Origin of the sequence: Kocuria sp. UBA5001, from assembly GCF_002398425.1 — a bacterium.
GTDB classification, from domain to species: Bacteria; Actinomycetota; Actinomycetes; order Actinomycetales; family Micrococcaceae; genus Kocuria; species Kocuria salsicia.
The window spans coordinates 1-42,920 of the sequence record NZ_DGYR01000007.1; the positions used below are offsets into that span (position 1 = coordinate 1).

Genomic DNA, 42,920 nt, shown 5'->3' on the forward strand with positions numbered 1-42,920 from the left:
CCTACTCGTGCATCAGTCCCGAACGTGTGGTGCGTGGGTCCGCGTGTGGTCCCTGAGCGGACACACACCCGTGTGGTGGCCCGTGTGGTGCGTGTGGTCACGATTCACCGCCCGTGTGGAGGGTTGGATCGGTGTTGATCGGGGTCCGGGGTGCGGTCCACCTCGAGACATCACGGTTGCGGTCATCCGTGATGTGGGTTTCCACCAGCAGCCCCTGCCGGGTAAGTGTCTTGATGCGCCGGCGGACCTTCTCGCGCTGCGCCTGACTGATCTCGTCCCCGTGGATCGCTTCGGCTGCCATGGTCACCGTGAGCCCGCCCCGGGCGCGGGCCAGTTCCACCAGGTCCACTTCTCCCTGGACGGTGGAGATACCGACCTGGTGGTCGTGGAGGACTTGGAACGGGCCAACCTCTTCCATCACGGGCTTGAGCTGGGTGAACTGCACGACCGGGTCCCCAGCTTCACCCCACAGCCCGATCACGGAACCCGCGCCGGAGGTGAGCCAGGTGGACCCGTACACGTCCGAGAGCTTGTCCTGCTTCCCACCCTGCGAGGTCGCTTTCCGCTGGTGGTGCAGCTCGATGATGTCCACACCGCCCGCGAGCGCAGTCTGCCGTGCCCGGTTGTATCCGGAGCCCACAGCATCATCGGAGAGCCCCACCGCGGCATCCTTGAGGGAGTCCACGACCACCACGTCGGCGCCAGCTAGTTGCGCCAACTCGAGCAGGATCTCTGTCTTCTGGGCGAGGTCATGCGGGGGAGGGCCGGGCCAGATGGTCAGGCGCTCGTCCACGCGCTCGCGGTCCGCCGCCAGGAAGTGCCGCCCCAGGGACCGGGCGATCTGCCGGGGCCGGTCCATGGCGAGGTACAGGACCTTCCCTGCGGGGGCCACGGTGTAGCCCAGGACGTTGTCCTGCAACCCCAGTAGCCCGCGTACGACTTGCCCTGTGAGGGTGGTCTTGCCGACTCCTGGGGGACCGCAGAGCATGAGCGCTTCGCCCTTGGCCCAGAGGATCTGTTCACCGTCACCCCAGCGGGCGGGGATCTCGTCGGGCTGGTCGAAGATGAACGCGCCGCCGCTGACGTAGCGCTCGTCGTGGTGCTCCACGGCTTCTTCTGCGAACTCGGCGCTCGCGGGGAGATCTGCGAATGGGTTGGTCATGCTGCGGCGCCCCCTCGGGTCTGGGAGCCTCTTGGGTCGGCTGCGGATCGGATGGTCTTGACGGCTTCGGCCTGGGGAAGACCGGCTGTTTCGGCGGCGTGGAGCAGAGCGGCGGCGTACTCCTGTGTCAGCAGCCCGTCTTGGGCTAGCTGCCACGCCGCCCAATTCAGAGTGCTGTTCCGCTGCCCCTCGGGAGCGGTGGCCACAGTGCGGAGCAACCCGGCCACACGACGGTCCGCCTGCGAACGTGTGGGAGGGGCCACGGGCATGGGGCGGCGCTGTGCGGGCTCCTGCGGGGCCAGCATGTCGTGAAGCCACTGGGGGAGGGGTAGGAGCTTCCCAGGGTCTCCTGCTGGCGTGTAGGTGCCTTGCTTGAGGTTGGTTCCGGGCCCGCAGGCGTAGCCACCGTGGGCGCGGACATCGACCTGCCATTCCACTCCGGTGCGGTTTCGGATCCGTGAGCCAACCGGGGCGCGGAAGTACAGGTGCAGCCCTCCGCTCGGTGTGGTCACAGTGAACGTGTCGAACATGGACACGTTGGGGGAGTGGCGGGACCAGAGGTCCGCGAACACGTCCACCCCGTCACGGATCCCGGGCCGGTCCCACTCAGGCGGAGGGGTGGAACCATGGGAATCACAGTCGATCACCACCAGCCCGGAGCGGCCGCACGCGATACCCACGCCGGCACCCTTCGGCCACCGGTCGAGCTGGGCGGGGTCCACGGTGGCCCGCTTCTCCCAGTCCGTGATCGCCGGCCGCTTCTCACCCGGGATCAACGGCAACAGGTGGAAGCCGTGAATCGCGAGCGCGTAAAGGTGATCGCGGGTAGACTGGTGGTGGTTCGGAAGATCGTTCTTCGAGGCCCCCAGGTCGCCCGCCTGGGGGTTCTTCTTTGCCGTCATGCTGCAGCACCCCCACGGGTCTCCACGGGGCGCAGGAGACCTGCGAGCGTGGCCTTCTGTGCGTCGTTGAGCGGGGGAGCGGCGGACACGATCTCGGCCACGTACGCCTCGAGGTCCGGTGTGCCGAACTTCCCGCGGATGACGTTGCTCATGCGGCCACCCCCTCGTTGAGGGGTGAGGTGTTGGCCCACAGGATGCGGACCAGCTCATCACGCTGGGCAGCGGTGATGGAGTAGTCGCCGGTAGTGGCTTGGAGGATGGTGGCCTTAAGATTGGCGGCCACGAGGTCACGCCGGGCAGTGGAGAGCCGGGCGGTGTCAGAAGCGGCGAACCGGGAAAGGGCCCCGAGGCGGGCTCGCGCTCGCTGTGGTGTTTCGATAGACATCAGACGCTGATCCTTCACAGGATTCGGGCACAACGAATCGAGCCACGATTTTCAGCGGCTCAAAATTCGTGCATTGCGTCTGACTCTTGTCATGCCCTCGCACGCGGACATGTGAGCAACGTGCCTACTGCTCACGGGATAAGCATATCATGCCTGGAGTGTCAAGCACGCTTCTCGGTGAGGATTGCGGGCAGCTCTCGCAACCGGGACACGTCCACCAGAGCGCGCTCGCCGTCCGAAACGTTGCGAGCAACCAGGTCCAAGAAGACGTACATCTCCAGCTTCGCTGGCGACAAGACCACCCGGCGCCGACAGGTCGGGCAACGGAACTCGGACTTGCCCATGCTCATGTCAGGGCCCATCTTCCCAGGGTCGTCCGCGTTGAGGTCAGTGAAGTCGTTGGGTGCGTAGTCGATAGCGTCGCCCCGCTTCGAGGCCACCGAGTCCTGGTGCTTGTGGTCGAACATCCGCACCTGGGGGACGAAACGTGGCCTCCCGTGCACGGTGAGCGGGGCTCCCCAGAACACCAGTGAGGCGGGGGACTCGTTTCCCGAGACCACTTCCTCCCACCGGCCGCGCCCCAACTCTCGGGACGGATGCTGTCCACTATCGGTGCACCGTACGAGAACTTCACCCTCGGACGCGGGAAGTTTCGGGGTCACGAAGTAGCTGCCCTCGTGTATGTAGGTGCGCTGGGAGTTGTCCCAGGCGGGGGTGATCTCCATGCTCATGCCTTCCATTCGATCTTCACGGATTCGGGGTCTCGTCCCCGCCCCGGCCCGGCGGGCAGGATGGTCACGGTCATCAGGGTGTCCACGATCTCCCGCTTCACCAGCAGGGTGGCGTCCTCCCAGCGGGCCACTGCATCCTCACCGGCTATCGCGGCCGCGGCGCTCGCCGGTGTCAGGTCCGCCAACTGTGCCCGGGCCCTCTCCAACTGGGGGCGGACCCCAGCGGTGATCCTGGACAACTGCTCACCAGTGATCGTGCCCGCCGTGAACAAGTCCGCGGCCTCGGACAGCTTGGCCTCAAGCGCCTCGGCCTGCGAGCGCAGATCGTCCCCCCGGGCTGGATCCATCGTGGGGAGCGTCTCGAGGACGTCAGGCTGCTGCAGGCGCCCCAGGATCGCGCCCTCCACCACGGCGTCCACTAGGCCCATGGAGCGGGCCACCCTGGTGCAGTCTCGGCACCCGTAGGAGGGCATGCCGTCACGGCCTCTGCTCTTCAAGTAGCGCATCTTGCCGCCGCACCGGCCGCACTCGGCGATCCCCGTCAATAGGTAGGCGGGGGTGGTGCCGTGGTGCACTCGGCGCCCCGGGTCCGCCAGGAGCGCCCGTACCCGGTGCAACTCGTCCTCGGTGATGAGCGGTTCGATCACCTCGGAGGGAAAAATCTCACCCTTGTGCTCACGGAGCCCAGCGTTCGCGGCCCGCCGGAGGGTCTGCCGGACCGTGCCAGTCCTCCATCCGTTGCCCCGCTGAGTGGGTAACCCCTCCGTGTTCCAACGCAGGGCGATGGACCGGACCGATTCACCGGCAAGCAGTCGTGATACCCCGTCGCGGATCTGCTCCGCCTCGGGCGCATACGCCACGTCACGGCTCCCTGCGCGGCGTCCCTGGTCGTCGTAGACCCGGCGCCACCCGAACGGGCACAGCCCATTAGGGAGGCCCTGCTCGGCCCGTTCACGCTGCTTACGGCGGATACGTCGCGCCATCTGGTCCGTCTCATGCCGCGCCACACTGCCCTTGATACGGGCCGTCATTCGGCCTTGTGGAGTTGCAAGGTCGATCTCCCCGCCGATGGACACCAGCGCGATGTTGTGGGCGTCGGCGAGGTCGATCACGTCTTCGAGCTCGCGGGGTGTGCGGGTGAGCCGGTCAACGTCCCACACTATGAGCGCGCCGGCGATCCCGTTGGCGAGGTCCCGGAGCATCTGCTGGTACTGGGGGCGGACCTTCGCCCGGGTGGCGGAGGTGTCGTTCTCCACGTACTCATGGACCACGGCCCACCTGCGGGCGCTCGCGGCCTGCCGACAGTCCTCGAGCTGACGGTTCACACCCAGGCTTGTGCCCTCAGCGTCACGGCTGATGCGGGCGTAGATGACAGCGTCCATAAAAGAGATTCTAGCTCAGTCTTGACACCGGCCGAGGTGTACGTGGCACGCGGCGGGGAGTCCGAGCTGACGAGTCTCGTGCTGAGTGAGCCCCAGGTGCGCACCCTCGTGGAGCGGATGCTGAAGTCCTCCGGCCGGCGTTTGGACCTCAGCTCCCCGTTCGTGGACGCGTCCCTACCGGACGGCTCCCGGCTGCACGTGGTCATTCCTGACGTCACCCGGGCGCACTGGGCGGTCAACATCCGCAAGTTCGTGGCCCGGGCACGTCGGCTGCAAGACCTCGTGGCCCTCGGCTCGATGACGGTGCAGGCGGCGGAGTTGTTGCACGCCGCGGTGGACTCCGGCCTGAACGTCCTGGTCTCGGGGGCCACGCAGGCGGGGAAGACCACCATGCTCAACTGTCTGTGCGCGGCGATCGGTCCCCGGGAGCGGGTGATCACCGTGGAGGAGGTCTTCGAGCTCAAGGTGGCGCTGCGCGACGTCGTCGGCATGCAGTGCCGGCAGGCCAACCTGGAGGGGACCGGTGAGATCCCGCTGCGGCGGCTCGTGAAGGAGGCGCTGCGGATGCGCCCCGACCGCCTCGTGGTGGGGGAGGTCCGGGAGGCTGAGAGCCTCGACATGTTGATCGCGCTGAACGCGGGTCTGCCGGGGATGTGCTCGATCCACGCGAACTCGGCCCGGGACGCCGTCACCAAGATCTGCACCCTGCCGCTGCTCGCGGGCGAGAACATCAGCAGCGCGTTCGTGGTGCCCACCGTGGCCTCGTGCTTCGACATGGTGGTCCACTGCCACCGTGCCCCGGACGGGCACCGCTGCGTGGCCGAAATCCTGGGAGTCGGCAACCGGGTGGAGAACGGGGTGATCGAGACCTACCCCGTCTTCCAGCTGCGGGACGGCATCCTGCGAGCGGTCGCCTCCGAGGTGCCCGCGGCGCACAAGTTCGTGCGCGCCGGGTACTCGCCGGCGGTTCTCCTCCACGACGACGCCGCCCCGGGCCCCGGGGACGAGGGCACCTCGGAGCCGGTGTGGACTCTCGGCGGATCACTTCACGAGACGGGGGAAGGGTCCTCGGCCGGGGACGTCGCGGCAGTGAGCAGCGCGGGCGGCTCAGCTTCCGGCGCACGCCGCAACGGCGCCGGTCCACGCCGGGGCAGTTCCGGCCCGCGCGGCAACGGCACTGGTCCACGAGGTGACGCGTCGAGCGGGCGTGCGGGACGGGTCCCCCGGTGAGCGCGCTGCTCGGAGCCCTGCTCGGCACGGGAGTCTTCCTGGTGTGGTGGTCCTTCTGGACCCGGCGGCCTGCCCCGCGCACCCGACACGCGCGCACGGGCACGTTCCGCACCCTGATGGTCCAGGCGGACCTTCCCGGGGTCTCGCTCGCCGCGTTCGCGGGTCTCAGCGTCCTGCTCGCGTTGGTCGCGGGCGTCCTGGTGCTGGCGCTGACCTCCGCCGCAGTCTTCGGGCTCTGTGTCTTCCTGGTGTCCCTGTGCACTCCGCTCTGGTTCGTGCGCCGCCGCGCCCGTCGTCGCACCGCCGTGTTCCGTGAGGTGTGGCCGGACGTCGTGGACCACCTGCGCTCGGCGATCCGGGCGGGCATGGGGCTGCCGGAGGCGCTCATGCAGCTGCAGTACCGCGGCCCGGAACCGCTGCGGCCAGCCTTCGCGCGGTTCGCCGCCGACTACCGTGCGAGTGGTCAGCTGCACGGATCGCTCACGATGCTCAAGCAGCGCCTGGCCGATCCTGTGGCGGACAACATTGTGGAGGCCCTGCGGGTCACCCGCGAGGTGGGCGGCACGGATCTCGGCCGGCTGCTGGGGACGCTCTCGGAGTTCCTGCGCGAGAACGAGCGCACCCGCAGCGAGCTCGTGGCCCGGCAGTCCTGGACCGTCAACGCCGCCAGGCTCTCCGTGGCCGCCCCGTGGCTCATCCTCGCGCTGATGGCCACCCAGCCCGCCGCGGTCCAGGCGTACAACACAGCGGTCGGTGCCGCCGTCCTCCTGGGAGGCCTCGCGGTGTCCGTGGTGGCCTACCAGCTGATGCTGCGCCTCGGCGCGCTGCCCACCGAACGGCGGGTGCTGCGATGAACGCCACCGTGGTCTCCGCCCTGCTCGGTGCGATCCTTGCCCTGGGGTTGTGGCTCGTGCTGGTCGCCACCCGGGCGGTGGGCGTGCCGGGCTTCGCGGAGCGCATCGCACCCCAGCTGCGCGCCGCCGAGCTGGCGAACGGCTTGAGCGATCCCGCGTGGTCCTCCCGGCAGACCCGCGGCACGGCGCTGGCCGGTGCGGTCGGGGGCGCGGCCATGGAATGGCTCCTGCGGCGTGCCGCGCCCCTGTTCTCCAACGCGGACGTCCTGACCCGCCGGCTCGTGCGGGGCGGCTGCCGCAAGGACGTCATGGACTACCGGGCCGAGCAGGTGCTCTGCGCGGTGGCGGGCGCCGTTGCTGGCTGCGCCCTCGGTGTCGCCCTGGTGCTGCGGGAGGACGTGAACGTCGCGATCCTCGCCGTCGGGGCCGTGCTGGGTGCCGGGGTGGGCGTGTGGCTGCGCAACGACCTGCTCACCCGCAGCATCCGCGGCAGGGAGAAACGGATGCTTGCCGAGTTCCCCGCCGTGGCGGAGCTCATGGCGCTCGCGGTGGGTGCTGGGGAGAGCACCGTGGGTGCGCTCGAGAGGGTCTGCCGCGTGGCGGAGGGGGAGCTCGCGGGAGAGTTCCGGGCCGTCCTCGCCCAGACGCGGGCCGGTGCCGGGCTCACGACGGCGTTGCAGGACTTCTCGGCCCGCACGGACGTGGTCGCCCTGGGACGCTTCGTGGACGGCATCGTGGTGGCCATCGAGCGGGGCACTCCGCTCGCGGACGTGCTGCGCGCTCAGGCCCAGGACGTCCGCGACCACGACAAGCGCGTCCTGATGGAGATCGCGGGCAAGAAGGAGATCGCCATGCTCGTGCCCGTCGTGTTCTTCATCTTGCCCTTGAGCGTGGCGTTCGCGGTCTTCCCGGGCCTTGCGGTCCTCAACCTGGGGTTCTGAACCGCAGTCCCCGCCCCACTTCCACGAAGGAGAAACCCATGAAGCACCTGATCCGTCCGCTCGCCCTGCTGGGCTGGCTACTCACCACGGCGGTGCCCGCGCGGCTGCAAGCCGGGGAGGACGACGCCGACCGGGGAGACGTGCCCGGCTGGGTCATGCTCACCCTGATGTCCGCCGTGCTCGTGGCGGGGCTGCTGCTGATCGCACGCCCGGCGCTGGAGGGGCTGTTCCAGGATGCCATCAACAGGGTCTCCGGTCTCTGAGCCTCTCGCGCCCCGCCGCGCGGGCACGGGGGGAGCGCTGGCCGTGGACGAGGGCAGCGCCGTGGCGGAGTACGTCATGGTGCTGGCGCTCGCGAGCATCCTGTTCGGGATCATCCTCCAGGTGGGATTTGCCCTGCACGTGCGCAACACCCTGATCGACGCCGCCGCGACGGGTGCCCGGTACGCGAGCCTCGCGGACCGCACCGACGCTGACGGCGCCGAGCGCACCCGCGGGATCATCGCGGACACCGTGGGGGAGCGCTACGCGCAGGAGATCTCGGTGTCCCGGACCAGCGTGGGTGCGCTGCCCGCGGTGGAGATCCACGTCGTCGCCCCGCTGCCGGTGCTCGCAAGCCTCGGCCCTCCCGAGGGACTGGAGGTGAGCGGCCATGCGGTGGACATGGACTCCTGAGGCGAGGCAGGAACCGCTCGTGGACGACGACCCGGACCGGGGCAGCGCCATCGTGGAGTTCATCGGGCTCGGCCTGCTGCTGCTCATCCCCGTCATCTACCTGGTGGTCACCGTCGCCCGGGTGCAGGCGGCGTCCTTCGCGGTGGTCGCCGCGGCCGAGCAGGCGGGTCAGGCGATCTCCGTGCTGGAGGCGAAGGACGTGGACCGCACGGGCATCCACGACGTCGCCGCCGTGGCCGCGCAGGACCACGGCTTCGCCCCGCAGGACCTCACGGTCACGGTGGACTGCTCGGACGGCACGTGCGCCTCCCCGGGTGCGGTGGCGCGCGTCCACGCGAGCATCCGCGTGGGCCTGCCGGGCATGCCCGGATTCGCGACGGCCACGGTCGCGAACCTGTCGGCGGACGTCTCCGTGATCGCGGGGCGGTACTCGTGAGGCCGGTGCTGACGACGGCGGGGCGCGGGCGTTCCGGTCCGTTCACGCTGCTGCGCTCGCGATGGGCGGCGGAACCTGACGAGGACCCGGACGCGGGCCAGACCACCATCGTGCTGATCGGCTTCGCCCTCGTCTCGCTGCTGCTGGTGGTCACTGTCCTCGCGATCACGAGCGTGTACGTGGGCCAGCGGCAGCTGCAGTCTCTCGCGGACCGCGCGGCGGGTGCGGCGGCGGACACCTTCACCGACGTCGACCGCTCCGGCTCGGGTCCGCCCACGCCCATCCTCACGGACGAGGGCGTCTCCGGGGCCGCCACGAGCTACCTCGGAACCGTCGGCGCGTTCCACGACGTGAGCGGCCTGGCGGTGGGCGGGCCCACCGGCTCCACGGACGGGACGACGGCTCAGGTCTCGCTGACTGCTGTGGTCCACCCGCCTGTGGTCAACGTCGTCGTGCCCGCCGGTGTGCCCATCAGCGCCACCGGGGATGCCCGGGCCGTGATGCGTCGCTGAGGCATGACGCCGTGTGACACGGTGCCGAAACCCGTCCCGCGTCCGCCACCTCGGCCCCCGCCGAGCGCCCCGTGCGCCGCATCTGGCACTACCACGCGGTGGCCCCGGGCCTGCTCGTGCTGCGCGTGGTCCTGGGCAACACGTTTCTGATGCATGGCTGGCAAGATGTCCCGGAGTGGCGCTTCTCCGGCACCGCACAGAGCTTCGAGGGCATAGGCGTCCGCGCGTCCACCGCGTCCGCGGCCTTCGCGATCACCGTCGAACTGGTCGGCGGCATTGCGCTGATCCTCGGCGTGCTCACCCGCATTCCGGCCGCACTGCTGGCGCTGGACAGGGCAGCGGGCGTGGTCAGCGACTCCGGAGGTTTCGCGCCACCTGGCGTAATGCACCGTAGCGGCGGTACAGCCCGATCAGGGGGAGCACACCGCCCGCGCGGCGGACGGCCTGGTGGCGCACCGTGCGGAACAGCTCCCGCCGCAGCGCGGGACCGAGAGTGGCGCGGGATGGACGTCGCATGGCAGAGGCCTTTCGGGTGAGAGGACTGGGAGGACTTGTCAGTACTGTTCCCAGTTCCGGGGCAGTGCGGCGGAGGTGTCGAACGGCTCACGGTCCGCGACGGCACCGGATCGGTCGATCACCGTCACGTGCTGGGAGGATCCGCGCCGGGAGCCGCCGCTCACGTGTGCTCCGGTGTCCGCGACCACGTTCACCAGCTCCACGCCGGAGCCCACGTGCACACCGTCCAGCAGCACACAGTTGCGCACCACCGCACCGTGCTCCACCGTCACGTTCTGCCCGAGCACCGAGTGATCCACCGTACCGGCCACGTGCGAGCCGGGAGCCACCAGGGAACGGATGACCGCGGCGTCGTCGTCGACGAATGCGGGGAGCAGAGGGAGCTGTCCGCTCCAGACGGGCCAGGAGGGGTCGTCCAGGACCGCGCCGTCGCCGTCGAGCAGCTGCTGCTGGGCGGTCCAGAAGGACTGGACGGTCCCCAGGTCCATCCAGTACCCGCTGTGGCGGTGCTCCACCACCCTGTGGTGCTCCAGGACGTGGGGGATGAGGTCCTCGCCGTAGTCGCCGAGCTGGCCCAGCTGATCGTGCAGCGTCTCGAGCGAGTCCAGCAGCACGTCCGTGGTGAAGAGGAACATCTCCCCGGCCACCAGATGCCCCGAGGGTGCCTCGGGCTTGTACTCGAAGCCCGTGACCTCCCCGGACTCGGAGGTCTGGACCACGCTGTAGCGGGAGGGGTCCTCCGTGACCTCAGTGGTGACCATCGTGAGGTCAGCGCGCCGGCCCAGATGGGTGTCGACGACGTCCCTGAAGTCCACGGTGTAGAGGTGGTCCGCGGAGAGCACCAGCACGAGGTCCGGGGCCGCCTCCCGGATGACCGCGGCCTGCCGGAAGATGGAGTCCGAGTTGCCCGTGGCGAAGCCCTCCCCGTCCGCCCCCTCGTAGGGAGGCAGCACGTGCAGCCCGCCGTGGGAGCGGTCCAGGTCCCAGGGGCGGCCACCGGCCATGTAGAAGTTGAGGTCGTGGGGCAGGTACTGCTGCACCAGCCACACGTCCGTGATGTGCGAGTGCACCAGGTTGGACAGCGAGATGTCGATGAGGCGGTATGTGCCGCCCACCGAGAGGGCAGGTTTGACGGTGTGCTCCGTGAGTGCGCCCAGACGGGAGCCCTTGCCTCCCGCCAGGACGAGTGCGAGCACTGCAGGACGTTCCATCGACGGTCTCCTCGGTGAGCAGGCGGGGTGGATCCGAGCCTACCGGCTCCCGGGGCCCGCGGGCCATGACGTAAAGTGGTCTGCCATGGCCTCCATTGACTACGCTGCAGAAATCCGTGCCCTCCGCGCCACCTACGACTCCGTGGCGGCGGTCAGCGACGTCGAGTCCATGAAGACGCAGATCGCGGACCTCTCGGAGCAGGCGGCGGCCCCGGACCTCTGGGACAACCCGGAGGAGGCCCAGAAGGTCACGTCCCAGCTCTCCCACGCGCAGAGCAAGGTGGACCGGCTGAACAAGATCCACGGGCGCATCGACGACCTCGAGGTCATGGTGGAGCTCGCGGAGGACGAGGACGACCAGGAGACCCGGGACGCCTCGGCCGTGGAGCTCGAGTCCATCCGCAAGGCGCTGTCCGAGCTGGAGATCCAGACCCTGCTGGCCGGCGAGTACGACGAGCGCGAGGCCGTGGTCACCATCCGCTCCGGTGCCGGCGGCGTGGACGCCGCCGACTTCGCGGAGATTCTGATGCGCATGTACCTGCGCTGGGCCGAGCGCCACGGCTACCCCACCAAGGTGCTGGACACCTCCTACGCGGAGGAGGCCGGGCTGAAGTCCGCCACGTTCGAGGTCAAGGCCCCGTACGCGTTCGGCACGTTGTCCGTGGAGGCCGGCACCCACCGTCTGGTGCGCATCTCCCCGTTCGACAACCAGGGGCGGCGCCAGACCTCGTTCGCCGCGGTGGAGGTCATCCCGCTCATCGAGTCGGACGACACCGTGGAGATCCCCGAGACCGAGCTGAAGGTGGACGTGTTCCGCTCGTCCGGCCCCGGTGGGCAGTCCGTGAACACCACCGACTCCGCCGTGCGCATGACCCACATCCCCACGGGGATCGTGGTGTCGATGCAGAACGAGAAGTCGCAGATCCAGAACCGTGCGGCCGCGCTGCGCGTGCTGCAGTCCCGTCTGCTCCTGCAGCGCCAGGAGGAGGCGGACGCCAAGAAGAAGGAGATGGCGGGGGACGTGAAGGCGTCCTGGGGCGACCAGATGCGCTCGTACGTGCTGAACCCCTACCAGATGGTCAAGGACCTGCGCACCAACTACGAAGAGGGCAATCCCAGTTCCGTGTTCGACGGCGGGATCGACTCTTTCATCGACGAAGGCATTCGCTGGCGTGCAGGGGCGCGCCGCGACGACGAGAGCTGAGAGACTCTCACCGGCCGCGCGGCGTCGTCGGTCCCCGAGGGTGGGGGCCGTAGCGTGCACGGGGACCGGGGGAGCAGTGAGGAAAGAACAGGCCGATGGCCAAGAAGAACGCTGATGACGGCCGCCAGATCGTGGCCAACAACAAGAAGGCGCGCCACGACTACAACATCTACGACACCTATGAGGCCGGTCTGGCGCTCATGGGCACGGAGGTGAAGTCGCTGCGCATGGGGCGGGCGTCCCTGGTGGACGCGTTCTGCCAGTTCGACAACCGCGGTGAGCTGTGGCTCGAGCACGCCCACATCCCTGAGTACCTGCAGGGCTCGTGGACGAACCACTCCGCGCGGCGGCGGCGCAAGCTGCTGTTGCACCGCTCCGAGCTGGACAAGATCGCGGGCAAGACGCGCGAAGCCGGTTACACCATCATCCCGCTGTCCCTGTACTTCGTGCACGGCAAGCGCGTGAAGGTGGAGATCGCGGTGGCGCGCGGCAAGCGCGAGTACGACAAGCGCCAGACCCTGCGCGAGAAGCAGGACAACCGCGAGGCCCAGCGCGCCATGCGCTACCGCAACATGCGCGGCTGAGCCCTTCGACTCACGGCGTCCCGGCCGGTACCTCCAGTGCGAGGTGCCGGCCGGTCCAGTTCCTGCGCAACCAGCGGTCGTGGGAGGCCACGACCACGGTCCCCGGGTAGTTCGGCACCGCCGCCTCGAGCTGCGTGGCGAGCACGAGTGAGAAGTGGTTGGTGGGCTCGTCCAGCAACAACACGTGCGGCGGGTCCGCGAGCAGCACCGCCAGGGCGAGTCGACGCCGCTGACCCACGCTGAGCTCGCCGAGCCGACGGTTCTCGTCCCGCCCGGCCAGCAGCCCGAAGGTTCCCAGGGGTACCGCCTCGGCCCGTTTTGTGCCGACGATGTTCCGGTAGACGGCGGCCACCGTGCTGTCCGGATCGGCGGTGGCCAGGGTGTCGTCCTGGCCCAGCATCCCCACGCGCAGCCCGGGTGCGGTGTGCACCGAGCCGCCGGTGGGACCCAGCCGACCCGAGAGCAACCCCAGCAGCGTGGACTTCCCCGCGCCGTTGGATCCGGTGAGCAGCCACTTCTCACCGGCACCCACGCTCAGGGACACGGGGGCGAGGCGTCCCTCCACCGAGGCGTCGACGGCCGTGACCGCTGGTCCTGACGCCCGCAGCCGGTGCTCCGCGGCGGGGTCGGCGGCTGTGAGACCGCGGAAGAACAGCTCGGCGGGTGGCTTGCGGATCTGCTTCTCCTCGAGCTCGGCCAGCCGGGCGCGGGCGTCGTTCACGCGGCGGGAGACCACCGTGGCGTTGCGGTCCGCGTAGAACTTCTTGGCGGCCCGCGCCTCCGTGCGGGGGCCGCGTCCCGCGTGCCCCACGGTGTGCTGGTCCTTCACGGCGGCCCGCAGTTCCCTGAGTCGCTCCTGCTCGTCCCGGTAGGTGCGCTCCCAGCGCTCGCGGGCGTCCATGCGGGAGAGCACGTACTGGGAGTAGCTGCCGCTGAACCGGGTGACGCCGATGCCGGTGCCCGTGCCGTCGCCCACGAGGTCGCCGGTGGTGGCGTGCGGCTGCGGGGTGGGGTCCAGGTCCACGAGCGAGGTGACGGTCTCGTCCAGGAACGCGCGGTCGTGGCTCGCGAAGAGCACTGGCCCTCGCCATTCGCGCAGGGTGGCGGAGAGGAAGCCGATCGCCGCGTCGTCCAGGTGGTTCGTGGGCTCGTCCAGCAGCAGCACGTCCGGGGCGCGGAGCAGGGTCCACGCCAGGGACAGCCGGGCGCGCTGCCCGCCGGAGAGCTCCCCGGTGGGCCGGTCCCGGGGGATTCCCCCGAGGCCCAGGCCCTCCAGAACCGTGGAGATGGTGGTGTCCACGTCCCACGCTCCCGTGCGCTCGGCTTCCTCGAGGGTGTGCGCGTAGGCGGTGGCGGCGCGCTCGTCCTGCGGGGCGGCGGCGAGGGCGCGGGCGGCGTCGTCGACGGCGCGCGCCACGTCGCGCAGGTGCCGCACCGCTGTCTCGACGGCGTCCGCCACGGTCTCGGCGGGGGAGAAGGGCGGTTCCTGGTGCAGCAGACCCACGCGCACGGGGGAGCCACCGGGTACGGAGAAGCGCACGGTGCCGGCATCGGGATCCTGGACGCCGGCGATGATGCGCAGCAGGGTGCTCTTGCCGGAGCCGTTCTCGCCGATCAGACCCGTGGGGCGACCGGCCGGGACCGTGAAGGAGACGTCCGTGAGGACCCGGTGGGTCCCGTAGGAGCAGGAGACGCCGTCCACCGTGAGGTGGGCGGAGGCGCCGTGGGCGGAGACGGGTGTGCGCAGCTGTGTGGTGGTCATCAGAGTCCTGGGATGGGCGCGGTCCCCGCCGGGCAGCGGCCTCGGGCGCGGGGAGTTCAGAAGGGCTCATCGGGACATGGCCCCCACCGTAGGCCACGGCGGGGGAGCGGGCAAGGGCCGCACGGGAGACCTCGTCCCTTTCGGCCCGGGCGACCTGTTGACGTGCGGTGAGGTGCGGACGTATTCTTGTGTGTCCACGAGGTGGTCCGGTACCCAGTGCCGGAGGCACGTGGGGCTCATTGAAAAATGAATACGGGGATGATCGGTTTCGACGATGTGAGTTGAGACAGGGGAAGCGGGTCGAGGACACAGAGTTATCTCGTAAACGCTCTCTGTAAAAATATAAGTGCCAAATCCAAGCGCACTGACTTCGCTCTCGCTGCGTAAGTAGCGACAGCAGTCTGTCAGCCCAGGTACACCTTCGACCTGGAATCTGACATCAGCTAGAAGGTCACTGCTCTGGACGTACGTCACGGACGTCCAGGGGACTTTTACGTGACTGAGTCCGGCGGCCACTCGTGTGCGAGATGGCCGGGACTGAGAAACCTGCAAGCACACTGCACCCGGAGAAGCCCTGACAAAGCTGCATCGGACGGGGGTTCAATTCCCCCCATCTCCACTGGAACGGCCTGGGCCGCGACGTCGTGCACACGACCTCGCGACCCAGGCTTTTTTCATGCGCCCGCCCCGCTGCACGGGTATCGGGAACCCGCGGGCGCAGAGCCCCGTGTGAAAGACTGGAGTCCGCAACGGACCACCACCACCGAAAGGCAGGCGCCGCCATGAGCGAACGTCCCTCCGAGCAGTCCGGCTCCTCGTCGGCCTCCGACCGCGAGCAGCCCCGGTACGGCCAGTACTCCGAGGATCGCTCCCAGACCGCGGGGCAGACCCAGCCCGAGTACGGCCAGTACGGGGACCACGCCACAACCGGTCAGTACGGGGACGCCGGCCACCAGGGTGCGGACCGCTCCAGCTACCGGGGCGGCTACGGCGAGCCCGCCGGGCCCCAGCAGGGCTACTCGCAGAACGGCTACGGCGAGCACAGCACCCAGCAGGGATACGGCAACCAGGGGTACGGCAACGAGGGCTACGGCGTCCAGTCCGGCACGGGCGAGCAGGACTACTCGGGCCAGGGCTACGGGAACCAGACCGGCGGCGGGTACCCCACGCACTACCAGAACGACTACTCGCAGCAGTCTTACGGACAGGGCTACAACGGCTACCAGCAGGGCCCGGTGCCAGGCAAGGGCCTGGCGATCGCGTCCCTCGTGCTGGGAATCCTCGGCATCCTGACCTTCTGGTTCTTCGGACTCGGCGGCCTGCTGGGCCTGGTGGGCCTGGTGCTGGGCATCATCGGCCTGGTCAAGATCCGCAAGTCCCGCCGTGACTCCCCGGCCCTGGCCATCGTGGGCATCGTGCTCTCGGCCCTCGCGCTGATCGGCGGGGCGTTCATGGCCGCCATCTTCGTGTGGGTCATGGGCTCGATGGGCGACTGCATGCAGTACGCCCAGCAGCAGGACCAGACCCAGATGGAGCAGTGCATCAACGAGAGGCTGGGCACCTCGATCGACTCCTGACGGGGTCCCTGGCGGGGCCGGTCACGGTCCACGCCGTTGCTCCCGGTACGACGACGCCCGGCACAGCTGTTCGCAGCGGTGCCGGGCGTCGTCGTGTCCGGGTCTTCGTACCCGGCTCTCCGTGTCCGGGTTCTTCTCGCCATGCCCTTCGCGCCTGCCCGTTCGTGCCTGGCTGTGACGCACGCGCTCCGGGGCGCGTGCGGGAATCGACCGGAGCGTGAGGGCGGCCGCTCCCGGCTCAGGACTCGCGGGTGCCGAGGGCGTCCAGAGCGGCGTCGTGCAGGAGGCCGTTCGTGGCCAGGGCGTTGCCCCCGAAGGGGCCGTCCTCCCCGGCGAGGGACGTGAACCGCCCGCCGGCCTCGGTCACGATCGGCACGAGCGCGGCCATGTCGTAGAGGTTCAGCTCGGGTTCGCACGCGATGTCCACCGCGCCCTCCGCCACGAGGCAGTAGGACCAGAAGTCACCGTAGGCACGGGTGCGCCACACGGTGTCCGTGAGATCCAGGAAGCGGTCGCGCACGCCGAGGTCCCGCCAGCCGCCGAGCGAGGAGTAGGACAGGGAGGCGTCCTGGAGCGTGGACACCGAGGACACGTGCAGGCGCTGGGCCTGGGAGAGGGAGCGGCCGGTGAACGCGCCGGAGCCCTTGGCTGCCCACCAGCGGCGGTTCAGGGCGGGTGCGGAGACCACGCCCAGCACCACCTCGCCGTCCTCCACGAGGCCGATGAGCGTGGCCCACACGGGCACGCCGCGGACGTAGTTCTTGGTGCCGTCGATCGGATCCACGACCCACTGCCGGCCTCCGGAGCCCGTGGTGCCGAACTCCTCGCCGATCACGGCGTCACGGTTGCGGATGCGTCCCAGCTGCGAGCGGATGATCTGCTCCGCCTCCCGGTCCGCGTCCGTCACGGGCGTGAGATCCGGTTTGGTCTCCACCGTGAGGTCCTGGGACTTGAAGCGCTTCATGGTCAGGCCGTCCACGGAGTCCGCCAGGATGTGGGCCAGGCGCAGGTCGTCCGTGTGGTTGCTGGGTGCTCGCATGTCCCTACGTTATCGCTTGTCCGAGCCGCTTTTCGCTGTCGCCCCGCTGTGTCTCCCCGCGCGACGCCGCCAGCAGGCGCCGCAGGGACTCGAGCCTTCCGGGGGCGGCGGGTGAGGCCTCCGGCCGGTGCACCCACGCATCGAGCGCGCAGCCGGGGGAGTCCTCCGTGTGCAGGCACCCGCGGGGGCAGTCCGCGGTGGCGGGGACCAGATCCGTGAACGCGTTGAGGAGGTCCTCCTCCGCCACGTGCGCGAGTCCGAGCGAGCGGATGCCGGGGGTGTCCACCACCCACGTGCCGGGGCGGGTGCCCGGGACGGTCAGGGCCAGCGCGGAGGAGGACGTGTGCCGCCCGCGGCCGGTGACGTCGTTGACGCCGCCGGTGGCGCGCTGAGAACCGGTGAGCGCGTTGACGAGCGTGGACTTCCCCACGCCGGAGGGCCCCAAGAACACGCTCACGTGCCCGTCCAGGACGGCGCGCAGCCTGTCGAGGGACTCGGGGGAGACCTCCAGCGAGGTGTCGTGCAGACCGGCCTCGGGGCGCTGACCGCGTTCCGTGGCGCGCTGCGTGGTCACCGTGAGGACGTCGAGGTCCTCGAAGTGCTCGAGGAACTCCGCGGGATCCTGGAGGTCCGTCTTGGTCATGCACACGACGGGGGTGATGCCGGCGTCCCAGGCGGCCACGAGCCCGCGGTCCACGAATCCGGTGCGAGGCGTGGGGGAGGCGGCGGCGAGGACGAGCACCAGACGGTCCGCGTTGGCCACGATCACCCGCTCCACCGGGTCGGTGTCGTCCGCGCTGCGTCGCAGCACCGTGGAACGGGGCTCGATCCGCACGATCCTGGCCAGGGTGTCAGCCTCTCCGGAGACGTCTCCGACCACTCCCACACGGTCCCCGGGCACGATGGGCTGACGCCGCAGCTCCTTGGCCCGGACGCACAGCACGGTGCGCGGGGTCGGGCCGTCCTCGTCCACCACGCACGTGTACCGGCCGCGGTCGACGGCGACGACACGTGCGATCACGGCGTCGTCGTGCGCCGGGCGCTGCTTGGTGCGGGGACGCGAGCCCCGCTTGTTGGCCCTGACGCGGACGTCCGATTCGTCCCAGCTCCTGCCCGCCACCGTTCAGGCCTCCGAGCCGAGCATCCGGGCCCACATCACCGGGAAGTCCGGCAGGGTCTTCGACGTGGTGGCGATGTCCTCGACCTCGATGCCCGGGACACGCAGCCCCAGGATCGCCCCGGCGGTGGCCATGCGGTGGTCGTGGTAGCTGTGGAAGACGCCGCCGTGCAGGGGCGCGGGGGTGATGACCAGCCCGTCCGGCGTCTCCTGCACGTTGCCGCCCAGCGCGTTGAGCTCCGCGCTCAGTGCGGCGAGCCGGTCGGTCTCGTGGCCGCGCAGGTGGGCGATGCCGCGCAGCCGGGACGGCGTGGTGGCCAGCGCGCACAGCGCGGCCACCGTGGGTGCCAGTTCGCCGGCCTCGGAGAGGTCCAGGTCCACGCCGCTGATCTGCTGCGGTCCGCTCACCGTGAAGGTGGTGCCGTCCAGCTGAGTCTGCGCGCCGAACCGGGGAAGGATCTGCCGCCAGTGGTCGCCGCCCTGGGTGGTCTGCCCAGGCCAGTCAGGAATGCTGACCGTGCCGCCGGTCACCACGGCGGCCGCCAGAAAGGGGCCCGCGTTGGAGAGGTCCGGTTCCACGGTGACGTCCATCCCGGCAATCGCTCCGGGGGTCACCCGCCACTCGGCGGGACCAGTGCGCTCGGCGTCCGCGCCGGCCTCGCGCAGCACCGCCACGGTCATGTCCACGTGCGGCAGGGAGGGCACGCCCCCCGAGCCCTCGTGGCGCAGGACGAGGGGGGCGTCGAAGGCAACGGCCGCCAGCAGCAGGGCGGAGACGAACTGGGACGACCCGCTCGCGTCGATCGACACGGTGCCCCCGGACACAGCTCCGGTTCCGAGAACGCGCAGGGGCAACGTGCCCCGGCCGTCGTCCTCGACGCCCACTCCGAGCTCGCGCAGCCCCGCGACCACGGGACCCATGGGGCGGACGCGGGCTCCGGCGTCGCCGTCGAAGTCCACGGCCCCGTCACGCAGTGCGGCCAGCGGCGGGACGAAGCGCATGACCGTGCCGGCGAGACCGCAGTCCACCGCCACGGGCTCCTCGAGCGCGCGGCCCACCGGCATGGGGGTGACGCTCAGATCCGGGCCGAAGGGGCCGGGATCGGGGAGGGGAGTGACCACCGCACCCAGCTGCTCGAGAGCGGCGACCATCAGAGCGCTGTCACGCGAGTGCAACGGCTTGCGCAGTACCGAGGGCCCGGAGGCCAGCGCCGCGAGCACCAGGTACCTGTTGGTCAGGGACTTGGACCCGGGGATCGCCACCGTGGCGGAGACGGGAGTGTCTCGCCAGGGTGCGGGCCAGTGCGGGCCTGGGGACTGCGGCAAGCCGTTGCTCGGCGTCACGTGGGTACGGCTCCTAGTTCGAGACGGCGTCCTGCACGGCCTTCTCGGCCTGCGCCAGCTTCTTCTTCGTGTCCTTGCCCACCTTCGCGGCGTTCTTGCGGACGTCGTCCGCGAGGTGGCTCGCGCGCCACGCCAGCGAGGGGTTGCCGGAGGTGTCCACGGCGGCGATCATCACGGCACCGAGCAGGGACACGTTCTTCAGCAGACCGGCACGGCGGGTGGCCTTGCCCTCGGCAGAGCCCGTGTCCGCGGAGCGGTACTGGGTGTAGCCGTTGAGCGCGGTGGTACCCAGCAGCACGGTGGCCGAGAGGCGGGGCAACTTGCTGATGGCCAGCAGGGACGCGGCGGTGACCTGCGCGGCGGCGACACCCTGGGCGACGACGGCGCGGTTGGCGGTCACGGGGCGCAGCTGGGGGACAGCGGACTCCACGGCCTTCAGCACGGGATCCAGCTGCTGGGCGGCCGCGGACGAATTGCGGAACGCATCAATGCCTCCGGCGATGTAGCCGGTGGCCAGCAGCGGGCGGGCGAGACGACGAACGATGCTCATGGTTCTCCTCCTAGCATCCCGGCACTTCCGGGAGGGCACACCGACCATCCTATCGGCCTGCGCCCGTGCCTCCCCGGGAATACCCGCGTGCGGACGGCGTGTTATGCCGAATGGACAGACGGCGCCGCGCCCACGGTGCCGTGCCGCGTACGAGCCACGGAATGGGGTGATCACTGCAGATGCCGGTCGCGACCCTAGACTTGGGAACGATGAACGATCAGCGAAGTCAAGACTCCCGCGCAGTGGACCACCCGGAGGAAGTGCCCGCCGGGGAGGAGTCCACGCAGCAGCGGCGCGAACGGTTCGAGCGCGACGCCATGCAGTACGTGGACCAGCTCTACGCCGCCGCGTTGCGCATGGCGCGCAACCCCTCCGATGCCGAGGACCTGGTGCAGGAGGCCTACACCAAGGCGTTCTCCGCGTTCCACCAGTACAAACCCGGGACCAACCTCAAGGCCTGGCTGTACCGGATCCTCACGAACACCTACATCAACCTGTACCGCAAGCGTCAGCGCGAACCCCGCCAGGCCAACACGGACGCGGTGGAGGACTGGCAGCTGCATCGAGCGGAGTCGCACACCTCCACAGGTCTGCGCTCTGCCGAGGTTGAGGCGCTGGACCACCTGCCGGACTCGGACGTCAAGCGGGCACTGCAGGAGCTGCCCGAGGAGTTCCGCCTGGCGGTCTACTTCTCCGACGTGGAGGGATTCGCGTACAAGGAGATCTCCGAGATCATGGACACGCCCATCGGCACCGTGATGTCCCGGTTGCACCGGGGGCGCAAGCTTTTGCGAGAGAAACTGGGCGACTACGCCCAGGAACGAGGATTTGACACGTCCAAAACCCGCAAGGGCAAGGACGGCGCGCCAGCGAAGGATCGAGGCTGAAAACATGACCGACAAACCGTGCCACAACGGCTGCACGGACGAGCGCATCCGCAGGATCTACGAGTACCTGGACGGCGCGCTGACCACCGAGGACCTCGAAGAGATCCACGCGCACCTCACGGACTGCCCGGAGTGCGCGCGTGAGTACAACTTCGAGTGCATCATCCGCTCGGTCATGAAGCGTTCGTGCTGCGAGACGGCGCCCACGGAGCTCAAGCGCTCGATCCTCGAGCGGATCGACGCCCAGTGCCGGGAGCACCCGGTGGCCTGAACAGTCATCTGTTCCAACCCCGGACGTGCAGAACGCCCGTGACCATGACGGTCACGGGCGTTCTGTGGTTCGTGTGCAAGACCTCAGGAGTTGGGCCGCTTGCCGCGGTTTGCCGAGTTCTTACGACGATCCTTGCGCTTACGTCCACGCTTGCTCATGATGTACCTCCTGCAGTGATTGGCTGGGACATCGTCTGTCAGTATCTCACATCCTCGCGCCGGTGCGAGCCACCCGAGCAGGCCACGGTTGCGAGCGACCGGGGACAACGACCCGCGTCCGCGGAGTGCGTGTGCGTACCGGGTTCCGCTCGGGTCAGCGGGGCTCGGGCAGCTGCAGCCAGGAGTACCAGCCACGGTGCAGCACGAGCCACGCGATGAGGCCGTAGCCGGCCTGTCCCGGGTTGCCGTGGTTCGCGGCGAGGTCCTTGCGCCACTGCTCGTGGTGCTGCAGGGGGTTGAACGTGTCCACGTACACGTGGTTGCGGCGGGTGGTGACGTCCCCGTAGGCGGCGGAGAGGTCAGCGATCTTGCGGTTGCGCTGCGGGTCCAGCGTGGGGGGAGGCCCCACCACGAGCACCTTGACGTTGTTCTGGGTGGCCTGGTCCACGATGTTCGCCATGTTCAGGCGGGAGCGCGCGGACGTGATGCCTAGGTCGATGTCCAGCACGGAGGGCGCGATGACCAGGCGGTTGTCGCAGGCCGGGTCGAAGCGGCGTGCCGCTTCGTCGAACCAGCGCTCGTTGAGGGTCTCGCTGCCTTCGCCCGGCGCCGCGAGGTTGTACGCGTCCACCGGGACGACGTCGCGGGGGGTGCGGGCCATGACGCGGCCGAACCAGCCGAGCGCGCGGGGGTCGTCCACGCCGGCCAGCAGTTCGTCTCCCACGGCCACAATGCGGATCCTGCGTTGGTCCACTCTTCTACATCCTTCGGGTTGCCGCGCGGACCGGGGTGGCCGCGCTGTCGTCGATCCCCCGCTGCCACGGACTCGACCAGGCCGGGTGCGGAACAGCGGAGGATCCGTTCCGGTGCCCCGGCGTGCGGTGTGCCCCGGCCCGCAACCGGAGCGCACCGCACGGGGATCTCACTCGCCGCGGTCGAACGCCTGCTGCACGAGGGTCTCCAGCTCGGCGGCGTGGCGCTTGGCCGAGCCGTTCGCGGGGGAGGCGGAGGCAGGGCGCGAGGCCAGCGTGACGGGGCGGTCCAGCTGGGGCACCAGGTTCACGGCCATGAACGGCCACGCGCCCTGGTTGGCAGGCTCGTCCTGCGCCCAGATGATGCGCGCATCCGGGTAGCGGTCCAGCTGCGCCTTGATCTCGTCCGTGGGCAGCGGGTAGAGCTGCTCAACGCGCACGATCGCGGTGGAGTGGTCGTCCGACTTTTTCCGCTGGGCCGCGAGGTCGTAGTACAGGCGGCCGGAGACGAGGATCACGTCCGTGACCTTGGCGTCGTCGAACTCCGCGGCGTCCGGGATGACCGACTGGAAGTTGCCGCGCGTGAACTCCTCCACCGGGGAAGCGGCCGCCTTCAGGCGCAGCAGCTGCTTGGGGGTCGCCACGACCAGCGGACGGCGGGGACGGGAGTACGCCTGGCGCCGCAGCAGGTGGAAGTGGTTCGCCGGGGTGGAGGGCTGAGCCACGATCATGTTCTTCTCCGCGCACAGCGACAGGAAGCGCTCGATGCGGGCGGAGGAGTGGTCCGGGCCCTGGCCCTCGAAGCCGTGAGGCAGCAGCATGACCAGGTTGGAGCGCTGGCCCCACTTCTGCTCCGCGGAGGAGATGAACTCGTCCACGATCGTCTGCGCACCGTTGATGAAGTCGCCGAACTGGGCCTCCCACACAGTGAGCGCCTCGGGGCGCTCCACAGAGTAGCCGTACTCGAAGCCCAGCACGCCGTACTCGGAGAGCAGGGAGTTGTAGATCGAGAACCGTGCCTGGTCCGCAGAGAGGTTGTTCAGGGGCGTCCACTCCGCACCGTTCTCGGCATCGAAGAACACCGCGTGACGCTGGGTGAACGTGCCGCGGCGGACATCCTGGCCGGACATCCGTACCGGAACGCCGTCCATCACGAGGGAGCCGAAGGCCATGAGCTCGCCCATGCCCCAGTCGATGCCGCCCTCGAGAGTCATCTCCCGGCGCCTCTCCGCGAGCTTCTGCAGCTTGCGGTGCATGGTGAAGTTCTCGGGGAAGTCCACGTGGGCCTCGCCGATGCGGCGTGCGGTCTCCTCGGAGATGGCCGTGGTCTTGGGCACGGACACCCCGGAGTCCGCCTGCTGGGCGGAGGGGCGCTCGATGTTGGCGATCGCCGCGGCATCCCCGGTGACCAGGGGAACCGTGGAGTTCTGGGCTTCGTGCGTCTCCGCGAAGACCCGCTCGAGGCGCTCCTGGTAGTCCTTCAGTGCCCGGTCCGCCTCCTCTTGGTTGATGTCACCGCGGCCCACGAGGTTCTCGGTGTAGATCTTGCGGGTGGAGCGCTTGCCGTCGATCAGCGAGTACATCAGCGGCTGGGTCATCGAGGGGTCGTCGCCCTCGTTGTGGCCGCGGCGGCGGTAGCACACGAGGTCGACCACGACGTCGTGGTGGAAGCGCTGGCGGTACTCGAAGGCGAGCTGCGCCACGCGGGTCACGGCCTCGGGGTCGTCCGCGTTGACGTGGAAGATCGGTGCCTGCACCGTGCGGCCCACGTCCGTGGAGTAGGTGGAGGTGCGGCCCGCGGAGGGCGAGGTGGTGAAGCCCACCTGGTTGTTGACCACCACGTGGATGGTGCCGCCCACGTTGTAGGCGTCCAGCCCGGACATCTGCATGACCTCGTAGACGATGCCCTGCCCGGCCATGGCGGCGTCGCCGTGGACCTGGATGGGCAGCACGGGGAACTCGCCGTTGCCCTCGGGGCCGGCGCCCAGCACGTCCGTCTTGGCGCGGGCGATGCCCTCGATCACGGGATCCGCGGCCTCAAGGTGGGAGGGATTCGCGGCCAGGTAGACCTGGGTCTCGTTGCCGTTGTCGGAGGTGAAGACGCCCTCGGTGCCCAGGTGGTACTTCACGTCGCCGGAGCCCTCGGAGGCGCGCGGGTCCTGGCTGCCCTCGAACTCGCGGAAGACCTGGGCGTAGGACTTGCCCGCGATGTTGGTGAGCACGTTCAGGCGCCCGCGGTGGGCCATGGCGATGCCCACGCCCGCGAGGGAGGCGTCCGCGGCGTCGGAGATGATCGCGTCCAGCAGCGGGATCAGGGACTCGCCGCCCTCCAGGGAGAAGCGCTTCTGGCCCACGTACTTGGTCTGCAGGAAGGTCTCGAAGGCCTCCGCGGCGTTGAGACGCTCCAGGATGTGGAACTGCTCCTCACGGGCCGGCTTCTGGTAGTCCCGCTCGAGCTTGGACTGGAACCACTCGCGCTGCTCGGGCTCCTGGATGTGCATGTACTCCACACCCACGGTGCGGCAGTAGGCGTCCCGCAGCCGGCCGAGGATCACGCGCAGGGTGAGCAGGTTCTGGCCGCCGAAGCCGCCGGTGGGCCACTCGCGCTCGAGGTCCCACAGGGTGAGGCCGTAGGTGCGGATGTCCAGGTCCGGGTGCTTGCGCATCACGTACTCGAGCGGGTTGGTGTCCGCCATGAGGTGTCCACGCACGCGGTAGGCGTGGATCAGCTGCTGGATCCGCGCCACCTTGTTGATCTGGATCTCGGGGTTGACCTGGTTGTCAACGGCCCAGCGGACGGGCTCGTAGGGGATGCGCAGGGCCTCGAAGATGTGGTCGTAGAAGTCGTCCCCGCCCAGCAGGTAGTGCTCCACGAGCTTGAGGAACTCGCCGGAGCCGGCGCCCTGGATCACGCGGTGGTCGTAGGTGGAGGTCAAGGTGATGATCTTGGAGACCGCGTTGCGGGCGATCGTGCGGGGGGAAGCGCCCTTGTACTCGGCGGGGTAGTCGAGCGCGCCCACGCCGATGATGCACGCCTGGCCCTTGGACAGCCGCGGCACGGAGTGCACGGTGCCGATGCCGCCGGGGTTGGTCAGGGAGACGGTGGTCCCGGCGTAGTCGTCCATGGTGAGCGCCCCGTTGCGCCCGCGCTTGACGATGTCCTCGTTGGCGGTCCAGAACTGGAGGAACGACATCTCCTCGGCGCCCTTGACGTTGGGCACCACGAGGTTGCGGGAACCGTCCTTGTTGGGGATGTCGATCGCGATCCCGAAGTTTACGTGCGCCGGGTGGACGGCGGCGGGTTTTCCGTCCGAGTCGTCGTAGATCACGTTCATGGACGGGAAGTTGGACAGCGCACGAATGACGGCGTAGCCCACGAGGTGGGTGAAGGAGACCTTGCCGCCGCGGTTGCGGGCGAGGTGCGAGTTGATGACCAGGCGGTTGTCGATCAGCAGCTTGGCCGGCACGGCGCGCACGGTGGTGGCGGTGGGGACCGTGAGAGAGGCCTCCATGTTGGCGGCCACGGCCTTGGCGGGACCGCGCAGCTTGACCACGGTGTCCTCGGCCGGCTTCTCCTTGGCGGCCTTCGCGGACGCCTCGCCCTGGTGATCCTCCGGCTGTGCACGGATGGGGCGCTTGGTGCCGGAGGCCTCCGCGGCGTCGGCCTCGGTGTCCACGCCCGCGGGACGGCCCTTGGCCTTCGATCCGGTGGCGGCGGGAGCCGGGGACTTCGCGCGCTCGGGCGCGGCAGCGGCCTTGGGAGCGGACGCCGACGACGACGCCGCGGCGCCGGTCCCCGAGCTCTTCGCACCGGATGCCTGCGCGCCGGAGCTCTGAGTGGCGGAGTTCTGCTTGGGGGAGGCCTGCTTGCCGGAACCCTGCGCGCCGGAAGCCTGGTTGCTGGAGGCCGCGGGCTTCGCGTCCGAGTCGCTGCGACGGGAGGACGAGGCGACCTCTGAGGGCTTGTCGCCGCCGTCCATCTGCTCGAAGATGGGCCACCACTTCTTGTCCACCGAGTTCTTGTCCGCCTGGTACTTCTCGAACAGCTCGTCCACGAGCCATTCGTTGCCGGCGAATTCTTCAGGGATAAGGTGCTGCGGCTGCTCTGGCACGAGTGATACGCCTCTTCCGTAAGTGCTGTGTGTCCCGGGCGGCGAGCTGGTCCTCGTGGCCCGCTGGTGGCTCCCACGGAGCTTACCCGCCGTGGCTGACCTGCAGTGGCTTCGCGCTCGCAAAGCCGTGCCGACTTTCCAGTCTAGTAAGGCAGCTGGGCGCGTGCCACCCGCGACGGTGCGCTCCCGCACCGCACCCGGCACTAACCCGCAGCCCTGCCCGGCCCCGGCCCGCGCGGCCTCGGCGGGGACACCGTAGACTCCCGTGACGTGCGCTACCTCACGACTCCGACCACGGACCTCACCTACAACGACGTCTTCCTCGTGCCCTCCATGTCCCGGGTGACGTCCCGCTTCGACGTGGACCTCACGCCCGGCGACGGCACGGGGGCCACGATCCCACTGGTTGCCGCCAACATGACCGCGGTGACGGGCCGCCGCATGGTCGAGACCATGGCGCGGCGCGGCGGACTGGGCATCCTGCCGCAGGACGTCCCGCTGGACGTGATCGCCGAGGTCACGGCCTGGGTCAAGGACCGCTCCCCGCTCTACGAGACCCCCGTGGTGCTGCCCGGCACGAGCACCGTCCACGACGCCCTGGGCATCATGCACAAGCGCCCTCACGGTGCCGTGCTCGTCACGGACGAGGAGGGCGGCTACGCGGGGGTCGTGCTGGACTCGGACTGCCGGGACGTGGACCGCTTCACGCAGCTGCGCGACCTCGCGCGGGCGGACGGACCCGTGCTGCAGGAGGCGGAGCTTCCCGTCACCTCGGACCCCGCCGCGCTGCGCGCCGCCTACGACACGCTCTCGGACGCGCGCGTGCAGTCCGCGCCCGTGCTGCGCGGGCGCGAGGTGGTGGGACTGCTGTCGCGGCAGGGACTTGTGCGCTCCACCATCTACACGCCCGCGCTGGACGCCTCCGGGCGGCTGCGAGTGGGTGCCGCGGTGGGCATCAACGGGGACGTCTTCGGCAAGGCGGCCAGGCTGCTCGCGGCCGGGGTGGACGTCCTCGTGGTGGACACCGCGCACGGGCACCAGGTCAAGGCGCTCGAGGCCCTGGCGGCCGTGCGCGCGCTGGACCCGCAGGTCCCCGTGGTTGCGGGCAACGTGGTCACCGCGGACGGCGTCCGGGACCTCGTCTCGGCCGGTGCGGACATCGTGAAGGTGGGGGTCGGCCCCGGGGCCATGTGCACCACCCGCATGATGACGGCGGTCGGACGCCCCCAGTTCTCGGCGGTCGTCGAGTGTGCGGAGGCCGCTGCGGACCTCGGCGCACACGTGTGGGCGGACGGCGGTGTCAAGCACCCGCGCGACGTCGCCCTCGCCCTCGCCGCCGGAGCAAGTCAGGTGATGGTCGGCTCCTGGTTCGCGGGAACGCACGAGAGCCCCGGGGAGATCAACGTGGACGCGGACGGACGCGCCTACAAGGAGTCCTTCGGAATGGCCTCGGCCCGTGCCGTGCGCCACCGCACGATCGGCGAGGACCGCTTCGCCCGTGCCCGCAAGGCCCTGTTCGAGGAGGGCATCTCCAACTCCACCATGTACCTGGACCCGCAGCGCCCCGGTGTGGAGGATCTGCTGGACCACATCACCTCCGGAGTGCGCAGCTCGATGACCTACGCGGGGGCCGCGAGCCTCGAGCAGTTCGCGGCGCGCGCCGTTGTCGGCGTCCAGTCGCAGTCCGGCTACGACGAGGGTCGCCCACGCTCGGAGTCTTGGACGTGAGGCGCGGGGCCATGTGCCGACGCGGGCGCGAGTGGGTGTTCTCATCTGGCCGCTAATTGAGAATGGTTCGTGATAAGCTCGCTCACGCTCACGTGCCACCGATTCTCACGGCCCCGGTCGGGATCGCGACGGGAAGGAACCCCATGACCCAAGGACGCACCACTCGCACCGGCGGGCGCACCGTGGCCGCCGTCGCGCTCGCCGCGTTGACGGGTCTGACACTCGCGGGGTGCGCGAACGGCTCCACCGGCGGATCGGACGAATCCTCCGACGGTGGGAAGATCCGCGTGGTCACCTCCACCACCGTGTACTCGGACCTCACCTCCCAGGTGGGAGGGGACAAGGTCGAAGCCACCCCAGTAATTGACTCGAGCGCCCAGGACCCGCACTCCTACGAGGCCACCACGCAGGACAGGCTGCGGGTGGGTGAGGCGGAGCTCGTGGTGGAGAACGGCGGCGGGTACGACGAGTTCCTCTCGGGCCTCACGTCCAAGGACCAGCGCGTGGTCGACGCCGTCGACGTCTCCGGGCTGCGGAGCGGGGACCAGACGCGGGAGGCCGAGGACCACTCCCACGCGGCCGAGGACGGCCACCACGACCACGGCGACTTCAACGAGCACGTGTGGTATGACCTTGAGAGCATGCAGAAGGTCGTGGACGCGATCGCTACGCAGCTCGGCGAGGTGGACCAGGAGAACAAGGACTACTACGCGGACAACGCCAAGCGCGTCTCCTCCGAGCTGGGAACGGTGCGGAACCAGGTCTCGAGGATCGGGGCCTCCGGCGGCTACGTGGCCACCGAACCGGTGCCCGGGTATCTTCTGGAGGACGCCGGTCTGCACGACGACACCCCCGCAAAGTTCACCGCCGCGATCGACTCCGAGTCGGACGCCTCCCCGGCCGTGTTCAGCAAGACCGTGGACCTGGTCAAGAGCGAGCACGTCTCGCTGCTGGCGTTCAACAAGCAGACCTCCACGGGCCAGACGGAAAAGCTGCGCACCGCCGCGCAGGACTCCGGGACGCCCGTGGTCGAGTTCACCGAGACCATCCCGGACGGCCAGAACTACCAGCAGTGGATGACGCAGAACGCCCAGCACGTCGCCCAGGCACTCACGAAGTAGGACCATGCAGCCAGCCACACCACGCACCGGCCCCGCCGGGCCCGGACCGCAGAACGACGCGGCCGCACCGGCCACGGCGGCGGACGCCGCGCCCGCGATCAGCCTGCGGGACGCCGAGCTGGCGTTCGGGGACCGCGTCCTGTGGTCCGGGCTGAACCTCGACGTGGCACCGGGGGAGTACCTCGCCGTGCTCGGGGCCAACGGCACGGGCAAGACGAGCTTCCTGAAGGTGCTGCTGGGCCTGCTGCCCCTGACCTCCGGGACCGTGTCCGTGGCCGGAACCCGACCGCGCGTGGCTGCCGCCCACGTGGGCTATGTGCCCCAGCAGCGCGGCTTCCCCGCGCGGACCCCGCTGCGCGCCAAGGACCTCGTGGCCCAGGGCGTGGACGGGCACCGCTGGGGCGTCCGGCTGCACCCGCGGCGCGTGAACCGGCGCGTGGCCGAGCTCCTGGAGCGGGTGGGCGCCACGGAGTACGCGGACGCGCCCGTGGGACTGCTCTCCGGCGGTGAGCAGCAGCGGCTGCGCGTGGCCCAGGCGCTGGCGGCGGATCCCTCCGTGATGCTGTGCGACGAGGCCCTGCTTTCTCTGGACCTGCACCACCAGCACGTGGTCAGCGAGCTCGTCCACGAGCAGCGCGAGCGCCACGGCAGCGCCGTCGTCTTCGTGACGCACGACGTGAACCCCATCATCGACCACGTGGACCGCATCCTGTACCTCGCCAACGGCTCGTTCCGGATCGGCACCCCGGACGAGGTGCTGCGTTCGGACGTGCTCTCGCAGCTCTACGGCACCGACATCGAGGTGCTGCGTAGCAACGGCCGGATCCTCGTGGCCGGACGCTCCGACAGCACCCACCACACCGACTCCCCGGAGGAGATCATCCCGTGATCCTGGCCGAGATCGACTGGAGCTCCTTCCTCAGCTCCGTGTTCGTCTTCGACGACTACGGCGAGCTGCTCGTGCTCGTGCGCAACTCCCTGTGGGCTGGCGCCGTGCTGGGGCTCGTGGGCGGCGTGGTGGGCACGTTCGTGATGATGCGGGACCTCGCTTTCGCGGTTCACGGAATCGCCGAGCTGTCCTTCGCGGGTGCGGCCGCCGCGCTGCTGATCGGCGCGGACGTGATCACGGGGTCCCTCGTGGGCTCCGTGCTCGCGGCGCTGATCATGGGCTTCACGGGGTTGCGCGCCAGGGAGGGCAACTCGTTCGTGGGTGTGCTGATGCCCTTCGGCCTGGGCCTGGGCATCCTCTTCCTCTCGCTCTACGAGGGGCGCTCCTCCAACAAGCTCTCGCTGCTCACCGGGCAGATCGTCTCGGTGTCCTCGCTGCAGCTCACGTCCATGGTGGTGCTCTCGGTGCTGGTGCTCGCCGTGCTCGTGGCCGTGTGGCGGCCACTGACGTTTGCGAGCACGGATCCGTTCGTTGCCCGCGCCAAGGGTCTGCCCGTGCGCGGGCTCGCCATCCTGTTCATGGTCCTGCTGGGGATCTCGGTGGCCTTGTCGGTGCAGATCGTGGGTGCGCTGCTCGTGCTGGCACTGCTCATCACCCCGGCCGCCGCAGCCATGAACCTCACCTCGAGCCCCGGCCGCACCGTGGTGCTCTCCGTGCTCTTCGCGGAACTGGCCATGGTGGGCGGGCTCCTGTTGGCACTTGGCGGGAACATCCCGATCAGCCCCTACGTCACCACCATCTCGTTCGCCCTGTGGCTCGTCTCTCGCGTGGTGCGCGCCGTCCGTGAGCGCTCGGCCTCCTACCGTCGCGCGGTGACGGCAACGACGACGACGCCGCGCGGCGCCGTGGCCGCGGACGGCACCGGGGCGGCCACGGCGTCGTCGACCCCGGCACCGTGACCCGCGGGGATCCGGACGCCGCGGGGCAGGATGTTCAACACGGGCAGGGTGCTCAGCAGGGGCAGGACGCTCAGAAGAGGATCTGAACCGCCGCCGGCACGACCTCCAGGGACACAGGCAGGGGTCCCAGGCGCTCGCCGTCGCCGTACGCGGCGGCCTCGTGCGTCCCCTCGCCCTCGGTGGCCGCACCGTGCACCGCCACGCAGGCGGACACGGCGGGCTCCACCGAGACCTGCGGCAGCGCCAGGTGGGTGCCCCGGAACAGCTGCGGGAACCGCCAGACCAGGCGCAGCGGGTCCACGTCCGCGACCATGAAGAGGTCCAGCGCACCGTCCGAGGGGTCCGCGTCCGGCAGGATGGTGAGCCCGCCGCCGATCGAGGACGTGTTGGCCAGCACCAGGAACGAGAGGTCCCGGTCCGTGGCGTGGAGCATGCCGTCCGGGGAGGTCCACGACAGGTCGTAGCGCCGTGCGCGCATGGACAGCGCCTCGACGGCCAGCGCGACGGCGTACTTCGCGGAGACCTTGACCCGCGACCAGCGGTTGGCGCGCGCGTTGACGCGGGCGTCCAGACCGAGACACACCGCGGTGGCGCACAGGTGCTCGGTGCCGTCCGCGCAGGTCACACGGACCATGTCGGTGCTGCAGGGCTCGGACTCGAGACCGCGCAGCACGCGTCCGGCCGCGCGCTCCACGTCCCCCACGGGGATGCCGTGGAACCGGGCGAGGTCGTTTCCCGAGCCCGCCGGGACGAGCCCGAAGGGGAAGTCCACTCCCTGTCGGCGCAGGGCGTCCAGGCACTGCAGCACCAGGTGGGCCATGCCGTCCCCGCCCACCGCGACGACGGCCGCGATGCGCGGGGAGTCCGCGCGCAGAACGGCGACGAGCCGGCGGGACAGCTCCGCAGCGGTGGGCGCGGCCACGGGCACGGGCCGGTAGCCGCCCGCGCGCACGATGCCGGCCGCCCTGGCGTAGGCGGTGCGACCGGTGCGGGACGAGCCGTTGTGGACGAGCAGAATGTCTGAGGGTGGCTGCGGACTCACCTGTTCCGGCCCCGGGTGCGGGAGCCGTGCAGGGTGGAGGACGTGGTGGCGCGCGTCTCGTCCCGGGGGTCACTGGTCCCCGCGCCGGTCCCGGCGCTCGGCGCAGGGTCGGTCTCCGCCGGGGACCCGGACGCCTGCTGGTCCTCGGGATCGCCCCCGGCCTCAGCCCTCGCCGCCGCGGCGCACTCGGCGCAGATGCCGCTAATCTCCACCGTGTGGTCCACGTCCGCGTAGCCGTAGCGACGGGCGGTCTGCTCCGCCCAGGACTCCACCTGCGGGGCCTCCAGCTCCACCGCGGCACCGCACGAGCGGCACACCAGGTGGTGGTGGTGGTGCTCGGCCTCGCACCGGCGGTAGATGGCCTCGCCGTCCGCGCTGCGCAGCACGTCCACCTGGCCCAGCTCCGCCATGGACTGCAGAATGCGGTACGTGGTGGCCAGCGAGACGGGCTCCTCCCGCTCCTGGAGCACGCGGTGCAGGTCCTGGGTGGAGATGAAGTCGTCCAGGTGCTGCAGGGCCCCGACGACCGCGCGGCGCTGCTTGGTGTTGCGCACTTCCGCGTGCTGCGTCTTCCTGGTGGTCACCCGGGTGTCCTTTCCATGGGCAGGCTGGTGCGGCCATCGTAGCGCGGGGCCCCGACACCCCGATCGCGGCTGGCGGCGTACCGGCCCCGGCACGGCAGGGCGAGCGGGGGAGCGACGACGCCGCGGCGTCGTCGCCGCAGTCGGGACGGGCGGTGGAAGCTGGGCCTGCTCCCGAACCCGTCCAGCCGCTAGGGTGAGGACATGCTGCTGACCAAGTTCACCCACTCGTGCGTGCGTCTGGAGAAGGACGGCGCGGTGCTCGTGATCGACCCCGGGACGTTCTCCGAGGTGGAGGAGGCACTCGCGGGCGCCGGGACCGTGCTGGTCACCCACGTGCACGCGGACCACTACGACGCCGACCGGCTCGTGGCCGCGTTGGCCGCCTCCCCGGAGCTCACGGTGTACGCGCCCCGGCAGGTGGTCGAGGAGCTCGCGCCGCGGGTGGCGGACACCGACCGGCTGCACGCGGTGGAGGCGGACGGCGAGTTCACCGCGGGCCCGTTCACGGTGCGGACCTACGGCGGGCAGCACGCGCTGATCCACCCGCTGATCCCCACGATCGAGAACGTGGGCTACGTGGTCGACGGCGCGGTGTTCCACCCCGGGGACTCCTTCACCGTCCCGCAGGGTCTCACGGTGCCCACCGTGCTGGTGCCGCTGCACGCCCCGTGGTCCAAGATGTCCGAGGTGATCGACTTCGTCATCGCCACGCGGGCCACCCGGGTGCACCAGATCCACGACGCGCTGCTCTCAGAGACGGGCTTCGGCGTGGTGGAGAAGCAGGTCTCGCACTTCGCCGGGGTCTACGGCACCGAGTACCAGCACCTGGACCCGCGCGAGAGTGTGGAGATCGCCCCCGCATGAGTGCACGCGCACCGCAGCACTGCCCCTCTGCTCCGCCAGCTGGGCAACCGACCGGCTGACCAGCTGCGCACGGGTGCCGTCCGAGCACCCGCCCGACCAAGTTCCACCGCATCCCAGTGAAAGGACACCGCCGTGAGTTCAGTGTTCACCAAGATCATCGAGGGGGACCTCCCCGGCCGTTTCGTGTGGCGCGACGAGCAGTGCGTGGGCTTCCTGTCCATCCAGCCGCTCGCGCAGGGCCACGTGCTCGTCGTGCCGCGCCAGGAGGTGGACGCGTGGGTGGACCTGCCCGCGGACCTCGCCGCACACCTCATGACGGTGTCCCAGAGCATCGGGAAGGCCATCGACGCCGCGTTCAAGCCCAAGCGCGTTGGCCTCATGATCCAGGGCTTCGAGGTCCCGCACACCCACCTGCACGTGTGGCCCACCAACTCCATCGAGGAGTTCGACTTCGCCAACGTGGACCAGGACCCCGACTCCGCGGTCATGGACGAGTCCGCGCGGCGGATCCGTGAGGCGCTGATCGCCCAGGGCCACGCGGACGAGGTCGGGCAGGACTGACCCGCCCCACGGTCGCCTGAGTCGGCCGTCGGCGGCCGACACCGAGCACGTCACGCGCACCGCACGAGGCGCGGGCCACCCGAGGGTGGCCCGCGCCTCTGTCGTGCTGGTGTGCCGAGTCCTGCCGGGCGGGCGCCTCTGCCTTCCACTGCTCTGGTGCTCCGGGTCATCCCGGGGCTCCGGTGTCGGCGGACCGTGGGCCCCTGCTCAGGAGCGCTCGCGTAGCTTCTTGCGGATCCGCTTCTCCGAGACCGAGTGGGCGGTGCCGAGCTCCTGGGCGAAGAAGGACACGCGCAGCTCCTCGAGGTCCCACCGCACGGCGGTCAGCGCCGCGGGCACCGGCACGGTGGCCGGGACGGCCTCGCGGACGCGACGGTACTCGGCCTCGAGGTCGTGCACCGTCTGCATGGCCACGGCGTCGCGCTGCAGGTGCCCGGAGAGCTTGTCCAGCCGCGCGTTCACCCCGGCCAGGTAGCGGGGGAGGTGTTGCAGGGCCTGCCACCCGGTGCGGGCCACGAACCCGGGGTAGACGAGGCGCTCCACCTGTTCCGACATGTCCTTGAAGGCGGCGACGGCCCCCATGGAACCGGGTTTCTTCAGCCGTTTGCGCACCGTGGTGGCCTCCGTCAGCGTGGTGGTCACCAGTGAGGTGACGGCGAAGACGGTGTCGATGAGCTCCGCACGCACGTGCTCGGCCACGCGGTCGAACTCCTCGCGGGTGAACGGGGGCTCCTGCGGCACGAGCCGGTCGATCGCGGCCACCGTGCAGTCGTGGATCAGCGCCTCCACCGAACCGTGCGGGTTCTGGGTGAAGATCAGCCGCTCCTTCTGGCTCAGGTGCTCCACCACGTAGCGGTGCACCGAGGGCAGGACGCGCTGCAGCAGTGCAATCACGCCGGCGCGCTGGGCGGCGCGCTGCTCCTCGGAGTCGCTGAGGATCCGCAGGTCCACGCGGGGGACCTCCGTGGTCCCCGGTGTCGCCGGGGGCACGGCCACGAGCGTGGGGTAGCCGGTGACCGTCTGACCGGCCACGAGCGTCTCCACGCTGCGGGGCGGGTCCGGCTCCGGCCAGGCCGTGAGGTCCGTGCGCTCCAGCGACGCGGTCGGCGGGGTGGCCTGGGCGCCGTTGCCGCCCGGGCGACGTCGTCCCGAGCCCGAGCGGGCTCCGTCACGAGAGCCCGAGTGTCCGGCGCTCGCCCCTGCCGACTCCGAGCCCCGCGACCGTCCGCCCGAGCCGGCAAAACCGGTGCCGCGACGGCCTCCCGGGCCCGCGGCGTCGTCGTCCGCGTGGGCGGCGTCGTAGAGCTGGGCCGCGGCACCGCCCAGGGACGCCGCGAGCGCCTCCCGGACCCTGGGCCGCAGCCGCTGCTTGAGCTCCGTGAGGTCGTCCCCGCGGCCGAGCACGGCGTTGCGGGCGTCGCGCACCTCGAAGCGCATCCGCAGGTGGGGCGGCAGCGCCTCCGGGCGGAAGTCGGCGGCCGTGACAGTGTGCCCGCGCAGGCGCTGCAGCACCGTGGCCAGGGAGGCGAGCAGCGAGTCCCGGGCGGGGTCGAACTCCTCGTCCAGGCGGGCGACGGCGCTCGCGGCGGTGTCCGGGGCGGGCACGAAGTTGCGGCGCACGGCCTTGGGCAGGGACTTGATCAGGGCGGTCACGAGCTCCACCCGCAGCCCGGGGATGTGCCACTCGAACTGCTCGGGGGACAGCCGGTCCAGGAAGAGGACGGGGATCCGCACGGTGACCCCGTCCGCGGTGTCAGCGCCGGGGGCGAACTCGTAGTCGAGGTCGAGGCTGAGCTCGCCGTCCGGGGTGGAGACCGTCCAGGAGCGGGGGAAGGACTCCGTGTCCAGCGCGGGAGCCTCGGGGGCGATCAGGTCCTGCGGTGTGAGGTCCAGCAGGTGCTCGTCCTCGTGGCGAGCCTTCTTCCACCACGAGTCGAAGTGGCGCTGGGAGACCACCTTCTCGGGGACGCGGGCGTCGTAGAAGTCGAAGAGCACCTGGTCGTCCACCCGCAGGTCCTTGCGGCGCATGCGGTTCTCGAGCTCCTCCACCTCCGCGAGTGCCCGGCGGTTGCGCTTCACGAACGTGTGGCGCGTCTGCCAGTCGCCCTCCACGAGGGCGTGGCGGATGAACAGCTCGCGCGAGAGCGCGGGGTCGATCGAGGAGAACAGCACGGGCCGTTCGCTCACCAGGGGCAGGCCGTAGAGCGTGACCTTCTCCGAGGCCATCACCGCACCGCGGGAGCGGGACCAGTGGGGCTCGGAGTAGCTGCGCTTGACGAGGTGCGGGGCGATCTCCTCGACCCACTCGGGGGAGATGGCCGCGTTGGTGCGCGCCCACAGCCGGGAGGTCTCCACGAGCTCCGCGGACACGAGCCAGTCCGGGGACTTCTTGAACAGGGCGGAGCCCGGGAAGATCGCAAAGCGTGTGCCGCGCGCGCCCCGGTACTCCCGGCTGCGCTCGTCCCGCACGCCCACGTTGCTCAGCAGCCCGGAGAGCAGGGACTTGTGCACGGCGTCCTGGTTCGCGGCCACGTCGATCTCGCGCGAGCCGCCGGCGTCGATGCCCACCTGCCGCGCGATCTGGCGCAGCTGGGCGTAGAGGTCCTGCCACTCCCGGATCCGCAGGAAGTTCAGGTACTCCCGCCGGCACAGCTTGCGGAACTGGGAGGACGAGAGCTCGTCCTGCTGCTCCTGCAGGTACTGCCACAGCAGCCCGAAGGAGAGGAAGTCTGAGGTCTTGTCACGGAAGCGCGCGTGGAACTCGTCCGCGGCCTGGCGCTTCTCGAGCGGGCGCTCCCTCGGGTCCTGCACGGTGAGCGCGGCGGTCAGCACGAGCACCTCGCGCACGCAGCCGCGGCGCTGGGACTCCACGATCATCCGGCCCAGCCTCGGGTCCACCGGCAGCGCGGCGAGGATCTCGCCCGTGCGGGTGAGCGGGCCCTTCGCCCGTTCCCCGCCCCGCGGACCGCGGCCGCGGCGACCACGCCGGGAACGCTGCCGTGCGGAGGACGACGACGCGGCGGCGTCGTCCTCGTGCGGGTCCCCGGAACCCCGCAGCGCACCGAGCTCGCGCAGCAACAGGACCCCGTCCTTCACAGCGCGGGCGTCCGGTTTCTGCACGAAGGGGAACTCCGTGATGTCCGAGGGCTGCGAGACCACGCCCACGGAGATCATCTGCAGGATCACCGCCGCGAGATTCGTGCGCAGGATCTCCGGGTCCGTGAACTCGGGGCGGGACTCGAAGTCGTCCTGCGAGTACAGCCGGATGCACACGCCGTCCGAGGTGCGCCCGCTGCGGCCAGCACGCTGCTTCGCCGAGGCCTGCGAGATGCGCTCGATGGGCAGCCGCTGCACCTTGGTGCGGGCCGAGTAGCGCGAGATCCGCGCCGTACCCGGGTCCACCACGTACTTGATCCCCGGCACCGTCAGAGAGGTCTCGGCCACGTTGGTGGCGAGCACGATCCGCCGGTGCGAGGAGGGGGAGAACACCCGGTTCTGCTCCGCCATGGACAGCCTGCCGAACAGCGGCAGGATCTGGGTCCCGGCCAGCGAGCGGTGGGAGTCGATGACCTTCTGCAGGGCGTCCTGGGCGTCCCGGATCTCCCGCTCGCCCGCGAAGAACACGAGGATGTCCCCGCGGGGCTCCCGGGAGAGCTCGACGACGGCGTCGCACACCGCGTCGATCGGGTCCCGGTCCTCGTCCGCGAGCCCGTCCCCGGTCTCCTCCTCGTCCTCTCCGCCGTCCCCGCTGCGCTCCTGGCTCAGCGGCCGGTAGCGGATCTCCACGGGGTAGGTTCGTCCGGAGACCTCGATGATCGGGGCAGGCTCAAGCTCAGCCTCCGGGTGAAGCGGATCCGGCTGCGCAAAGTGCTCCGCAAAGCGCTGCGGGTCGATGGTCGCCGAGGTGATCACGATCTTCAGATCCGGACGCTGGGGAAGCAGCTGGCGCAGGTAGCCCAGCAGGAAGTCGATGTTCAGGGAGCGCTCGTGGGCCTCGTCGATGATGATCGCGTTGTAGCGCGAGAGCGTGGGGTCGTGGCTGATCTCGGCCAGCATGATGCCGTCCGTCATCAGCTTCACCCGGGAGTCCCGGCCCACCTCGGACGTGAAGCGCACCTGGTAGCCCACGGTGTCGCCCACGCGCTCGCCGAGCTCGTGGGCGATCCGCTCGGCCACGGAACGTGCGGCGATCCTGCGGGGCTGGGTGTGCCCGATCAGTCCGCCCTCGCCCAGACCAAGCTCCAGACACATCTTGGGCAGCTGGGTGGTCTTTCCGGAACCCGTCTCACCGGCGACCACCACCACCTGGTGGTCGCGGATGGCGGCCATGATGTCCTCCCGCCGCGCACTGACGGGCAGGTCTTCCGGGTACACGATGCGGGGTGCGGTGCTGGGCTCAGTCATCTCATCGAGAAGTCTACGGGTCGCCTCCGACACGCGAGTGTGACGGGGTTCCGGCCCAGGTCACGAGCCCCGTTGTCCTCACATGTGAGCTGCGTCGCATTTTTCGACCGATTGTTAGGTAATATCCAGTCACCACTCATCCTGCGGGGAAAGGACACCCACATGAAGCGTTTGCTCCCGATCACCGCGGCGGCCACCGCCGCCGCGCTGCTGCTCACAGGCTGCGGATCCGGCGGTGACGAGAAGTCCGACGAGAAGAAGGACGTCACCGTGGGGATCTCCCAGTTCGTGGAGCACCCCTCCCTCGACGCCGCGCGGGAGGGGTTCGTGCAGGCCCTCAACGACGCCGGGTACAAGGAGGGCGAGAACCTCACCCTCGACGTCCAGAACGCCTCCGGGGATCAGGCCACCGCCACGAACATCGCCTCCAACTTCGCCTCCTCCAAGGACGACCTGATCCTGGGCATCGCCACGCCGTCGGCGCAGTCCCTCGCGCAGGCTGTCACCGACAAGCCCGTGCTCTTCACCGCCGTGACCGACCCTGTGGACGCGGGCCTCGTGGACTCTGTCGAGAAGCCGGGCGGCAACGTGACCGGCACCACGGACATGAACCCCGTGGCGGACCAGATCAAGCTGGTCAAGGAGCTCAAACCCAGTGCCAAGTCCGTGGGCATCATCTACAGCTCCGGCGAGACCAACTCACAGATCCAGGTGGACGAGGCCAAGAAAGCCGCGGAGTCCGAGGGCCTGAAGGTCGTGGAGAAGACCGTGACCACCACGGCCGAGGTGGCCCAGGCCGCCGAGTCCTTCGACACGGACGCGATCTACGTGCCCACCGACAACAAGGTCGTTGCCGGGCTGGAGGCCGTGATCTCCGCCGCCGAGTCCAAGAAGATCCCTCTGATTGCCGGCGAGGGTGACTCCGTGGAGCGCGGTGCGCTGGCCACGCAGGGCCTTAACTACAAGGACCTCGGCAAGCAGACGGGTGAGATGGCCGTGCGCATCCTCAAGGACGGGGCGGAGCCCGCGGACATGGCGGTGGAGTCCCAGAAGGACACCAAGCTCATCATCAACGTCAAGGCCGCGAAGGCCATGGGCGTGGAGATCCCGCAGAGCCTGCGGGACAAGGCCGACCAGGTCATCGAGTAGCACCGGTGATCGCTGGAATCGAGCTGGGCCTGATCTACGCGATCATGGCCCTGGGGGTCTACCTCACGTTCCGCGTGCTGGACTTCCCGGACCTGACCGTGGACCAGTCCTTCATGAGCGGCGCCGCCACCGCCGCGATGGTCATCATCAACGGCGGCAGCCCGTGGCTCGCCACCGCGGTGGGATTCGTCGCGGGCGGTCTGGCCGGGCTGATCACGGCGCTGCTGCACACGAAGGCCCGCATCAACGGGCTGCTCGCGGGCATCCTGACCATGACGGCCCTGTACTCCGTGAACCTGCGGCTCATGGACGGCAAGGCAAACCTCGCGCTGCTGAGGGAGGACACCGTCTTCACCCCGCTTCGCGAGGTGGGGCTGCAGGGAACCATCGGGGGAGTGCTGCTCCTGCTGGTGGGCGTGCTCGTGGTCAAGGTGCTGCTGGACTGGTTCCTCTACACGGACGCCGGCCTGGCCATGCAGGCCACGGGTGACAACCCGGAGATGATCCGCTCGTTCGGGGTCAACACGGACAGGCAGAAGATTCTCGGGCTGTGCCTGTCCAACGCGCTGGTGGGTCTTGCGGGCGCGCTGATCGCCCAGTACCAGGGCTTCGCGGACATCGGTATGGGCATCGGCATGATCGTGGTGGGCCTCGCCTCCGTGATCCTGGGCCAGGGCATCTTCGGGACCCGCACCGTGGTGGTCGCCACGCTCGCCGTGGTCCTGGGCTCGGTGCTCTACCGCCTGGTCATCACCGTGGCGCTGCAGGCGGGCCTGAACCCCTCGGACATGAAGCTGATCTCCGCGGTGCTCGTGGTGATCGCACTGGTGCTCCCGCAGCTGAGCGTGTTCAAGCGATGGAAGCGGCGCCGCACGCTCAGAGCCGCCCAGGAGGTCCAGGCCGACGTGGGCGCGACCACCGAGCACCCGGTCACCGCGGCCATTGGCGCCGTCGACGCACGGAAGGGAGCGTGATCCCGTGCTGAGCATCACCGACGTCCGCAAGACGTTCTTCGCCGGGACGGTCAACGAGCGGGTGGCTCTCAACGGCGTGAGCCTCACGGTCAACGAGGGGGACTTCGTCACCGTCATCGGCTCCAACGGCGCGGGCAAGTCCACCCTGCTCAACACGGTCTCCGGGACGATCATCCCGGACAGCGGGGAGATCAGGGTGGGGGACCGCACGGTCACCCGCCTGCCCGAGCACCGCAAGGCCAGGTGGATCTCCCGCGTGTTCCAGGACCCCATGAAGGGCTCCTCGCCCACCCTGACGATCGAGCAGAACATGGCCATCGCCCAGCGCCGGGGACTCTCCCGAGGTCTCTCACGTGGCGTGACCAGGGCTCGGCGCCAGGAGTTCACCGAGGAGCTCAAGACGCTGCAGCTGGGGCTCGAGAACAGGCTCGGGGCGAAGGTGGGTCTGCTCTCGGGCGGTCAGCGCCAAGCACTGTCGCTGCTCATGGCCACGTTCTCCGCCCCGGAGATCCTGCTCCTGGACGAGCACACGGCGGCGCTGGACCCCCAGCGCGCGCAGCACGTCACGGAGATTACCGAGCGGATCGTAAACGAGCGGCACCTGACCACGCTGATGGTCACGCACAACATGGAGCAGGCGCTTCGGCTGGGCAACCGGCTGATCATGATGCACGAGGGGAGGATCCTCTTCGAGCTCGACGCCGAGCAGAAACGGGGCGCCACGGTGGCGGATCTGCTCGCGGAGTTCCGCAAGCTCCAGGCCGCCACGGGCGAGCCCGCGCTGGATGACGCTACGCTTCTGGAGACAGCTCGCAGCGCCGGGCCCAACGCCGCCGCGGAAGCAGTGGCACCGGGTGGCGCACCAACGGGTGGCTCCTCCGCCGCGGAGGTGGCACCGGAGAATCGGTGATCCCAGTGAATCAGCCCCATCGCAGACAACGACTCACCTCCGTCGTGACAGCGGTGGGGCTGATCCTTCTCTTCGTGTGCTGCTTCACGCTTCCCGAGGGGCTCGTGGCCCTGGGCCGGGCGGCCGCCGACCACGGGGGAGAGCCGCTGAACGCCAGGGGCTGGACGATGGTGCTCCTGGGTTTCGGGACCCTGGGGGTCGGGGGAGTCCTCACGATCGTGGGAGTGGTGCTGCGGCGCACGGCCGCACCGCAGCCGGTGGCGGAGGACGCGCTGCTGGAGGAGCAGTACGTGGGGGACGACGTCGTCAGCGCGTACGACCCGCTGCAGCTGCACCCGAACCTGCGGACGCGGGAGCAGCGGCGCGAACGGCGCTGAGACACTGCTCTGAGACGACGGGGTCCTGCGCTCCCGAAGGGCGGCGCCCGCACAGCGCGGAGGTTCGTGTGCGCGGGCGGGGTGAAGAGGGCATGGAAAGTGCCCGCGACAGAATGCGAACCTACGGCCTTCTGCGTCGTCGGTACCAGCAGCGGGTAATAGGGGCGTGGGGAACGAATAGGTGTCAACTGATCGTTGGCGTTGAGAGGCGCTGGCGGGGAGGATGTCATCATGGCTGGTCCTTATCCCGGAGAGTTCCGTGAGGACGTCATCGCGGTCGCTCGTCGCCGTGAGAGTGGCGACACCATCAAACAGATCGCTACCGACTTCGGTATCAGCGAAGCGACCCTGCAGAACTGGCTCCGTCAGGCCGACGGTGCAGAAGGAAATCGGCCTGGTCACGCTGCGGCACACGCGGCGGAGGCTCGGGAGCTGAAGAAGCGGATCCGCCTCCTCGCGCAGGACAACGAGGTGCTCAGGAGGGCTGCGGCGTATCTGTCGCCAGCGAATCTGCGCCTCGGCAGCTGCCCACAATGACATACCCGCTCGTTGCCGAGCTCGCCGACGCGGGGATACCCGTGACGGTGTCGTGCCGGGTTTTCAAGCTTCCCAGGCAGCCCTGCTATCGGTGGCGCCGCTCCCCGGTCCGAGACGCGGACCTCCTGGGCGCGCACCGCATCCACGCACTGCGTGCTGCCCGCGATGGTGACCCTCCATTCCGGTACCGGTGCCTGGGGGAGGAGGCGCGGCGGGCCCGCCGGTGTTCGAGGGCCACCTCCAGCGGGTCTTCTGTGGCGACGAACCGAACCGGCTCGCTCTGCTGTTGCGCGATCAAAGACGTGTTCTCCAACCACGTCGTCGGATACGTGATCTCGGACCGGATGACCGCGAAGCTCGCCGTCAACCAGCCCAGGACAGACTCGGCGGGTTGACGCCCATCGAGTTCGAAGCCCGCTAGCCGAGCCGCTCACACTCGCGGCCTAAACCGAAACTGTCACCGGTTCGTTTTCCACCCCCTCCCGCAAACGAACGTTTATGGCGGACTGAACCGTCCCAGGTTCTCG

General features: G+C 69.9%; 41 protein-coding genes, 1 other RNA gene and 1 pseudogene. 25 read left to right on the forward strand and 18 right to left on the reverse strand.

Annotation, left to right across the window (positions count from 1 at the left end; all coding sequences use genetic code 11):
- Window positions 1–97 precede the first annotated feature (97 nt).
- The 6 genes from B3G12_RS03505 to B3G12_RS03530 form a co-directional block, all read right to left on the reverse strand.
- Window positions 98–1,162 (reverse strand): AAA family ATPase, encoded by a 1,065-nt coding sequence (locus tag B3G12_RS03505; protein ID WP_290499156.1) that lies wholly within the window; start codon window positions 1,160–1,162, stop codon window positions 98–100.
- Complete coding sequence (locus tag B3G12_RS03510; RefSeq protein ID WP_290499157.1) at window positions 1,159–2,064, reverse strand: bifunctional DNA primase/polymerase; 906 nt, start codon at window positions 2,062–2,064, stop codon at window positions 1,159–1,161. Before B3G12_RS03510 ends, B3G12_RS03505 begins: the two co-directional genes overlap by 4 nt.
- Window positions 2,061–2,216, reverse strand: coding sequence for a hypothetical protein (locus tag B3G12_RS03515; RefSeq protein WP_259898080.1), 156 nt, complete (start codon window positions 2,214–2,216; stop codon window positions 2,061–2,063). Before B3G12_RS03515 ends, B3G12_RS03510 begins: the two co-directional genes overlap by 4 nt.
- Entirely contained in the window at window positions 2,213–2,449 is a 237-nt protein-coding gene (locus B3G12_RS03520; protein ID WP_259898081.1) for a hypothetical protein, read from the reverse strand. Before B3G12_RS03520 ends, B3G12_RS03515 begins: the two co-directional genes overlap by 4 nt.
- Before the next feature lie 161 nt (window positions 2,450–2,610).
- On the reverse strand, window positions 2,611–3,180 hold the full coding sequence (locus tag B3G12_RS03525; RefSeq protein WP_290499158.1) for a hypothetical protein: 570 nt from the start codon (window positions 3,178–3,180) through the stop codon (window positions 2,611–2,613).
- Complete coding sequence (locus B3G12_RS03530) at window positions 3,177–4,562, reverse strand: recombinase family protein (protein ID WP_290499159.1); 1,386 nt, start codon at window positions 4,560–4,562, stop codon at window positions 3,177–3,179. Before B3G12_RS03530 ends, B3G12_RS03525 begins: the two co-directional genes overlap by 4 nt.
- Before the next feature lie 27 nt (window positions 4,563–4,589).
- Here B3G12_RS03530 and B3G12_RS03535 point away from each other — a divergent pair.
- From B3G12_RS03535 to B3G12_RS03570, 8 genes and pseudogenes are all read left to right on the forward strand, one after another.
- Window positions 4,590–5,792: pseudogene (locus B3G12_RS03535) on the forward strand (CpaF family protein); the annotation flags it as partial.
- On the forward strand, window positions 5,789–6,646 hold the full coding sequence (locus tag B3G12_RS03540; RefSeq protein ID WP_144942147.1) for a type II secretion system F family protein: 858 nt from the start codon (window positions 5,789–5,791) through the stop codon (window positions 6,644–6,646). The pseudogene B3G12_RS03535 and the gene B3G12_RS03540, both read left to right, overlap by 4 nt.
- Window positions 6,643–7,587, forward strand: coding sequence for a type II secretion system F family protein (locus B3G12_RS03545; protein WP_144942149.1), 945 nt, complete (start codon window positions 6,643–6,645; stop codon window positions 7,585–7,587). Before B3G12_RS03540 ends, B3G12_RS03545 begins: the two co-directional genes overlap by 4 nt.
- Window positions 7,588–7,625: 38 nt before the next feature.
- On the forward strand, window positions 7,626–7,850 hold the full coding sequence (locus tag B3G12_RS03550; RefSeq protein ID WP_144942152.1) for a hypothetical protein: 225 nt from the start codon (window positions 7,626–7,628) through the stop codon (window positions 7,848–7,850).
- A gap of 43 nt (window positions 7,851–7,893) precedes the next feature.
- On the forward strand, window positions 7,894–8,262 hold the full coding sequence (locus B3G12_RS03555) for a TadE family protein (RefSeq protein WP_244944688.1): 369 nt from the start codon (window positions 7,894–7,896) through the stop codon (window positions 8,260–8,262).
- Window positions 8,240–8,698, forward strand: coding sequence for a hypothetical protein (locus B3G12_RS03560; protein WP_244944687.1), 459 nt, complete (start codon window positions 8,240–8,242; stop codon window positions 8,696–8,698). Before B3G12_RS03555 ends, B3G12_RS03560 begins: the two co-directional genes overlap by 23 nt.
- A complete protein-coding gene (locus tag B3G12_RS03565) occupies window positions 8,695–9,210 on the forward strand; it encodes a pilus assembly protein TadG-related protein (protein ID WP_244944686.1) in 516 nt (171 codons plus the stop codon). The genes B3G12_RS03560 and B3G12_RS03565 overlap by 4 nt, the downstream gene beginning before the upstream one ends.
- A 71-nt stretch (window positions 9,211–9,281) precedes the next feature.
- Window positions 9,282–9,746, forward strand: a complete 465-nt coding sequence (locus tag B3G12_RS03570) for a DoxX family protein (RefSeq protein ID WP_144942154.1) — start codon at window positions 9,282–9,284, stop codon at window positions 9,744–9,746.
- 18 nt (window positions 9,747–9,764) lie between these two features.
- Here B3G12_RS03570 and B3G12_RS03575 read toward each other — a convergent pair whose 3' ends face one another.
- A complete protein-coding gene (locus tag B3G12_RS03575; RefSeq protein ID WP_144942156.1) occupies window positions 9,765–10,937 on the reverse strand; it encodes a glucose-1-phosphate adenylyltransferase family protein in 1,173 nt (390 codons plus the stop codon).
- 85 nt (window positions 10,938–11,022) lie between these two features.
- Here B3G12_RS03575 and prfB point away from each other — a divergent pair, with 85 nt between their 5' ends.
- Both prfB and smpB read left to right on the forward strand, forming a co-directional pair.
- Window positions 11,023–12,141: a peptide chain release factor 2 gene (prfB, locus tag B3G12_RS03580; RefSeq protein WP_055085474.1), complete on the forward strand. Its 1,119-nt coding sequence runs from the start codon at window positions 11,023–11,025 to the stop codon at window positions 12,139–12,141.
- Window positions 12,142–12,236: 95 nt separating this feature from the next.
- Complete coding sequence (smpB, locus tag B3G12_RS03585; protein WP_055085472.1) at window positions 12,237–12,725, forward strand: SsrA-binding protein SmpB; 489 nt, start codon at window positions 12,237–12,239, stop codon at window positions 12,723–12,725.
- A 10-nt stretch (window positions 12,726–12,735) separates the two neighbouring features.
- On the opposite strand, the gene B3G12_RS03590 is transcribed toward smpB, so the two are convergent.
- Window positions 12,736–14,487, reverse strand: a complete 1,752-nt coding sequence (locus tag B3G12_RS03590; RefSeq protein WP_144942158.1) for an ABC-F family ATP-binding cassette domain-containing protein — start codon at window positions 14,485–14,487, stop codon at window positions 12,736–12,738.
- Between the two features lie 254 nt (window positions 14,488–14,741).
- On the opposite strand from B3G12_RS03590, the gene ssrA reads away from it, so the two are divergent.
- Window positions 14,742–15,109: a transfer-messenger RNA gene (gene ssrA, locus B3G12_RS03595) on the forward strand.
- A gap of 160 nt (window positions 15,110–15,269) precedes the next feature.
- Window positions 15,270–16,064, forward strand: coding sequence for a DUF4190 domain-containing protein (locus B3G12_RS03600; RefSeq protein ID WP_144942160.1), 795 nt, complete (start codon window positions 15,270–15,272; stop codon window positions 16,062–16,064).
- Between the two features lie 238 nt (window positions 16,065–16,302).
- Here the strand turns inward: B3G12_RS03600 and hisN are convergent, their stop codons facing one another.
- The 4 genes from hisN to B3G12_RS03620 are packed head-to-tail and all read right to left on the reverse strand — an operon-like array spanning window position 16,303 to window position 20,114.
- The gene (hisN, locus tag B3G12_RS03605) at window positions 16,303–17,103 is read right to left on the reverse strand and encodes a histidinol-phosphatase (protein ID WP_144942162.1); all 801 of its coding nucleotides are present in this window, start codon (window positions 17,101–17,103) and stop codon (window positions 16,303–16,305) included.
- 4 nt (window positions 17,104–17,107) lie between these two features.
- A complete protein-coding gene (gene rsgA, locus B3G12_RS03610; protein ID WP_144942164.1) occupies window positions 17,108–18,223 on the reverse strand; it encodes a ribosome small subunit-dependent GTPase A in 1,116 nt (371 codons plus the stop codon).
- A 3-nt stretch (window positions 18,224–18,226) separates the two neighbouring features.
- Complete coding sequence (gene aroA / locus B3G12_RS03615; protein WP_290499167.1) at window positions 18,227–19,564, reverse strand: 3-phosphoshikimate 1-carboxyvinyltransferase; 1,338 nt, start codon at window positions 19,562–19,564, stop codon at window positions 18,227–18,229.
- Window positions 19,565–19,577: 13 nt separating this feature from the next.
- Entirely contained in the window at window positions 19,578–20,114 is a 537-nt protein-coding gene (locus B3G12_RS03620; RefSeq protein ID WP_144942166.1) for a DoxX family protein, read from the reverse strand.
- Between the two features lie 209 nt (window positions 20,115–20,323).
- Here B3G12_RS03620 and B3G12_RS03625 point away from each other — a divergent pair, with 209 nt between their 5' ends.
- Together B3G12_RS03625 and rsrA are read left to right on the forward strand one after the other, a co-directional pair.
- Entirely contained in the window at window positions 20,324–21,001 is a 678-nt protein-coding gene (locus tag B3G12_RS03625) for a sigma-70 family RNA polymerase sigma factor (protein WP_144942167.1), read from the forward strand.
- 4 nt (window positions 21,002–21,005) lie between these two features.
- Window positions 21,006–21,272 (forward strand): mycothiol system anti-sigma-R factor, encoded by a 267-nt coding sequence (rsrA, locus tag B3G12_RS03630; RefSeq protein WP_144942168.1) that lies wholly within the window; start codon window positions 21,006–21,008, stop codon window positions 21,270–21,272.
- Window positions 21,273–21,355: 83 nt separating this feature from the next.
- Here the strand turns inward: rsrA and B3G12_RS12440 are convergent, their stop codons facing one another.
- The 3 genes from B3G12_RS12440 to B3G12_RS03640 form a co-directional block, all read right to left on the reverse strand.
- Entirely contained in the window at window positions 21,356–21,430 is a 75-nt protein-coding gene (locus tag B3G12_RS12440) for a 50S ribosomal protein bL37 (protein WP_098054049.1), read from the reverse strand.
- A gap of 154 nt (window positions 21,431–21,584) precedes the next feature.
- A complete protein-coding gene (locus tag B3G12_RS03635) occupies window positions 21,585–22,184 on the reverse strand; it encodes a GDSL-type esterase/lipase family protein (RefSeq protein WP_055085455.1) in 600 nt (199 codons plus the stop codon).
- A gap of 168 nt (window positions 22,185–22,352) precedes the next feature.
- Complete coding sequence (locus B3G12_RS03640) at window positions 22,353–26,294, reverse strand: multifunctional oxoglutarate decarboxylase/oxoglutarate dehydrogenase thiamine pyrophosphate-binding subunit/dihydrolipoyllysine-residue succinyltransferase subunit (protein WP_290499169.1); 3,942 nt, start codon at window positions 26,292–26,294, stop codon at window positions 22,353–22,355.
- 270 nt (window positions 26,295–26,564) lie between these two features.
- Between B3G12_RS03640 and B3G12_RS03645 the strand changes: the two genes are divergently transcribed.
- The 4 genes from B3G12_RS03645 (at window position 26,565) to B3G12_RS03660 (ending at window position 30,991) form a co-directional block, all read left to right on the forward strand.
- Entirely contained in the window at window positions 26,565–28,022 is a 1,458-nt protein-coding gene (locus tag B3G12_RS03645; protein WP_290499170.1) for a GuaB1 family IMP dehydrogenase-related protein, read from the forward strand.
- Window positions 28,023–28,165: 143 nt separating this feature from the next.
- The gene (locus B3G12_RS03650; protein ID WP_144942171.1) at window positions 28,166–29,143 is read left to right on the forward strand and encodes a metal ABC transporter solute-binding protein, Zn/Mn family; all 978 of its coding nucleotides are present in this window, start codon (window positions 28,166–28,168) and stop codon (window positions 29,141–29,143) included.
- Between the two features lie 4 nt (window positions 29,144–29,147).
- Window positions 29,148–30,032, forward strand: coding sequence for a metal ABC transporter ATP-binding protein (locus tag B3G12_RS03655; protein ID WP_144942172.1), 885 nt, complete (start codon window positions 29,148–29,150; stop codon window positions 30,030–30,032).
- An 11-nt stretch (window positions 30,033–30,043) separates the two neighbouring features.
- Window positions 30,044–30,991, forward strand: a complete 948-nt coding sequence (locus tag B3G12_RS03660) for a metal ABC transporter permease (RefSeq protein ID WP_144942218.1) — start codon at window positions 30,044–30,046, stop codon at window positions 30,989–30,991.
- A gap of 70 nt (window positions 30,992–31,061) precedes the next feature.
- Here B3G12_RS03660 and B3G12_RS03665 read toward each other — a convergent pair whose 3' ends face one another.
- Together B3G12_RS03665 and B3G12_RS03670 are read right to left on the reverse strand one after the other, a co-directional pair.
- Window positions 31,062–32,033, reverse strand: a complete 972-nt coding sequence (locus B3G12_RS03665) for a diacylglycerol kinase family protein (protein ID WP_144942173.1) — start codon at window positions 32,031–32,033, stop codon at window positions 31,062–31,064.
- Window positions 32,030–32,617: a Fur family transcriptional regulator gene (locus B3G12_RS03670; RefSeq protein ID WP_414672724.1), complete on the reverse strand. Its 588-nt coding sequence runs from the start codon at window positions 32,615–32,617 to the stop codon at window positions 32,030–32,032. The genes B3G12_RS03665 and B3G12_RS03670 overlap by 4 nt, the downstream gene beginning before the upstream one ends.
- Before the next feature lie 201 nt (window positions 32,618–32,818).
- On the opposite strand from B3G12_RS03670, the gene B3G12_RS03675 reads away from it, so the two are divergent.
- Together B3G12_RS03675 and B3G12_RS03680 are read left to right on the forward strand one after the other, a co-directional pair.
- Window positions 32,819–33,481, forward strand: coding sequence for an MBL fold metallo-hydrolase (locus B3G12_RS03675; RefSeq protein ID WP_144942175.1), 663 nt, complete (start codon window positions 32,819–32,821; stop codon window positions 33,479–33,481).
- Between the two features lie 132 nt (window positions 33,482–33,613).
- Window positions 33,614–34,042 (forward strand): HIT family protein, encoded by a 429-nt coding sequence (locus tag B3G12_RS03680; RefSeq protein WP_144942176.1) that lies wholly within the window; start codon window positions 33,614–33,616, stop codon window positions 34,040–34,042.
- A gap of 207 nt (window positions 34,043–34,249) precedes the next feature.
- Here the strand turns inward: B3G12_RS03680 and hrpA are convergent, their stop codons facing one another.
- Window positions 34,250–38,446 carry an ATP-dependent RNA helicase HrpA gene (hrpA, locus tag B3G12_RS03685; protein WP_186367271.1) on the reverse strand — a complete coding sequence of 1,399 codons (4,197 nt, stop codon included), beginning with the start codon at window positions 38,444–38,446 and terminating at the stop codon, window positions 34,250–34,252.
- A gap of 162 nt (window positions 38,447–38,608) precedes the next feature.
- Here hrpA and B3G12_RS03690 point away from each other — a divergent pair, with 162 nt between their 5' ends.
- The 5 genes from B3G12_RS03690 (at window position 38,609) to B3G12_RS03710 (ending at window position 42,393) form a co-directional block, all read left to right on the forward strand.
- Window positions 38,609–39,595 carry an ABC transporter substrate-binding protein gene (locus tag B3G12_RS03690; RefSeq protein WP_144942177.1) on the forward strand — a complete coding sequence of 329 codons (987 nt, stop codon included), beginning with the start codon at window positions 38,609–38,611 and terminating at the stop codon, window positions 39,593–39,595.
- A 5-nt stretch (window positions 39,596–39,600) separates the two neighbouring features.
- Window positions 39,601–40,569, forward strand: coding sequence for an ABC transporter permease (locus tag B3G12_RS03695; RefSeq protein ID WP_144942178.1), 969 nt, complete (start codon window positions 39,601–39,603; stop codon window positions 40,567–40,569).
- Window positions 40,570–40,573: 4 nt separating this feature from the next.
- Window positions 40,574–41,479: an ABC transporter ATP-binding protein gene (locus tag B3G12_RS03700; protein ID WP_144942179.1), complete on the forward strand. Its 906-nt coding sequence runs from the start codon at window positions 40,574–40,576 to the stop codon at window positions 41,477–41,479.
- Window positions 41,480–41,523: 44 nt separating this feature from the next.
- Entirely contained in the window at window positions 41,524–41,856 is a 333-nt protein-coding gene (locus B3G12_RS03705; protein WP_244944684.1) for a hypothetical protein, read from the forward strand.
- A 231-nt stretch (window positions 41,857–42,087) separates the two neighbouring features.
- Window positions 42,088–42,393, forward strand: a complete 306-nt coding sequence (locus tag B3G12_RS03710; protein WP_222128301.1) for a transposase — start codon at window positions 42,088–42,090, stop codon at window positions 42,391–42,393.
- The last annotated feature ends 527 nt before the right edge of the window (window positions 42,394–42,920 follow it).

Bases quoted from the DNA above. Each gene is read 5' to 3' on its own strand.
- B3G12_RS03690 (WP_144942177.1), top strand. From the start codon at position 38,609: ATGAAGCGTTTGCTCCCGATCACCGCGGCGGCCACCGCCGCCGCGCTG.
- B3G12_RS03575 (WP_144942156.1), bottom strand. From the start codon at position 10,937: ATGGAACGTCCTGCAGTGCTCGCACTCGTCCTGGCGGGAGGCAAGGGC.
- B3G12_RS03625 (WP_144942167.1), top strand. From the start codon at position 20,324: ATGAACGATCAGCGAAGTCAAGACTCCCGCGCAGTGGACCACCCGGAG.
- B3G12_RS03600 (WP_144942160.1), top strand. From the start codon at position 15,270: ATGAGCGAACGTCCCTCCGAGCAGTCCGGCTCCTCGTCGGCCTCCGAC.
- B3G12_RS03515 (WP_259898080.1), bottom strand. From the start codon at position 2,216: ATGAGCAACGTCATCCGCGGGAAGTTCGGCACACCGGACCTCGAGGCG.
- B3G12_RS03710 (WP_222128301.1), top strand. From the start codon at position 42,088: ATGGCTGGTCCTTATCCCGGAGAGTTCCGTGAGGACGTCATCGCGGTC.
- B3G12_RS03525 (WP_290499158.1), bottom strand. From the start codon at position 3,180: ATGAGCATGGAGATCACCCCCGCCTGGGACAACTCCCAGCGCACCTAC.
- B3G12_RS03650 (WP_144942171.1), top strand. From the start codon at position 28,166: ATGACCCAAGGACGCACCACTCGCACCGGCGGGCGCACCGTGGCCGCC.
- B3G12_RS03550 (WP_144942152.1), top strand. From the start codon at position 7,626: ATGAAGCACCTGATCCGTCCGCTCGCCCTGCTGGGCTGGCTACTCACC.
- B3G12_RS03655 (WP_144942172.1), top strand. From the start codon at position 29,148: ATGCAGCCAGCCACACCACGCACCGGCCCCGCCGGGCCCGGACCGCAG.
- B3G12_RS03620 (WP_144942166.1), bottom strand. From the start codon at position 20,114: ATGAGCATCGTTCGTCGTCTCGCCCGCCCGCTGCTGGCCACCGGCTAC.
- B3G12_RS03590 (WP_144942158.1), bottom strand. From the start codon at position 14,487: ATGACCACCACACAGCTGCGCACACCCGTCTCCGCCCACGGCGCCTCC.
- B3G12_RS03505 (WP_290499156.1), bottom strand. From the start codon at position 1,162: ATGACCAACCCATTCGCAGATCTCCCCGCGAGCGCCGAGTTCGCAGAA.
- smpB (WP_055085472.1), top strand. From the start codon at position 12,237: ATGGCCAAGAAGAACGCTGATGACGGCCGCCAGATCGTGGCCAACAAC.
- rsrA (WP_144942168.1), top strand. From the start codon at position 21,006: ATGACCGACAAACCGTGCCACAACGGCTGCACGGACGAGCGCATCCGC.
- hrpA (WP_186367271.1), bottom strand. From the start codon at position 38,446: ATGACTGAGCCCAGCACCGCACCCCGCATCGTGTACCCGGAAGACCTG.
- B3G12_RS03560 (WP_244944687.1), top strand. From the start codon at position 8,240: ATGCGGTGGACATGGACTCCTGAGGCGAGGCAGGAACCGCTCGTGGAC.
- B3G12_RS03530 (WP_290499159.1), bottom strand. From the start codon at position 4,562: ATGGACGCTGTCATCTACGCCCGCATCAGCCGTGACGCTGAGGGCACA.
- B3G12_RS03675 (WP_144942175.1), top strand. From the start codon at position 32,819: ATGCTGCTGACCAAGTTCACCCACTCGTGCGTGCGTCTGGAGAAGGAC.
- hisN (WP_144942162.1), bottom strand. From the start codon at position 17,103: ATGCGAGCACCCAGCAACCACACGGACGACCTGCGCCTGGCCCACATC.
- prfB (WP_055085474.1), top strand. From the start codon at position 11,023: ATGGCCTCCATTGACTACGCTGCAGAAATCCGTGCCCTCCGCGCCACC.
- B3G12_RS03545 (WP_144942149.1), top strand. From the start codon at position 6,643: ATGAACGCCACCGTGGTCTCCGCCCTGCTCGGTGCGATCCTTGCCCTG.
- B3G12_RS03510 (WP_290499157.1), bottom strand. From the start codon at position 2,064: ATGACGGCAAAGAAGAACCCCCAGGCGGGCGACCTGGGGGCCTCGAAG.
- B3G12_RS03520 (WP_259898081.1), bottom strand. From the start codon at position 2,449: ATGTCTATCGAAACACCACAGCGAGCGCGAGCCCGCCTCGGGGCCCTT.